39 protein-coding genes and 2 pseudogenes are annotated in these 49,693 nt (G+C 50.2%); 5 read left to right on the forward strand and 36 right to left on the reverse strand.

Annotated elements, in window-relative coordinates; all coding sequences use genetic code 11:
* The 3 genes from VNN20_13925 to VNN20_13935 form a co-directional block, all read right to left on the reverse strand.
* Positions 1-953 (reverse strand): efflux RND transporter permease subunit (locus VNN20_13925; GenBank protein HWP93288.1); only part of this gene is annotated, 953 nt, incomplete at its 3' end.
* 3 nt (positions 954-956) lie between these two features.
* Complete coding sequence (locus VNN20_13930) at positions 957-2,090, reverse strand: efflux RND transporter periplasmic adaptor subunit (GenBank protein HWP93289.1); 1,134 nt, start codon at positions 2,088-2,090, stop codon at positions 957-959.
* 68 nt (positions 2,091-2,158) lie between these two features.
* The gene (locus VNN20_13935) at positions 2,159-2,917 is read right to left on the reverse strand and encodes a sigma-70 family RNA polymerase sigma factor (GenBank protein ID HWP93290.1); all 759 of its coding nucleotides are present in this window, start codon (positions 2,915-2,917) and stop codon (positions 2,159-2,161) included.
* A 349-nt stretch (positions 2,918-3,266) separates the two neighbouring features.
* Between VNN20_13935 and VNN20_13940 the strand changes: the two genes are divergently transcribed.
* Together VNN20_13940 and VNN20_13945 are read left to right on the forward strand one after the other, a co-directional pair.
* A complete protein-coding gene (locus VNN20_13940; GenBank protein HWP93291.1) occupies positions 3,267-6,179 on the forward strand; it encodes a sigma 54-interacting transcriptional regulator in 2,913 nt (970 codons plus the stop codon).
* Positions 6,180-6,635: 456 nt separating this feature from the next.
* Positions 6,636-7,148, forward strand: coding sequence for a nuclear transport factor 2 family protein (locus tag VNN20_13945; protein HWP93292.1), 513 nt, complete (start codon positions 6,636-6,638; stop codon positions 7,146-7,148).
* Positions 7,149-7,298: 150 nt separating this feature from the next.
* Here the strand turns inward: VNN20_13945 and VNN20_13950 are convergent, their stop codons facing one another.
* The 18 genes from VNN20_13950 to VNN20_14035 all read right to left on the reverse strand — a co-directional run bounded on the left by VNN20_13950 (position 7,299) and on the right by VNN20_14035 (position 26,826).
* Positions 7,299-8,360: an NAD(P)-dependent alcohol dehydrogenase gene (locus tag VNN20_13950; protein HWP93293.1), complete on the reverse strand. Its 1,062-nt coding sequence runs from the start codon at positions 8,358-8,360 to the stop codon at positions 7,299-7,301.
* A gap of 449 nt (positions 8,361-8,809) precedes the next feature.
* Entirely contained in the window at positions 8,810-9,574 is a 765-nt protein-coding gene (pgl, locus tag VNN20_13955) for a 6-phosphogluconolactonase (protein HWP93294.1), read from the reverse strand.
* Positions 9,575-9,750: 176 nt separating this feature from the next.
* Positions 9,751-10,746 carry a glucokinase gene (glk, locus tag VNN20_13960; GenBank protein HWP93295.1) on the reverse strand — a complete coding sequence of 332 codons (996 nt, stop codon included), beginning with the start codon at positions 10,744-10,746 and terminating at the stop codon, positions 9,751-9,753.
* Entirely contained in the window at positions 10,734-12,272 is a 1,539-nt protein-coding gene (gene zwf / locus VNN20_13965) for a glucose-6-phosphate dehydrogenase (GenBank protein HWP93296.1), read from the reverse strand. The genes glk and zwf overlap by 13 nt, the downstream gene beginning before the upstream one ends.
* A gap of 77 nt (positions 12,273-12,349) precedes the next feature.
* On the reverse strand, positions 12,350-13,333 hold the full coding sequence (gnd, locus tag VNN20_13970) for a decarboxylating 6-phosphogluconate dehydrogenase (GenBank protein HWP93297.1): 984 nt from the start codon (positions 13,331-13,333) through the stop codon (positions 12,350-12,352).
* A gap of 92 nt (positions 13,334-13,425) precedes the next feature.
* Positions 13,426-16,284 carry a bifunctional transaldolase/phosoglucose isomerase gene (locus VNN20_13975; GenBank protein ID HWP93298.1) on the reverse strand — a complete coding sequence of 953 codons (2,859 nt, stop codon included), beginning with the start codon at positions 16,282-16,284 and terminating at the stop codon, positions 13,426-13,428.
* 25 nt (positions 16,285-16,309) lie between these two features.
* Positions 16,310-16,774 carry a ribose 5-phosphate isomerase B gene (gene rpiB / locus VNN20_13980; GenBank protein HWP93299.1) on the reverse strand — a complete coding sequence of 155 codons (465 nt, stop codon included), beginning with the start codon at positions 16,772-16,774 and terminating at the stop codon, positions 16,310-16,312.
* 3 nt (positions 16,775-16,777) lie between these two features.
* On the reverse strand, positions 16,778-18,838 hold the full coding sequence (tkt, locus tag VNN20_13985; protein ID HWP93300.1) for a transketolase: 2,061 nt from the start codon (positions 18,836-18,838) through the stop codon (positions 16,778-16,780).
* Between the two features lie 181 nt (positions 18,839-19,019).
* Positions 19,020-20,438, reverse strand: a complete 1,419-nt coding sequence (locus VNN20_13990; protein ID HWP93301.1) for a cytochrome b N-terminal domain-containing protein — start codon at positions 20,436-20,438, stop codon at positions 19,020-19,022.
* Positions 20,439-20,448: 10 nt separating this feature from the next.
* Complete coding sequence (locus VNN20_13995; GenBank protein HWP93302.1) at positions 20,449-20,967, reverse strand: Rieske 2Fe-2S domain-containing protein; 519 nt, start codon at positions 20,965-20,967, stop codon at positions 20,449-20,451.
* Positions 20,951-21,232, reverse strand: coding sequence for a hypothetical protein (locus VNN20_14000; GenBank protein ID HWP93303.1), 282 nt, complete (start codon positions 21,230-21,232; stop codon positions 20,951-20,953). The genes VNN20_13995 and VNN20_14000 overlap by 17 nt, the downstream gene beginning before the upstream one ends.
* On the reverse strand, positions 21,232-22,092 hold the full coding sequence (locus tag VNN20_14005) for a cytochrome c oxidase assembly protein (GenBank protein HWP93304.1): 861 nt from the start codon (positions 22,090-22,092) through the stop codon (positions 21,232-21,234). Before VNN20_14005 ends, VNN20_14000 begins: the two co-directional genes overlap by 1 nt.
* Positions 22,089-22,637, reverse strand: a complete 549-nt coding sequence (locus VNN20_14010) for a heme-copper oxidase subunit III (protein HWP93305.1) — start codon at positions 22,635-22,637, stop codon at positions 22,089-22,091. The genes VNN20_14005 and VNN20_14010 overlap by 4 nt, the downstream gene beginning before the upstream one ends.
* Positions 22,638-22,643: 6 nt before the next feature.
* A complete protein-coding gene (gene ctaD / locus VNN20_14015; protein ID HWP93306.1) occupies positions 22,644-24,320 on the reverse strand; it encodes a cytochrome c oxidase subunit I in 1,677 nt (558 codons plus the stop codon).
* Positions 24,317-25,273 (reverse strand): cytochrome c oxidase subunit II, encoded by a 957-nt coding sequence (gene coxB, locus VNN20_14020; protein HWP93307.1) that lies wholly within the window; start codon positions 25,271-25,273, stop codon positions 24,317-24,319. The genes ctaD and coxB overlap by 4 nt, the downstream gene beginning before the upstream one ends.
* 225 nt (positions 25,274-25,498) lie before the next feature.
* Positions 25,499-25,978 (reverse strand): DNA starvation/stationary phase protection protein, encoded by a 480-nt coding sequence (locus tag VNN20_14025; GenBank protein HWP93308.1) that lies wholly within the window; start codon positions 25,976-25,978, stop codon positions 25,499-25,501.
* A gap of 136 nt (positions 25,979-26,114) precedes the next feature.
* The gene (locus VNN20_14030; protein HWP93309.1) at positions 26,115-26,567 is read right to left on the reverse strand and encodes a carboxymuconolactone decarboxylase family protein; all 453 of its coding nucleotides are present in this window, start codon (positions 26,565-26,567) and stop codon (positions 26,115-26,117) included.
* 70 nt (positions 26,568-26,637) lie between these two features.
* Positions 26,638-26,826: a hypothetical protein gene (locus VNN20_14035; GenBank protein HWP93310.1), complete on the reverse strand. Its 189-nt coding sequence runs from the start codon at positions 26,824-26,826 to the stop codon at positions 26,638-26,640.
* 337 nt (positions 26,827-27,163) lie between these two features.
* On the opposite strand from VNN20_14035, the gene VNN20_14040 reads away from it, so the two are divergent.
* Positions 27,164-30,010 carry a choice-of-anchor I family protein gene (locus tag VNN20_14040; protein HWP93311.1) on the forward strand — a complete coding sequence of 949 codons (2,847 nt, stop codon included), beginning with the start codon at positions 27,164-27,166 and terminating at the stop codon, positions 30,008-30,010.
* An 890-nt stretch (positions 30,011-30,900) separates the two neighbouring features.
* Here VNN20_14040 and VNN20_14045 read toward each other — a convergent pair.
* From VNN20_14045 to VNN20_14080, 8 genes and pseudogenes are all read right to left on the reverse strand, one after another.
* Complete coding sequence (locus VNN20_14045) at positions 30,901-33,552, reverse strand: DEAD/DEAH box helicase family protein (GenBank protein ID HWP93312.1); 2,652 nt, start codon at positions 33,550-33,552, stop codon at positions 30,901-30,903.
* 233 nt (positions 33,553-33,785) lie between these two features.
* A complete protein-coding gene (locus tag VNN20_14050) occupies positions 33,786-34,382 on the reverse strand; it encodes a hypothetical protein (GenBank protein HWP93313.1) in 597 nt (198 codons plus the stop codon).
* 1 nt (position 34,383) lies between these two features.
* Positions 34,384-34,644: a hypothetical protein gene (locus VNN20_14055; GenBank protein ID HWP93314.1), complete on the reverse strand. Its 261-nt coding sequence runs from the start codon at positions 34,642-34,644 to the stop codon at positions 34,384-34,386.
* A 230-nt stretch (positions 34,645-34,874) separates the two neighbouring features.
* A pseudogene (locus VNN20_14060) lies at positions 34,875-35,336 on the reverse strand (site-specific DNA-methyltransferase).
* A 559-nt stretch (positions 35,337-35,895) separates the two neighbouring features.
* Positions 35,896-36,126, reverse strand: a pseudogene (locus VNN20_14065) (type II toxin-antitoxin system PemK/MazF family toxin).
* 92 nt (positions 36,127-36,218) lie between these two features.
* A complete protein-coding gene (locus VNN20_14070; protein ID HWP93315.1) occupies positions 36,219-36,467 on the reverse strand; it encodes an AbrB/MazE/SpoVT family DNA-binding domain-containing protein in 249 nt (82 codons plus the stop codon).
* 101 nt (positions 36,468-36,568) lie between these two features.
* Positions 36,569-36,727 carry a DUF433 domain-containing protein gene (locus tag VNN20_14075; GenBank protein HWP93316.1) on the reverse strand — a complete coding sequence of 53 codons (159 nt, stop codon included), beginning with the start codon at positions 36,725-36,727 and terminating at the stop codon, positions 36,569-36,571.
* A 91-nt stretch (positions 36,728-36,818) separates the two neighbouring features.
* On the reverse strand, positions 36,819-38,711 hold the full coding sequence (locus VNN20_14080) for a heavy metal translocating P-type ATPase (GenBank protein ID HWP93317.1): 1,893 nt from the start codon (positions 38,709-38,711) through the stop codon (positions 36,819-36,821).
* 682 nt (positions 38,712-39,393) lie between these two features.
* Between VNN20_14080 and VNN20_14085 the strand changes: the two genes are divergently transcribed.
* Both VNN20_14085 and VNN20_14090 read left to right on the forward strand, forming a co-directional pair.
* Positions 39,394-39,789, forward strand: coding sequence for a cytoplasmic protein (locus VNN20_14085; GenBank protein HWP93318.1), 396 nt, complete (start codon positions 39,394-39,396; stop codon positions 39,787-39,789).
* A 257-nt stretch (positions 39,790-40,046) separates the two neighbouring features.
* Positions 40,047-41,552: an FAD-binding oxidoreductase gene (locus tag VNN20_14090; protein HWP93319.1), complete on the forward strand. Its 1,506-nt coding sequence runs from the start codon at positions 40,047-40,049 to the stop codon at positions 41,550-41,552.
* 182 nt (positions 41,553-41,734) lie between these two features.
* On the opposite strand, the gene VNN20_14095 is transcribed toward VNN20_14090, so the two are convergent.
* The 7 genes from VNN20_14095 to VNN20_14125 form a co-directional block, all read right to left on the reverse strand.
* A complete protein-coding gene (locus VNN20_14095) occupies positions 41,735-42,019 on the reverse strand; it encodes a DUF4242 domain-containing protein (protein ID HWP93320.1) in 285 nt (94 codons plus the stop codon).
* A gap of 239 nt (positions 42,020-42,258) precedes the next feature.
* On the reverse strand, positions 42,259-43,284 hold the full coding sequence (locus tag VNN20_14100) for a methyltransferase (protein HWP93321.1): 1,026 nt from the start codon (positions 43,282-43,284) through the stop codon (positions 42,259-42,261).
* An 853-nt stretch (positions 43,285-44,137) separates the two neighbouring features.
* Positions 44,138-45,928: a glycoside hydrolase family 15 protein gene (locus VNN20_14105; protein HWP93322.1), complete on the reverse strand. Its 1,791-nt coding sequence runs from the start codon at positions 45,926-45,928 to the stop codon at positions 44,138-44,140.
* A gap of 483 nt (positions 45,929-46,411) precedes the next feature.
* Positions 46,412-47,173, reverse strand: coding sequence for an SDR family oxidoreductase (locus VNN20_14110; GenBank protein HWP93323.1), 762 nt, complete (start codon positions 47,171-47,173; stop codon positions 46,412-46,414).
* Between the two features lie 1,029 nt (positions 47,174-48,202).
* On the reverse strand, positions 48,203-48,895 hold the full coding sequence (locus VNN20_14115; GenBank protein HWP93324.1) for a hypothetical protein: 693 nt from the start codon (positions 48,893-48,895) through the stop codon (positions 48,203-48,205).
* 4 nt (positions 48,896-48,899) lie between these two features.
* Positions 48,900-49,283, reverse strand: a complete 384-nt coding sequence (locus VNN20_14120) for a HEPN domain-containing protein (protein ID HWP93325.1) — start codon at positions 49,281-49,283, stop codon at positions 48,900-48,902.
* A 201-nt stretch (positions 49,284-49,484) separates the two neighbouring features.
* Positions 49,485-49,693 (reverse strand): hypothetical protein (locus VNN20_14125; GenBank protein HWP93326.1); only part of this gene is annotated, 209 nt, incomplete at its 5' end.

Genomic DNA, 49,693 nt, shown 5'->3' on the forward strand with positions numbered 1-49,693 from the left:
TCTCTAAGACGGTGTGCCACCTCTATCTCGTTCGAGCCGACGACTGGCCAAATCCCTAGGTAAACCGCCTCTTGGTCGCTGAACTTTGCGACCATGTCGGCCTCCTCGGCCCCTAGCTCGACCCGGGCTACATCGCTCAGCCGCACGATGGCACCACCGCGTTCGGCTACCACCAGGTCTTTGAACTCATCAACCGCACGCAAATCGGTGTTTGCAAGCAGATTCACCTGCACTAGGTTGCCCTTGGTTTGCCCGACGGCGGCGAGGTAGTTATTGCGCTCTAGAGCTGCATGTACATCGCCGGGCGCCAGGTTGAGCGCAGCCAGTCGATCCGGATCGAGCCAGACGCGCATGGCGATCTGGCGTCCACCCTCGATGGTCACGCGCTGGACCCCGGATAGAGTAGCGAATTGCGGCTGCAGCGTGCGCGCTAGCCAATCGGTGATGGCCGGGACGCTCCGTTCTGTGGAGGTGAAGCTCAGGTAAAACGACGCATACGGCCGGTCGGCTCGTTGCACCTCGACGACCGGCGGCTCGGCTTCCGCCGGAAGCTCAGAGCGAATCTGCTGTAGACGCGCCGTAACCTCGGCCAGCGCCGCCGTACTGCTGTGGTTGAGCTTAAGTCGCACCGTGACGGTGCTCACACCGGCGCGGCTGGTAGATTCGATATAATCGACGCCGCTGATGGCTGCTACCGCCCGCTCGATGGGCGTGGTCAGGAAGCCACGAACGGTCTCGGCGCTGGCGCCGTAGTAGACAGTCGTGATCACCACGGAGGAGCTCTCTATCTGCGGATACTGTTGCACCGGCAGGGTCATTATCGCCCGCCAACCCACGAGCACGATCACCAAGTTGACCACTACCGCCAGTACCGGGTGTTTGATGAAGATGTCGGTGAATGAGCGGCCGTCTCCGCCCTTTTTGTGTGGTTCCAGATCTGTCTCGCTGTTCACTTGTCACCTCTCCGTACGTGAGTCCGTCCTGTGGTCGCTGGCAATAGTAACCAGTGCCGCCTCACGCAGCTTGAAGGACCCAGAAGTAGCCACACGCTCCCCGGGGGAGAGCCCGGCAAGTATCAACACCTCGTCGTCGATTACCGAGCCGCTCTTTACCCGCCTGACGTGCGCTCGGGTCATACCTTTATCATCCGGCGTAAGCACGAATACGTGGTCGCCGTCCGGTCCCTTGCGCAAGGCACTCACCGGGACGGCTACGGCCTTACTGGACTGGCCCACCGGAACCCTGACCCGTACCGAGGCACCCGGTGCAGGTGCATAGGCAGCACCCTCGACCCTCACGCGCACCATGGCGTTCCGGGTGGTCGGGTCGATGCGCGCATCGATCGCCACGATCTTTGCGGTGGTTGGCGATGAGTTACTGGTGGCGAAAACGTCCACACTTTCACCTTCACGAAGGCCCATAGCCACCCACTGTGGAACGGCAAAGTCCACGTGCACAGCATCGTCGACGCCCTGGAGCGTGGTGAGCTGGGTGCCCTCGTTCAAATACTGGCCAGGGTGCACATCCGCTAGACCCACCCGCGCACGGAAAGGCGCACGTATGGTCTTCTTGGCGATGATCGCCCTGATGCGCGCAATCTGTGCCAGGGCCACATCGCGCTCCGCACGGGCGCGGTCTAACTCCTCTTGGGAGGCGGCACGGCTCTGGGTTAAGCGCTGCATACGGGCGAGCGTCGTCTCGGCAAGGGCAGCCTGCGCCTGCAGGGCCTTAAGCTCAGCCTCTTCGACAGATACATCGAGAGCTATCAGTAGCTCACCCTCATCGACCACCTGCCCCGGTGTGAACATCACCTGGCGGACTGTGCCCGGAAGCTCGTTACGCAGGGTGATCGAGCGCAGGGCCAGGACCGTCCCGATCGACGTCATCGTCGGACGATGCTCGCGTTCCTTAGCAACTGCGGCCATCACCGACTCCATCGGTTCGGGCTGGTTTGCAGAAGCAAAATTGGCCTCCTGTATGGATGCGTACTTCCACGCAGCCAGACCGCCCCCGGTCCCGACCAGCGCCACGAGAAGAAGAAAGGACCCAATCCAACCACGACGAATCATGAGCAGTATCCTCCTAAGCATTTGTCCCTCGTATTTTTCGAATCTTTCCTATTTCCCGTCTAGAGCCAATTATCCGATTAGATATAAAACTAAGTGAAAGGATACGAATTATTTTCCCCGTCCATGGGTAGATAATCTGAAAGCTTATCCCTTAGAAAAAGCCTAGCTCTAAGAATCCTGGATTTAACATTCGGGAGGGAAAGCCTCAATATTTTTGCCACCTCATGATTTGTCAGTCCTTCAACATCCCTTAAATGAAAAACTATTCTATACGGCTCTGGAAGCTCATTCACCGCACTTTCTATTATCTCCATCACTTCTTTGCTGAGGAGTATCTCATCAGGCCTACCGCTCCAGTCTTTTGCTTCAACCCCTTCCAGCACTCCATCCTGGTTATAAGGAGTGTAATCCTCAAGGGTCACATTATTCTTGTATTTCGTCTCAGACCTTAAGTGAATGAAACTAGCATTTGATGCCACCCTATGGAGCCAGGTGGAGAACTTAGACTCTTCATGAAAGGTATTGAGCTTCCCTACGAGGGTGATAAATACCTCTTGCAGGACATCCTCTGCATCACTGGGGTTTCGTGTAATCCTTAATGCAAGCCTGTAAATCTTGTCCGCATAACGATTTACCAGTTCATCAAAAGCCTCTTCATCCTGAGCTTCGACGAAGCTCCTGACCAGCTCCTCATCAGATAACTCTTTGTGGTTTAATATTACTTTATAATTTAAGCCTCTTCCGGACAAAGACTCGGGTATAGCCCTGCCTTTTCCTGCTATCGAGCCAAAAAGCTGTGATTCTTTCCCTATTCCTGCTTTTTCTTCGACTATGTTAGCTCTTCCCATTTTTCACCTCGCGTACAGCTTATGTAAACCTTTATGCGGGCCGTTTCTACTTTTAAAGGACAAACAACTTTTTCAACTTTTGCGGCCTTATTTTTTAGTCATCAGAATTTAGCAAAGAATGTGCCAAGATAAAAAAGCAGCCCAGCTAACACCTAAGTGGCTTATGTTACAGTATTTTTGCTGTTTCCAATTGCTATTTATCCGCTATTTGAAGGCAGGCTATCCTGAGAAATATCACAACTGTCGTGAAATATCACGAAAAAAATATTCTTTTTTCCTTGAACACGCAGGCTTAACTGATACAATATTTACGGGAATCAAGGAAATTACCAACCGCTATTTATTTGATATGAGCACCCCCGACGTTTTAAAAGAACTTGAAGAATCCCTCTCCCTACTAAATGCGACCCTGGAATCGACTGCCGACGGAATTCTTGTGGTCAGCATTGGAGGGAAGATAGTCAGTTTTAATCGGAAACTTGTAGACATGTGGAATATCCCTGATTCCATCATTGATTCACGGGATGATAATCAAGCGCTCGAGTTCGTCCTCGACCAATTAAAAAACCCGGAAAACTTTCTCAAAAAGGTGAAGGAGTTGTACAGCCAACCGGAGGCGGAAAGCTACGACGTGCTCGAGCTTAACGATGGCAGGATATTCGAGCGTTATTCCCAGCCTCAGCGAATTGGAGAAAAGGTTGTGGGAAGGGTATGGAGTTTTCGCGATGTTACCGAGCGCAGGCGCGCTGAGCAGGCGCTCCGGGATAGTGAGGAACGGTACCGTACACTGGTTGAAAACGCGTACGACTTAATATCTGAAGCAAGCAGCGACGGACGATGGCTCTATTTCAGTCCTAACTATAAGGAAGTGTTAGGTTATGAGCCTGATGAGATCATAGGCAAAAGCATTTTTGAGAAGAATGAAACCTGTCACCCTGATGACCTGGCCGACTTTAAGACTGAATTCACCAGAATGGTGAATACGTTCTCCTCTTCACGCGGCATATTCAGGCTGCGACACAAGAATGGAGAGTGGCGATGGTTTGAGGGCGTGTGTACGCCGTTCAAGAGGACTACGGGGGAGGTTCGGATAGTTTGCATCTCTCGCGACATTACAGAGCGTATGCGCGCGGAAGAGGCACTAGAATACCGAGTTAGATTCGGCAATCTCATATCGTCTCTATCCACACACTTCATAAACCTGGCATCGGATGAAATTGATGAAGGTATTAATTACGCCTTAAAAGCGATAGGGGAATTTGCCGAGGTTGACCGCAGTTATATATTCCTTTATCGGGACAGTGGAAGGATAGTGGACAACACCCATGAATGGTGTGCTTCCGGGGTAGAGCCGCAGATCCATAGGCTAAAGGGACAACTAGTTGATGACTTTCCCTGGCTCATGGGAAAGCTTAAAAGGGGAGAGGTAGTGCATGTGCCCCGCGTCTCAGACCTGCCACCCGAAGCCAGCGCCGAGAAGAAAGAATTTGAATTTCAGGATATTCGCTCGCTGGTCATCGTCTCCCTGGTTTTTGGCGGGTCCCCCATTGGATTTCTGGGTTTTGATTCCGTTCGAACCGAAAAAACATGGAGCGAAGACACCATCGAACTTCTAAAGATCGTAGGGGAAATGTTCGCAAACGCACTCGAACGAAAGCGCACTGAGGAGACACTTAAAGAGAGTTTCGCGCAGTTATCGAAGAAAACCCGGTACGAGAGTATAGTTAGCGCCGTAGGCCGAAGCATACACCAGACAATCAACTTGCAGGATGTGCTAGACAACGCCGTTGATGCCATAAACAAGAATATGGACCAGGCAGACATCGTCGAGATCTATTTGATCGAAGGAGATGAAGCAGTTCTTAAGGCACATAAAGGCTACACCGAAGAGTATATCGAGATGGCGGGAAGGATCCCATATCCCAAGGGCTTTATCTGGAAGACAGCGTTAAACCGAGAGACTATATATTGCCCGGATACAGACCAGGACACGATCATTGGCCCTGCCGGAAGGAAAGCAGGAATAAAGAGTTACCTGTCTATGCCCATAAGGTTTGAGGGCCAGATATTTGGTGTCATAGGCATAAATTCTTTCAAGGAAAACTCCTTCAACGAAGAAGAACAAAAACTTCTAAACACGGTGAGACATCAAATAGAGATAGCCATCAAGAATGCAAAGCAGGCGGAGGCTTTAAAGGAAGCCTTGTCAGAAGTAGAAAGGCTTAAAAACCGGCTTCAGGCCGAGAACGTATATCTACGGGAAGAGATAAGAACAGAACACAACTTTGAAGAGATCATAGGCGAAAGCCAGGCACTCAAGAACGTGCTCCGCAAAGTGGAGCAGGTAGCGCCTACCGATGCCACCGTCCTAATTCAGGGCGAGACCGGGACCGGCAAGGAACTGGTAGCCCATGCCATTCACAACCTGAGCCCTCGAAGGGACCGGCCTCTAATCAAGGTCAACTGTGGGGCGATTTCTCCAGGGCTGGTAGAGAGTGAGCTATTCGGCCACGAAAAAGGGGCCTTCACCGGGGCGATTCAGCGTAGAGTGGGGCGTTTTGAGCTGGCAAACGACAGCACAATTTTTTTAGATGAGGTCGGTGAATTGCCCCAAGACACCCAGGTTAAACTATTGCGCGTCCTGCAAGAAGGAGAGTTTGAACGAGTGGGCGGTTCTCAAACCATCAAGGTCGATGTCCGGGTTATAGCCGCCACAAATAGGGACCTGAAAAAAGCGGTCGGGGAAGGGAATTTCCGGCCGGACCTTTACTACAGACTAAACGTCTTCCCTATTTTAATCCCCCCGCTTCGGGAACGACAGGATGATATTGAGCTTCTGGTAAGTTATTTCACCGAAAAATATTCCACCAAACTAGGTAAAAAGGTTGAGGTAATCCCCAAAAAAACCATGGACGCCCTGCTGTCTTATCATTGGCCGGGGAATGCCCGGGAGCTGGAGAATGTAATCGAGCGGGCAGTCATCCTTGCTCATGGAAATACCCTACAGGTTGAAGATTTAATTGACATCAGACCGGACACAGATTCTCAGGGTTTAAACTTAGAAACGCTCGAGCATATGGAGCGCTCGCATATACTTCAGGCGCTCGCAAAAACCAATTGGGTAATCGACGGCAAGCGGGGCGCGGCCATGATTTTGGGTATTAACCCCGGTACCCTCCGTTCCAGGATGCGGAAGCTGGGCATCAAAAAGCCGGAAGCTTTTGAGAAAAGTGTCAGTCCCCGGGCCCAGGTCTTGAAATAAATTCGAGATGGCCTCTTACTCTAACCCTTTAATAGCCGTCTTTCAAACCCTCGCTAAGACTTCAAAGCTCACCGAAAGAACCAGACCATAGATATTATTTCTCCATACATAGAAAAATAGTGAAATCCTATCCCTTAAGAAAAGTCTTGCCCTGAGAATCCCCTACTTAACATCCGAGAGAGAAAGCCTCGATTATTTGCTACCTCAGGATCTGTAAGCCCTTCCATATACCTGCACGGCCGAGTCTGAGTTGACCGAAGTTCGGAGTTGTGATAGTTTCTCTACCGATACAGTCGATCAGTTCAACAACCAGGGTTTTGAATCCCCAAGACAAAGGAGACGAACAACATGAGGAAGAAGAGGTTTCCCCTCACCGAACGCACTACGGGGTCAGGCCAAGCGTTGATGGCGTTTAAGGTGAAGGTCCCGGATCCGTTTGCACGCCTTCCGCACCTAATGGAATTTTTTTTCGGGGTCTCTTCTGTCCGCATAATCATCATTACACTCTTTGTTGTCTTTTTCGCAACCTCATTGGGAGATATAGCCATGGCTCAAACCAAGGACGAAATCGAAGCACGTAATAAAGCAGTCGTCCAGGCCAGTTTCGACGCCTGGAGGGCTGGAACCGGCAGCCCGTACGACCTGCTGGCCGACGACGCGAGCTGGACCATCGTCGGTCATTCGGCGGCATCAAAGACCTATCCTAGCAAGGAAGCCTTCATGGGCGAGGTGATCCGGCTGTTCAATGCCCGCATGAGCGTCGGCCTGAAGCCGACGATCCGCAACATCTACGCCGACGGAGACACGGTTATCATCTTCTTTGATGCCAACGGTACGGCGCGCGACGGTAAGCCCTACGCCAATACGTATGCCTGGTTCCTCGACATGCGCGACGGCAAGGTGGTCAAGGCATTCGCCTTCTTCGACAGCACCGTCTTTAACGAGTTCTGGCAGCGCGTGAAGCCGTAGCCTCGAAGTAAGTTGCGGCGATTCCACAACGGAGAGTCTGACACGCTCGAGTAAAGATGTATGATTCGGTGTCAGATGGCCTAAGTCCATTAACCTCTGATTCAGAAGGGCCGATTAGTATTCACCTACGCGGTGACTATGGACGCACACTTAGAAAGTTATGACTGCACGCCCTATGATGTCGCCGTCGCGAAGCAATTCTAGATTCTCATTGATATCTTCGAACCCGACTTTTTTCACAGTGTGCTTAATTTTTCCCTGTTGGGCCAGGGCCACGACCTCACTCAGGTCGTTGTAGTTGCCCCAGAAAGAGCCGTGATACGTGAATTCCCGGGCAACAAAGGGAAAGAGGGGAATGTTGATGCGGCTGCCGACCAGACCGACAGAGACATACGTGCCTGCCGTCGAGAGCAGGCTAAATCCCATCTGGATAGTTTCTTCCGCACCGGCACAATCCACCACGGCATCGATCTCTCTGTGGTCAGTTCCTTTAAGTAGCTCCTTACGGATATCGTCGATTGATTTGCCCCTGGTGTTGATGACGTGGTCTGCGCCGTTCTCCTTGGCAATGGCCAGTTTTTCCTCATTTCTGGCGAACGCCACCACTGTTGCCCCGGACGAAAGAAGCTTTGCATACTGGACCGCGTAAGTACCCAGGCCGCCTACGCCGAAAACAGCCAGGACCCTGTCCGGCCCAAGGGCACCCGCGTCCCGAAGTTTCTTGATTCCTCTATACGGCGTGAGCCCTGCGTCGGTGAGAGGCGCCAGTTCTTCTGCTTTCAGGTTGTATTTTTCGTCTACGCGTATGAGGTACTTGTATGGAACTGGGATAAACTCTGAATAGCCACCGTAGGGGCCGAACCCGGGCCACCTCCCATGCCCACAAATCTGTGTGTCGCCTACCTGACACCAGCGGCAGGTGCCGTCTCCCCAGCCGCCGACAACAACGACCTGGTCACCCTCGGCCAACCCAGAAGTATTAGGCACGAGACTGCCTATCTTTTCCACAGCCCCGGCAATTTCATGGCCTGGGGTGATCGGAAACGTTGGCGAGTGGTAGTCCTTAAAATAACCATCTAAGAGTTGCCAGTCCGTACGGCACATTCCAGCCGCCGTGACCCTTATCAAGACCTCGTCAGCAGCCATGTCTGGAACCTTGACATCTTCGAGCACAAGCGTCTGCTTGTAACCATGCATTCGTGCTGCGCGCATTTCTGTGACCTCCTTTATAAAAAAGATTAGGGTTTTGTTATACCATGTCTAATATGTCTAAATTCATGAATGTTATGCATTAATATTTTTCCTGTACGCATTTGGCGTTACCCCAACCAGCTTACTAAAAACGGTAGTGAAGTGACTATGGTTCGCAAAACTAACGCTGTAAGAGATGAAGATCGAACATAACGGCAAAGATTCATTCCATGTTTTTTATAACAATTTGCCCTTTCAAGCTTGCGCAAATCATCGCTAGAAACCCTTCATCAGGCAGACTAAGCATCTAAATAGTTAGTTATTGGCAATATTCATACCATACGAGCCAGTGAAAATTTATAATCTTTAAAAAGGCCTCGATTTAAGCTCGGTTCAGCATGTTCAATATTTAAGCGGGCATGATAAAAAATGAGCACCTAGTATCCTTATCAATCAATCCATAAGGATGGTTATTCCATATCGGGCTCTAAAAATCGTGCAGCTTCCCGATCTACCAGCCAGACCAGATTTCCATTCATTGGCTGAATCACCTGCGCCGGAAACTGGTCAGGCCGATACTCCCCTTGAAGAACCGATCTCAGGGTCTCCGCTTTTTCTTCACCGCTGACCAGAAAAAGAATGTACCGGGCGTTATTGAACACGGGCGGCGTTAGCGTGATACGATATGTTTTGAACTTCCCCACCCATGGGGCAGCAACTAATCTGCTCTCTTCGTGAATGGCTTCACTCCCGGGAAAGAGCGAAGCGGTATGGCCTTCAGGGCCCATTCCCAAGAGCACCAGGTCGAAGCGCGGTTTTTGTCCTTGCCCTAGTTTAAAGAATCCATGAAGAATTTCTTCATAATCCTTGGCCGCGTCGGCAGCGTTTGGATTCTCCGCCTTGATACGGTGTACATTATCCGGTGGTACCGGCACCTTTGATAACAAAGCCTCGTAGGCCATGCGGTAATTGCTCTCGGGATGGTCGGGCGGGACATGGCGCTCATCGCCCCAGAAGAAATGAATCTTGTCCCATGCCACCCTTGCTCGAAACCCCTCGTTTCCATCGGCTAGTAATGAGTAAAGCCCTTTGGGTGTCGAGCCGCCGGAGAGCGCAACGGTGAATAATCCCTTTGCCTGAACCGCTTCCGCCGCCTGAGAAACAAACTCCTCAGCCGCCCTCCGGGTCAATTCCTGAAGATTGGATAGGACCTGTATCTCCGCTTTATCTGACAATATGGTATAGCCTCCGTTCTTTTCTCACAGTTGGTTTGTAATGTATATGGCACCCATGACTTTCCTCTTTTTTTGCTTCCTGACAGCTTTCTCCTCCTTGCGGGAGAGAATAAAAACTCCGTTAAAACTCTTTCCTTTATCCGCAATTAAAACTTTAGTCAAATAAACCTCTGACGTTATACTGTGTCCATCTTCATCGCTGCGTAACGGGCGGCGCCGAGGAGGGCTGTCTGGTCGTTCAAAATCACCCGCACCGGTACCGCTTCGAGCAATGCCCTCAAGCGTCCTTTCGCTTTGAACGCTTCCATGAACGTCTGGTCCCTGAGCTTCTCGATTATCTTGGGTGCGATCCCCCCTCCCACGAATACTCCTCCCGTGGCCAGGAATTTCAGGGCTAAATTTCCCGCTTCCGCTCCGTAAATAGACACGAACAGGTCAAGAGAATGCACACACAATTTGCTACTTCCTTCAAGTGCGGCTTGAGCAATGACCGAAGAAGGATCATCATGAGCCATTCGCTCTGAAAGCCAGGCTGGCTCGTCACCGCGCCCGCTGTCTCGTAGAAATTTGTAAATGTTGTATAGACCGGGACCGGAGAGCACACGCTCATAACTCACATGGTCGTAGTGTTTTAGCAGGAAAAGAAGCAACTCCGTTTCCAATTTATTTCGCGGGGCAAAGTCAGCATGTCCCCCTTCCGAAGGGAAAGGTTTGTAATAACCACCTTCCCAGCGAAGGCCGGCTTGACCCAAGCCTGTACCAGCAGAAATGAGGGCGGCCATGCCTCCATCATCCGTAACTCCCTCGTTGAGAACGACAAAATCCTTCGGCTCGACCAGCGCTATGCCGTATGCGCTTGCTTCAAGGTCGTTGAGTAGTTCTACGCTTTCCAAACTCAACTCGCTGGCTAATTTCCGGGAATTCACCACCCAAGCCAGGTTTGATGTCTCCGAACGTCCGTACTTCACCGGACCGGCAACACCGAAGCATGCGGCGTTCACGGATATTTTTTGTTCACCCACGAAAACACGAACAATGGCGTCAAGGCTTTCGTAATCGCGACTGGGGTATATACGCATAGACACCGGCTTCGTCCGACTATTCCGATAGTCGAAAATGGCAAGCCTGGTGTGAGTTCCGCCGATATCCCCGGCCAGAATCATCGGTCGCATCTCCTCCACTCGCGCCCGTCCTTGACCATCAGTTCATCAGCCTCCTGTGGCCCCCAGGACCCGGCTGAATAGTTGGGGAAGTTACGAGGGGGTAATGCCTTCCATACATCCAATACCGGCGTTACCACGCTCCACCCCGCTTCCACCATGTCCGCACGCTGGAATAGAGTCGCATCCCCCAGCATGCAGTCATAAAGTAGCCGCTCATAACCGGTGCTCGGCGTGCTGCCGAAGTACCTCTCATACTGGAAGTCCATATCAACCGTGCCCAAGCGGAGCGTCGGCCCGGGCACTTTAGCCCCGAAGCTGAGGGAGATGCCCTCATCCGGTTGAATATGAAGCACCAATTCATTGGGCCTCAAATTCTCGATGGGGGTCTTACGGAATAACATAAACGGAGCGCGTTTAAATCTTATGGCCACCTCGGTAACCCGCCGGGGGAGCCTCTTGCCGGTTCGTAGATAAAACGGCACCCCGGCCCAGCGCCAGTTGTCGACGTATAGCTTCATAGCCACGAACGTCTCGGTGCGGGAATCGGGTGAAACATTTGGCTCAGACCGGTAGCCGGGCACACGCTTTTCACCGATCGTACCCTCACCGTACTGCCCCCTTACCGTTGACCTCAGCACCTCCTCCGAAGAAATAGGCTGGATGGCATGTAGAATCTTGACCTGCTCATCACGCACCGCATCTGCCTCGAAAGAAATAGGCGGTTCCATACCGGTCAGGCTAATCAACTGAAATATGTGGTTGGGCACCATGTCCCTAAGCGCACCCGCTCCATCGTAATAGCCTCCTCGCTGCTCCACGCCCAAGTCTTCGGCAACGGTTATTTGCACATGGTCGATATAACGGCGGTTCCAAACAGGCTCGAAGATACCGTTGGCAAAACGGAAGACCAAGATGTTCTGTACGGTTTCCTTGCCCAGATAATGATCGATCCGGTAGATCTGGCTTTCACCGAGCACCTTGCTGATCTCCCGATTGAGGGCACGTGCGGAATCCAGGTCGCTTCCAAAGGGTTTTTCTATTATGACCCTCCGCCATTGGCCGTTCCCCTCTTTTGCCAGCCCGATTGCACCTATTTGCTCAACGATCTTGGAGAAGAAATCTGGCGCGGTTGCCAGGTAGAAAAAATAATTCCCCTTCGTCCCATGTTGTTTATCTGTTTGTGAAAGTAAGTCCCGGAGTGATTTATAGTCATCAGGATTCTGAAAGTCACCGGCCAAATAATAGAACCGATTCACCAAATTAGTCCAAACATCCCGGTCAAGCTGGCTTGTGGCAAATTTCTTTATCTCTTGGGTCATCTTTTCCCGGAAGTCCTCCGTGCTAAGATCATTGCGCGCAAAACCAACTACGGCAAACTCACCGGGCAGGAGGTTACTCTTGGCTAGATTATATAGCGCCGGGATCAACTTCCTCTTGGTCAAGTCGCCGGAGGCGCCGAATATAACCATGACACAGGGAGCACCGGGTTGTCCCGCAACTACACTTGATAAACTGTTATCATCTGGACATTCCATTTGTCACCTCCTCCCTAGTTTACGTGTCCATTCGCCCATACACCCATACGTCTAAACTCCCACACGCCCACACTTCCCTATCCTCCCGTCGGCCTCTCCACATGGCCGCCAAACTTGTACCTCATCGCCGACAACAGCTTCTCTCCGAATGTGTGCTCCTGCCGCGAGCGAAAGCGCGCATATAGAGAAGCCGAGAGCACGTCCGCCGGCACCGCTTCCTCTACGGCCGCCATGATCGTCCAGCGCCCCTCCCCGGAATCATGAACGAAGCCGGTATAATTGGAGAGCGTCTGGTCTTCCAATAGGGCCATGGCCGATAAATCGAGAAGCCACGAGCTTATGACACTCCCTCTCCTCCACACCTCGGCTATGTCAGCAAGGTTTAGGTCATAACGGTGGTCGTCGGGCAAATCCTTCGAGTTTGCATTCTTGAAGATATCAAATCCCTCGGCATAAGCCTGCATCAAGCCGTACTCGATACCGTTGTGCACCATCTTTACAAAGTGTCCGGCGCCGCTGGGCCCACAGTGTAAATAACCTTCCTCCGCCGTCCCCCCCTTCTTGTCCCGTCCAGGGGTACGCGGTATATCTCCGCGCCCCGGTGCTAACGTCTTGAATATAGGGTCGAGATACTTCACCGTCTCCTCTTCTCCCCCGATCATGAGACAATACCCCCGCTCTATACCCCAGATTCCGCCGCTCGTGCCTGCATCAACGTAATGGATACCCTTCTCCTTAACCAATTTTGCCCGGCGCACATCATCCTTGTAGTAGGAATTTCCGCCGTCGATGATGATGTCGCCCGGTTCCATGAGCTTGGCCAGGGCCAGGACTGTCTTCTCAGTGGGGTCGCCTGCCGGCACCATGACCCAAGCCACACGCGGCTTGGTAAGTTTCTTGACGAAATCATCTAGTGATGTCGCGCCGGTAGCCCCTTCGCTCGACAATTCTTTCACGCTATCGGGGCTCAGGTCAAACACCACGCACTGATGCCCGTTCCGCATCAGGCGCCTGACCATGTTAGCCCCCATTCTTCCAAGACCAATCATTCCTAGTTGCATTGATTTTGCCTCCTTCTTAGTTTGGATGTTTGGGAGTCTGGGCGTGTGGGAGAGATTCGCCCATACGCACACCCGCCCATACTTCCACACTTTTAACTCAACGCCGTCTCAATCACCTGCTTCAGCCTGGTTAACCCCGCCGGCACATCGGCTCCCAGGTGAACCCGGAGCGCCCTCCGGTTGCGCTCGGCTAGGACCTGGAAGTCCCCGCGGGCCTGAGCCGCCTTGACGATGCCAAAGGTATATTTTTGTCCGGGTACAGGAAGGTCTATAGCATCATCGCATGTAATTTGCAAAAACACACCGGTATTTGGCCCGCCTTTATATGCCTGCCCGGTCGAATGCAAGAATCGAGGGCCAAAACCAAGGCAGGTGGCCACGCGCTTCCTGTCGCGTACGGCAAGACGAATTTCCTGTAACTCCCTCTCATGCGCCTCGCTCATCTCCACATAAGCCAAAATCGCAAAGTAATCCCCTGGCCTTATCCGATTCAAATGTGCCCGCAGGTAGCCAAGCAGTGACTTATCACCATCAGACGCCCCGGCCAGGGAATCGGCATTTTTTTCATCAGAGAACAACTTGATGCCGTCTTCCCCCAGAATGGGGGCCTCGGAGGGAAGCGAGCCGGTCTTCTCATACTCGGCGGTAAGATTTCTGGTCGCCACCTTACTCGCTTCGACATCCGGCTGGTTGAACGCATTGATGCCGATTATGGAGCCGGCAACGGCCGTGGCCATCTCCCACCGAAAGCACTCCTGACCCAGGTCGTATATATCCGCAACGGAGATACGGACAACTGGATGTCCGGCCTTTTCCAGGGCATCCACCGCCTTATCCTGCGATTCATCCGGGGCCGACTCCAACCTCATGTAGGCGAAAACCCGGTCATTGCCGTACACATCAGGCGGACCCAGCGCTTCCCGATCGACGGGAATGAGACCCTTCCCTTCCTTGCCGGTTGACTCGGCCAGGAGTTGTTCCAGCCACGCACCGAAATCCCAGATACCGGGCGAGGTAACGATGGTCACCTTATCTCGTCCGTTTTTGGCCAGCACGCCCAGTATAATGCCGAGCACCACCCCCGGATTGTCTTTAACCGGCAAACAGGATGAGCATGAAACGGCCATCTCATCGGCTCGGTCGAGGAATTTGAGAGTATCTACACCCATGATTGCCCCGGGAACCATGCCAAAGTCGGAGAGAGCGGAGTAGCGGCCTCCGATGCTGGGCAAGCCGAAGAAGACGTGCCTGAATCCTTCGCTCTCTGCAACCTGTTGCAGGTGAGAACCGGGGTCGGTGATGGCGATAAAGCGTTGCCCCGCTTTATCCGCCCCGACAACTTCCTTTACACGCTCGAAAAAGTACTGTTTGAATATATTTGGTTCGAGCGTAGTGCCGGATTTGCTGGAAACTATGAAGAGGGTGTTGGCCGGGTCTATCTTGCTTTCTATTGACTTGATCCGCGCCGGGTCAGTCGAATCGAGGACATGAAGCTCCGGGTAGCCATCGATCTTGCCGAATGTCATTCTGAGCATCTCCGGGCAAAGGCTCGAGCCGCCCATGCCCAGTAACAACGCATGTGAGAAGCCAGCGCTTTTCACCTCCTCGGCAATGTCGATCAAATGCCGAGAGTGCGCCAACTGGTCTTCGGTAATACCCAGCCAGCCGAGCCATTTCCCCTCGTCCGTACCGGTCCAGAGAGAGGCATCGCGCGCCCACAGCCTTCTTACCTTTCCGGCAACCTGCCACTCATCCAGGGTTGATTCCATCTGCGACCTAAAATCATCGGACAGAGAGTAATTCTGCTGGTCTATCTTTGCACCGGGGGCAAACCGGCATTTTCTGTCAACTGAGTTGAGTAGCTTGTCGAATGCCTCGGAGAATAACCGCACTCCATCCTTTAATAAGCCGTCGGTGACCTCTTTCATCGAAATGCCCATTTGTTCTAATTTTTGCATGACCTTATGGGCTGATTGTACTCCCTTTTCCAGGCTCTTACGCGGATGCCCATGGTCACGAAAAGCCTCGATAGTAGATGGCGGCATTGTGTTAACGGTATCCTTTCCTATAAGCTCTTCTACGTACATCACGTCGCTGTATTTTGGATTTTTGGTGCTGGTGCTGGCCCAGAGTACACGCTGGGTTTGTGCACCCTTACTTGCAAGCGCATTCCACCTATCGCTCCCAAAAATCTCCTTGTATTTCTGATAGGCAAGTTTAGCGTTGGCTATGGCCACCTTCCCCATGATGCCTTGAATGCCGGACTTCTCTCTCTTGCCCTTTGCCGTCTTTAAACGGGCGGAAAGCATTGCGTCCACCGCAGTATCAATGCGGCTGACGAAGAAGCTGGCCACACTGGCCACCTTACTCAAATCGCCGCCACCCGCCGCCAGCCTTTCCAGTCCCGATATGTAAGCGAGCGCGACCTGCTCATAGGCTTCCAGTGCAAATATCAGGGTGACGTTGATGTTGATGCCCTCGCTTATCAGTTGTTCGATAGCCGGAATACCCTCGGGGGTGGCCGGGACCTTAACCAACAGGTTCTCCCGCCCAACCGCTCGCCATAACCGCCTGGCTTCTTCGATCGTACCCTTCGTTTCATGTGCCAGGTAAGGCGAGACCTCTAAGCTGACATAACCGTCCCGTCTCTTCGTCCGTTCATAGACCGGCCTGAATATGTCGGCGGCGTCCTGGATGTCGCGGATGGCCAATCGTTCGTAGACCGCCATCGGGTCCAGGTCTTTCTCTTTTAGTAGTTCGTCAAGGACGTCTTTATAATCGGTGCTCCCGGTAATCGCCTTTTCGAAGATTGACGGGTTTGAGGTCACGCCCTTGAGTCCGTCTTCGTCGATCATGCGTTTTAGCTCACCACTGGTGATGAGACCACGCCTGATATAGTCCAGCCAGACGGACTGGCCGTATTTGCTTAGGCTTTTGAGTGGATTGTTCATTTATCGCTCCTTTTTTAAATCTCTTTCATCCCTTCCCGCCTCTCCCGTAACGAACCTCGATCTCTTTTACCTTCTCCAGCCTTCTCCGGTGGCGTTCCTCATTGGTGAATATAGCCCCAAGAAAGTGGCGAACAAGCTCTCTCGCCAGTTCTATTCCGATAACCCGGGAGCCCATAACCAAGATGTTCATATCGTCATGTTCTACCCCTTGGTGTGCCGAATACGTATCGTGGCAAATCCCTGCTCGAATACCCGGCATCTTGTTCGCCGCCACCGACGCACCCACGCCGCTCCCGCAGATTAAAACCCCGCGGTCCGCTTTGCCCTCTATGAGAGACCTGCCGACAGCCTCGGCAAAATCGGGATAGTCCACAGGCTCGACGCTGTGAGTTCCCACATCTATGACCTGATGCCCTAACTCCTGCAGATAAGCTTTCAGGTTCTCTTTCAATTCAAAACCAGCATGGTCAGAGCCAATCACCACGCGCATATTTCACCTCGTTTTGGACAACTGTTCTTTTGCCGCTGCCACTATCTTTTCCGGTACGAACCCGAATTTCTTCTGTAGTTCCTTGAGCGGCGCCGAAGCCCCGAATGTTTTCATCCCGATGATGTGGCCGGTCAGACCGACGTACCGCTCCCATCCCAAGGTAGAAGCCTGCTCCACGGAGACCCGTGCCGTAATCCCCGGAGGAATGACACTTCTCTTATATTCCTCACCTTGTTTCTCGAAAAGCTCCCATGAGGGCATGCTGACCACGCGTGCCTTGATACCTTCCGAAGCCAACTGCTCATAAGCGTTTACACAGAGGGAAACCTCGCTTCCCGTCGCCAAAAGTAAAACATCCGGTTTCCCATCCTTGGCGTCGGCAAGCACGTATGCCCCTTTTTCCAAACCGGAGGCCGGAGCATACTTCGTGCGGTCTATTGTAGGAAGCGGCTGCCTGGTGAGCACCAAAACTGCGGGCTGGTGGCGTAGCTTCATTATTACCCGCCAGGCTTCGACTACCTCGTTGGCATCAGCCGGGCGCAACGTTATCAACCCGGGGATAGCCCGTAGTGATGCCAGTTGTTCTACCGGCTGGTGGGTAGGGCCGTCCTCTCCCACCCCGATAGAATCGTGCGTGAATATGTAGATGACCGGAAGCTCCATTATAGCGCTCAACCTGATTCCAGGCCGGCAGTAATCGCTGAAGATAAGGAATGAAGAGCCGTACGGCCTAACCTTGCAATGGGAAAGACCGTTCAGTATAGATGCCATGGCATTCTCGCGGATACCGAAGTGAAAATTTCTCCCGCTATAGTTCTCGGCGCTGAAATCCCCGGCTCCCTCGAATGTAAGGCGGGTTTTGGTCGACGGGGCTAAATCGGCAGAGCCTCCGATAAGCCAGGGCACGTTCTTGGCGATAGCGTTAAGAACCTTGCCCGAAGAGTCGCGGCTGGCCAGACCTTTCGGGTCTGTCGAAAATGTGGGCAGGTCTTTATCCCAGCCTTCGGGAAGCTCGCGAATCTGCATCTTGTATAAGTGGTCGGCTAAAATTGAATACTTTGACTTGTACTCGTTGAACCTGGCCATCCAGGCATCGCGTAGCTCTCGCCCACGCTTGCCCATTCCCTGCTTAAAATGATCCTGCACGCCCTCCGGCACGAAGAATTTTGCGTCCTCCGGCCAGCCGTAATTTCGCTTGGCCAATCTGATCTCATCCTCGCCCAATGGCTCGCCGTGTGCGGCGCTCGTGTCCTGCTTGTGGGGCGCCCCGTAGGCGATATGGCTATCCACGATAATGAGCGTCGGCCTGTCATTACTGTTCTTGAATACCCTAATTGCCCGTTCCAGCATCTCCAAGTCGTTAGCATCGCCTACCCGGGTCACGTTCCAGCCGTAGGCAATAAACCTGGTGGCCAGGTCGTCACTGAAGGCCAATTCCGTATGCCCCTCGATGGTGATCTTGTTGTTGTCGTAAATCCAGCAAAGGTTGGAGAGCTTCAGATGACCGGCAAGAGATGCCGCCTCGTTGCTGACGCCCTCCATCATATCGCCGTCGCCGCACAATGCAAAGACATCGTAATTTATCATCTCGTAACCAGGGCGGTTGAAATAGCTGGCCATCCACCGCCCGGCTATGGCCATCCCCACGCTCACTGCCACCCCCTGCCCTAAAGGGCCGGTGGTAGTCTCAACGCCGGAGGTCCAATGGTATTCCGGATGGCCGGGGCATTTGCTGTCGATCTGCCGGAATCTCTTTATATCGTCGAGCGTTACAGACGGTTGTCCAAGTGTTTCATACTCCGGGTTGACTGCCTGCACACCACAGAGGTACAACAATGAATATAGCAACATCGAAGCATGTCCATTCGATAAAACAAACCGGTCTCGATTGGGCCAGACCGGGTCATCAGGGTCAAATCGTAAGAATCGCTGCCACAGGCAGTAGGCCACCGGCGCCAACGCCATCGGCGTTCCGGGATGCCCGGAATTGGCTGCCTGCACCGCATCCATAGATAAGGTGCGGATCGTGTTTATACAGAGTTGATCAAGCTCTTTATCTGTCAAGATTACGCTCCTTCAACGTAGGATGTATCTATCTCATTTCTTGATTCCATTCACGGTAGGAACGCGCCCTGGCGCGTTCCTACAAAAACAAAAGACATCCTCCCGATTTAATTCGTTTCCTAGTTTTATGTAAATCAGAAACCAATTCGATCCTGACATTTTTCCCGTACCCCGCTCAATTTTAATCAACCACCTTCGCGCCAGTCCTGACCCTTCGCGACTGAAGAAATGCCACCAGCGAATCCAGTTCTTCCGGCGTCAGGTTGCCGCCGAATGCGGGCATGTTAAGCCCTCCATTCAAGATGCGCCAGGTCATCTCATCAGGAGAGAGACTGTCGCCAATATAGGTAAGGTCTGGACCGCGATGGCCTCCGTGGCCCGAGATTGCATGGCAAAACTCGCAGCCCTTAGAATAGAAAAGCTCGGCACCCTCATGGACCGGGCCGCTTGTAGCACCAACCACCTCTACAGGAAGCGGTTGTGCAGAAAAATCGGGCGACCACGGTGCTCTTATACCTTCTATCCAGAGCGTTCCCACCATAATTACGATAACAAGCACGATACCAACAGCCCAAGGACGGCGCCGTGGACTTCGTTCTCCTTTGTTCCAAATAAATGGAAGCAAGATCAGTATGAGCCCAACAATTAGCGGCCCAAGAAAGATGACGTAGGACTCGATATTTGCCGGAAGGAGAGCGAACAAGGCAAATATCCAGAGGAAGTACCAGTCCGGTCTTGGGTAAGCCTCGATGATGCTTGGGTCGGGCGGCTTGCCGATCTCCGGCGGGCCTACGAATATAGCCAGGAGCGCTATGACCGCAATCACGACTACCCCGAAGACCACATCCCTCCAGGCGGCGTCAGGCCAAAATGGAACACCTCGATTCTTGATGAGGGAGTGATACCAGTTGCGGTAGGTTCCCGGTTCAACCGGCTGCCCCGGTTTAGGCGGGTCGGAGATGCCGTTTCTAAGCACCAGATAAAGATGAAGCCCGATGAAGGCGTAGATCAGCGCCGGGATAAAGAAGACGTGGAAGGCAAAGAAGCGGCTCAGGGTGACCGCTCCTATAGTACCTCCGGCAAGAATGAAACGCGCAATCCACTCGCCGATTATGGGAACCCTACCCGCCTGCTCCGCCGCTACAATAGTCGACCAGATGGCGTTTTGGTCCCAGCGTAGAAGCTGGCCGGTGAAAGCCATTATTATGGTGAAAGCGAATAGGGCAACCCCGCTGATCCAGCTCATCTCCCGCGGATATTTGTATGCGCCCATGAGAAAGACTCGTATCATATGTATGCCTACAAGGAGCATCATGGCCGATGCACCGAAGTGATGCATACCCCGGAGGAACCGGCCGAGGAAGGCCTCGTTGGTGATGAATAAAAGGCTGTCGTGAGCCTGCGATGAAGAGGGAACGTACATAAGGGATAGGGCTATTCCGGTGACGACCTGGATGGTGAAGGCAATAAGCGTGGCGCTTCCGAAAACATACCACCAGCCCGTTCCCGGAGGGACCGGATGCCTAGCAATCGGCCCTATGGAGCCGGATATTCCGGTGCGGTCATCAAACCATTGCCAGGCATTCTTGAGAACTCTCATTACCTCTCCTCTAAATTGTAGTAATTGGGATTGGACTGGCCATAATCTCCACCTGGCCATTCCTCACCCGTACCGGATACCGGGGCAATGGTTTAGGCGGGGGACCGGCAGCCACCTCACCATCCTTGTAATATACCCCGCCATGGCAAGGACACATGAAAAGCTCGGCATCAGAAAGCCATCTGACCGGGCAACCCAAGTGGGTGCAGTTAATCGAAAATGCAATGAACTTATCCTCACTGTCCCGACGGAGCCAGGCTGCGGTATTTGCGGTAACACCAGCCCAGGGGAGCGGGGATGCATCGAGATATTTAACTACAACGGTGGTGCCTACTTTGAAGCTATCCACCGAGCCGACAGGTCGCCAAACCTCGGGCACCTTCCGCAGAAATGGGGATAAGAGAAAGCCCACAATCGGAAACCCAATTATCAATGCGGCGACACCACCCAAGGTGATGCTCAGCTTCGAAAAAAACTGCCGGCGGTTGCAACCAGAAGACTCTATCGACTCTTCATTTTTGTCGTTCATGGATAATCTCTCCTATCCATCCGGCAAGGGAAAGTGCAAAAAGTAAAAGCCCGACGCCTGAAACAAGTAAATTTGTGGCCAAACCCATAGCCAGAAAAGCGATTCCGAGTGCCATAACCGCGGGCCAGTAGGTCGGTTTGGGCAAGGTCTCCGGTTTAAGCGTATCCCATCCATCTTTCATTTCGGAGACAGGTCGAGATTCTATATCCGTTTTTTTTGGTTGAGGCGCAACCCACGGACTCGATTCCGATTGCATATCAGACATCAGATTTCCACCTTTCCTGCAGAACTAATAGCGACTGGTGACATACCATCAGCAGTTAGTGTCGATACGACACTCTCTTCAGGGGCTTTATACCAACGGGCTAAGATACTCATGATGATAGAACTGTATAAAAGACAACATGGTACCCACATCAAAAGCCCGCCCACCTGTTGGTCAACACTCCTGGAAATACCCCAATCGTCTCGAACGAGACCGATAATGCCTTGAGTATCAACCACATGAAGATGAGACGTCGCAAAGAGACCCGCCGGAGCAAATGTTATGACAATGCCCAGTACGGTGCATCCAACGCACGCAGAGAAGAGATATAGAACCGAGACCAGCGGATTGAGGCGAGATCCCTCGAACGGCGAAAAGATTGGCCACCAGAATATTACCCCTGCTACCAGAAGCGATAACTGTTGAATAACATGTAGGCTCTCGCTCTTTAATGCGGCATCATAGAGAACCGGAACGTGCCACACCCACATCGCACCCACTCCCGATAACCAGGCAATAACCGGTCCCCTCAGTACACTCTCGACCGCGGCAGCACGCGGTCTTAATAACAACTTCTCTGCAAGCGAAGAAGGAATGCCCAGTAAAAACAACAACGGTACTATCAAAAGAAGAAAGATATGCTGAAGCATGTGGGCACTAAAAAGAAAGCCGTGAGCAAGAGCGTTAAGCGGGGAGACCAAAGAGAGAAACAAGAGTAAAACCCCGGATATAAAATAGAGTGTTTTCCCGGTGAAGCGGAGGCGAATAAGCGCCGCATAGCCCAAGATCAGAGCTGTACATCCTGCCAAGACCAACGGCTTAAAGCTCCAACTCTCCGTCAATAATTGCCATGCGGTCATAGGTACACCCCCAGATAAACAACAGAAAACACGACTATCCACACCGCGTCTACAAAGTGCCAGTATAGTGAAATGCTCTCTACCGCTCTCGATTGTCTGCCTTTTATATTGCCACTAATGGCCAAGCCGAGAAGAATAGTAAGCATGACCAGCCCAACAAAGACGTGAAATCCATGAAATCCGGTAAGGGTAAAGAAAGTGGTGCCGAAAAGACCCTGGCTAATGGTGATACCCTGGTTAATCAGGCCAGACCACTCTATGCCCTGACCGAGGAGGAATACCACTCCCAGTATGATAGTCACCAGTAGCCACGAATGAAATCCCCTTTGACTATCCTTTTTGAAGCTTCTCTCCGCCAGCCACACGGCCAGGCTGCTGGACAAAAGAATAATGGTGTTGATGCCGGTTTTCCCGGGTTCGAGGAATCTATCCGCTACAGCCGAAGATTCCCGGTGATAATAAACATAGGCCAAAATCAGCATGAGGAAGAAATTGGCTTCGGATATGATGAAGAGGATTATGCCCAGCTTATTTTTTTCCGTCATCGTTATTCACGTCCCATTTTTTTCATGCACTTTCCAATCGGCCTTGTCCGGATGAGTGAAGTCCCATAATGGTCTCCTTCCCCTTATGGGCGGGAGCCGGTCGAAGTTATGGACCGGTGGCGGGGATGTGGTCGCCCACTCAAGCGTCCAGGCGTCCCAGGGATTATCGCCGGCGGGCTTTCCGTTTCGCAGGCTGGCGATTATATTCCAGACAAATACCAGCACTGACAGCGCCAGAATGAAAGCGCCTATGGTGGAGACCAGGTTCAGCATCCCCCAGTGCGGCAGGTCGGGATAGGTGTATACGCGCCGAGGCATGCCTATCAGTCCGAGGATGTGCTGCACGAAGAATGTGAGGTTAAAACCGATTAACATCGTCCAGAAGTGGATCTTGCCCAACCCCTCTGAGAGCATCCGCCCGGTTATCTTTGGAAACCAGTAATATATTCCGGCCATTATTCCAAAAAACGTGCCTCCGAATAGCACGTAATGAAAATGCGCCACCACGTAATAGGTATCGGTCGTCTGCCAGTCTATGGGGACTACGGCGAAGTGCACACCGCTAAGACCGCCAACCGTGAACTGCACCAGGAATGCCACGGCGAAGAGCATGGCCGTGGTGAATCGAATCGAGCCTCCCCACATCGTGGCTATCCAGTTGAAAATCTTGACCCCGGTGGGAATGGCGATGAGCATGCTGGCTATGCCGAAAAAGCTGTCCAAAATGTGTCCCAGGCCCACTGTGAACATATGATGCGCCCACACCCCGAAGCTAAGTAGGCCGATGGCAACCGTGGAACCGGCCACAAACTCATACCCAAATATAGGTTTACGGGAGAAGACCGGAATGACCTCAGAAAGAATGCCAAAGGCAGGCAGTACCATGATATAAACCTCTGGATGGCCAAAAGCCCAGAACAGATGCTGCCATAAAATAGCAGAGCCGCCGGTAGCGGGCCTGAAGTAGTGCGCTCCTAAAAGCCTATCCGCTAGCAGCATCACCAGTGAGGCGTTCAGGATTGAGAGCGCCAGGATGATCAAAAAGGAGTTAACCAGCACCATCCACACGAATAGCGGAAGCCGTCTTATAGTCAACCCCTCTGCTCGCAGGGCAAAGATGGTAGTGATGAGATTAACACCGGAAGAAACTGTGCCTATTCCGGCGACGAGCAGCCCGAGCGCCCAGTAATCCACGCCGCCAGTCCAGAGAGAGAAGGGCTTTTCACTGAGCGGGGCGTAGCTAAACCAGCCTACGTTCGGAGCGCCGCCCTGGGTGATGAAGCTGTAATAAAGCAAGAGACCGCCAAAGACCAGCAGCCAGAAACTCAAGGCATTGAGACGAGGAAAAGCCATGTCCCGTGCGCCAATCATGAGTGGTACCAGGTAAGTGGCCAGGCCGATCAACATGGGCATGACCACCAGAAATATCATGGTCGTTCCGTGCATGGTGAAAAGCTGATTGTAGGCCTGGGGCGAAAGAAAAGTGCTGGTTGGCTGGGCTAGCTGAATGCGAAGGAGTAATGCCTCAATACCTCCCAGTAATAAAAATATGATGGTGAAGATAAGATACAGAATGCCGATCTGTTTATGGTCTACAGAGGCTACCCAACTGTAAAGGCCCTTATATTCTTCGACCTTGGAAACAGAATCAACGGTCTCCGAGGCTATCGGTGTTTCGCTCATTTAAGAGTCCCCAGATATGCAACCAAAAGATTTATCTCACTTTCAGTAAGTTTCATGTTGGGCATCAGTACTCCGGGCTTTACCGCATGTGGATTGGCCAACCATCTGGCAAGGTTAGATGGTGTGTTTTCTAATATTCCTGCCCCGAGCGTCTGCCGACTGGCCAGGTGTGTAAGGTCGGGGCCGACGTTAGCTTCAGCGATTGTACCGGAAATGGTGTGGCAATTAACGCAGGTCAATCTCTCAAATAGCTCCGCTCCTAGTGCTACCTCCCCGGTAGTAGGCTTTGACGGAACTTTAAGCTGTTCTTGTTGCCATTTTTCAAACTCTGCTTCAGGTTGGGCTATGACCCTTATGCGCATCCAGGCATGCTGCGCCCCACAGTACTCCGAGCAAGCGCCCAGGTATGTGCCTGCTTCGCTGGCTTGTAACCATATATAATTAACCTGCCCAGGAACCGCATCCATCTTTCGGCTCAACTGCGGTACCCAAAAATCGTGAATCACGTCCGCTGACTCCAGCCGAACCAAGAAATTTTTGCCGACAGGTATATGAATTTCGTTGGCGGTAACGACGCCGGACTTTGGATAGCGCGCTTCCCACCACCACTGATGGCCGATTATCACCAGGTCCGGGTCCCCCCCTTTAGCCGGCGGGTCTGCTGAATACATGGTTTTGACCGTGAAGACGCAGAGAAAAACCACGATTAAAAAAGGTAAGGCAGTCCAAACGATTTCAATCTTTGCATTGCCGAATTCCTGCGCCGGGTCCGGCTGGCCTGGTTTGCCTCGGTAGCGCAGGATGGCATACAGGAGTGAGCCGAAGACGACCAGGAAAATAACGGCCGATATGTACAAAACCAGGATGAACAAATCCGAGATTACTTGCGCATGAGGTGAGCTTGGATTGAATGGCGAACTGTGAAAGAGGGAACCGCTGAGCAGTGGACTCATGCGAAGCCGGCCTCACTTTTAATTTTTTTTCACAAGTTGTAGGCAGACTGGATTAGTTTATTCAGTCTCCCCATTCATCGCAATTAGAACTGGAAAGTACATGCGAATCCTTAGAATACTCCACGGAGATGTTAAAGTAAAGATTGTTCGTAAATTGCTTCTACAAATTTTTTAGATTGGTTCTGGGGGCACGATGGAGCGTGCCCCTAGTTTTTTCGATGACACTCATTTGCCTTCCAAAAACGACCTCAACATCCAGGCCATCTTTTCGTGTTTTTCCATGAGTCCGGTGAGGAAATCGTTCGTCCCCATATCTTTAAACTTGTCATAACACATTTCTAAGTCGACTCGTAAATGCCGAATAATTGCCTCGTGGTCAGCCAAGAGATTTGAGAGCATTTTCATATCGCTTAGATTCTTGCCTGGTTCCTCTTTCAGCCTAGTGTGTCTCAAGAACTCCTCCAGTGTTCCGAGCGACCGTCCGCCGAGCGAGCGGGCGCGCTCGGCCACTTCGTCTATTATCTCGTCGAGCGCGTTGTACTGCTCCTCGAAAAACTTATGGAGACTATGGAACTGATGCCCCACCACATTCCAGTGATAGTTTCTGGTCTTGGTGTAGAGAATGTATTCATCCGAAAGGAGGGCGTTTAGTATGAGCACCACGCCCCCGCGCTGTTCGTCGGTAAGGTCTATGTTTGGTTTCATTTCAATTCCCCCTTCTAATTAAGCTTTTAAAATGTTGGATTCATCGCTAAGCTGATGGTCCGGTTTAGAATAGTGTACCTAGCTCGGCTGCATCGTCCATTCCCGGCTTGCCGATTATGAGTGCAGTTTATCAGCCCTATGCTACTCCTTTCTTTACCGGAGGTGTCTGATGCATGGCAATCGCTATGCGATTCAAAGCGTTCATGTTGGCGACGGCAAACGTCAGGTCGACGAGTTCTTTGTCGGTGAAATGGTGCCTGGCATTTTCAAACTCCTCTTCGGATACGCGCTGGTGGCGAAGGCGGGTTACTGCTTCCGCCCAGGCCAGCGCCGCCTTTTCCCTGTCCGTGAAGAACGGCATATCACGCCACAGCACTACTCCGTTCAAGCGCTTCGGGTCTTCCCCCGCTTTGATTGCATCTCTCCAATGCAAATCCACACAGTATGGACAGCCGTTAATTTGGGAGATGCGAAGATAAACCAAATTAAGGAGGTCTTCTCCTAGTCCCGACTTTAGGAGATAATCGGAAAGGGCGCGCAGGCGTTTATAAGCCTCCGGTGCTAAACTGGCATAAGGTAGTCTGGCCATTTTCAGTGTTTCTCCTCTTAAAATTGTCTTTTCCCGGTTATCCTTTTGGTTCTCTCTAACAGCCTTTTCTCTAAGATATATCTTCGCTTGGATCCGATGTCCATGGAAGTGGGTCACTGGCCGGGAAAGTATCAGCCAAGGCCTGGTCAAGTTTATCGTCCATCGATTTTTCTGAAACGGCTTTAGTTTCATCTACTACCTTGTTTTCAGTTAATGAATTTTTGTAAAGGCCGCTCTCTTTTTCTTTCCGGTTATTCATAAAATCACCTCCCCTTACAAAACTGAAGAAACAAGTCCACAAGCTAGCATCAAGGTGATTAACAGTGAACTTCAAATATTTTTATGGCTAATTTATCTAACAAGTGCTTCGGCCATGCGCTCTTCCTTAATCTTAATGGCGAACGCTCGTTAGTCTAACATCCCAGGAAATATCCAAGCCAGCAAATGAATAACTATATATATATTAGCATATCCGGTAATCCAAAAAGTTCTGAATAAAAGTTAAAAATTTTTACCCAGAACTAACCACACGTTAACACCTCCTTAATAATTTCCAATTTTAATTCCTGAACTTTCTTAAAGGAGGAAATTAACCCATGAGAAACATGAAACACATACCGCTGGCCCTGCTCTTGCTTCTGGGGTTTAACCTCACCGCCAAAGCCGAGATATCACTCAGTCCTATCGGCACCTATGCTACCGGCGTCTTCGCCGAAGGAGCGTCGGAAATCGTAGCTCATGACCCGGTAACCCAAAGAGTATTTGTAATCAACGCCGACGCTTCCGTAGTCGACGTCCTCGATATAAGCGACCCAACCAATCCGACAAAACTATTCTCCATAGACGTCACCGATAATATAGATCCCAACGGAGGGATCAACAGCGTTGATGTCAAGAACGGAATAGTGGCGATCGCGGTGGAGAACGACGACCCTACCCAGAACGGGTTCGCGGCCTTTTACAATACCGACGGTACGTTTCTAAATTCAGTTGGGGTTGGGGTTCTTCCCGATGCCCTGAAGTTTTCCAATAACGGAAACCTGGTCCTTGTTTCAAACGAGGGTGAACCGGTCGAGGACGATGAAGGAAACCTAGTCGACAACCCCAAAGGCTCTGTAAGCATAATCGACGTTTCATCCGGGGTCCAGAACGCATTCGTCACTAATCTAGACTTCACCGGTTTTGACGGAAGAGAGGCTGAATTCGTCGCTAAAGGACTGAAACTCCAGCCGGGTGTTCCTTTCTCCAGGGAGGTTGAACCGGAATTTGGCACATTCTCCCCGGACGGCACCCAGGCATTCGTTACCCTGCAGGAAGCGAATGGATTTGCAGTGATAAATACCACGAATCCGCAGGCCCCTTTTATTGTGGATGTCTTGCCGCTCGGGTTTAAAGACCACGGCAAGGGACAGCCTAAACTCAACCTTTTTCCTTTCGTTAGCCTTCCCCGCCTGGGGACTGATGCCACCGGGCTCAGGATAAAATTGGGCGGTTTCTCCGGAATCTGGTTTGATGGCAAGAAAAACAAAAACGTCCTCAGGTTCATTACTGTGCCGGACAGAGGACCGAACGGCAGTGACGTGGTAGCCGGTGCAAGAACGTTTAATCTCCCCGACTATCAGGCGAGGATAGTTTTCTTCGACGTCAATCTACAATCCGGAAAATCGGTAATCAAGAGCAACGAGACGATACTTCTAAAACGCGATGGCAACGTCCCCATCACCGGTCTCCCCAACATCCCCGGTTTCGACGAAGTCCCGGTTGATGCCGCCGGAAACCCGCTGCCCTATGACCCGTTTGGTGCGGATATAGAGGGCGTGGTTCGCGACCCTAAGGACAATTCATTCTGGATGGTCGACGAGTATAGACCGGCTATCTACCACTTCAGCCCTGCCGGAGTCCTGCTCGAAAGACTGGTGCCAATAAACACGCATCTCCTTGGAGACAGTACACTTAAAGAACAGGTTTTTGGGCCGGAAGGAAACACAGAGGGATTTTATGGCCTTGAAAATTTGCCTGAGGTTTATAACAAACGGAGGGGCAACCGCGGGTTTGAGGCTGTGGCCCTGGATACCGAAAAAAGGATTCTTTATGCATTCATACAATCACCGCTGGATAATCCGGACAGCTCCACCCGCAGTTCCTTAGTCTTGAGGATATTGGGAGTCGATGTGAGCGATCCCAGTTCCCCGACCTACCTTAAGCCAATATCCGAGTATGTGTATTTACTGGAAGGTCCTACCCATATCCTGGACATAGTGGACAAGATCGGAGATGCCGTCTTTATCGGCAACGATAAATTTCTGGTTATCGAAAGAGACAGCGCTATAGACCCGAGAGGGAAGAAGTTCGTATATGAAGTGGACTTAAAGGGCGCTACAAACATAAGAGGGCTGGCGATTGCCGATGAGATGGCAACGAATACGCTTGAACAGACGTCGCCAAACGACCTGCCGGCTATGGGAATAATACCGGTGAATAAAATTAAGGTTCTCAACCTGCCCTCTATAGGCTACCTTCCGAGCGACAAGCCGGAGGGAATCACCATACTTCCAGACGGCACTATTGCCGTGCTTAACGATAACGACTTTGGCATTGAAGGGTCTGCCGGTTTAGTTCCGGTGCTGGGGTTAATCTCGTTTAAGAAAGGAAACAGGCTCGACGCAAGCGACAAAGATGGAGTGATAAACTTAAAGAACTGGCCCGTATTCGGGATGTACCAGCCTGACACCATTGCTTCGTTCCAGGCAAACGGCATGACCTACTACGTTACCGCCAACGAGGGTGATACCAGGGATTTCGAGTTCTTCTCCGAGGAGGAGAGGATAGAAGACTTAACCCTTGATCCTACAGTATTTACAGATGCGGCACAGCTACAGGATGAGACAAACCTAGGCAGGTTAAAGATTACCAACATACTGGGCGATTTAGATAAAGATGGTATTTTCGATAAGCTTTTTTCCTTTGGAGCAAGGTCATTCTCCATCTGGGACTCGTTCGGAAACCTGGTCTTTGATAGCGGCGATGACTTTGAAAAAATAACTGCATTTAAACTGCCTGTAAACTTCAACTCTGATAACGAAGATAACGACTCATTCGACTCCAGGAGCGACGACAAAGGTCCGGAGCCCGAGGCAATTGCGGTGGGAAAGATCGGCTCTAAAAGCTACGCGTTCATCGGACTCGAACGCATCGGCGGGATAATGGTTTACGAAGTTACAAACCCCAAGGCGCCCAGGTTTATCCAGTATTTGAACAACCGTAATTTTAATGTTGATGCGGAGATTAACGGAGCGTCAAATCCTGCCGCCGGAGACCTGGGACCGGAGAGCATAATATTCATTTCTCAGGAAGATAGCCCGAACGGGAAGCCCCTCCTGGTCGTAGGAAACGAAATAAGCGGGACGACAACCGTCTACAGTATAAAATTAAGCCGTAAATAACGGGCGACGGGAGAAGGGTTAGCCCGGACGGGCTAACCCTTCCTATTTTTACCCTTGCCACCTATATGCTCATGAGATATGCCGCCTAAAGCGTTATTCCCACAAAGCTTGTCCTAGTGTAAGAGATGAATGGGAACCACCCGGTTTGTCATTCCCGCGCAAGCGGGAATCCAGTATTTCAAAAGACGGATGATGTATAAACAGCTTAAGTAAAGAGGGTACAGAAGTTCACGAATCTCTTACTCAGAGAATGCACCGATATAAAAACTGAAACCATAATCTGTATTGAATACCTAATGCTTCCAGTTAGTTAGGTCCATTTGACACGTGCTATAGTAGGTTGTCCAGAATAAAAAAAGAGGATTGAATGTTTGAAAATTTTATTGTCTAATGCTATTGGTTCTAATACATTGTAATAATCAAGATTTGATTTGTGATACGACGTCGGGATAATTTACATCCTTCCAAATAAATTAGCTTAATCACTTTTAGCGTCTGTAATTCAGATAGTTCCCTAATAGAATTAAGGCTGAGTTTATCTAGGGTCAATCGAAGGATGAAGTCTCTTGAGGTGTTCATTCTTCGATAGTTCGACAGGCTCACTACTCAGAATGAACGGTTTTTATTTCGTTAATCATTTTAGCGGATATATATCCCCTCATTCCTTCCCCGATTTAATCGGGGATCAACTCAGGACAGGCTCTGAGCCCGGTCGAAGGATGTGTTAAAGTCGGCAAGGAGGCCGGGACGTGCCCGAAGAATCTTGGTGAAGTATAGACTCTTTACTTCTCTCCGAGTGACCGTTAGGGAAGCAAAACTGCTGGGTTAGATGCAACTAGACAAGGCTGTGCCCATTTGGTTAGATCCTGGTTATTACTAATACCTTGATTCTAGGCAACCAATCCAGAAAGCGTCATGTTTTCAGCAATCACATCGTGAGGAATGAGCGCATAGCGCCAAGGCTTACCCCCATTGCTCACAGCGTGCTTGGTAGCATGTTCACACCAACGGATAGCTGCATCTTTCTTAGCCAATACATCCGCATCGGTAATCTCACTTCTGGCTTTAGGCTCAAGCATATAAATACAGTTCTCCGTCTCGGCTACAAAGTCCGGCACATATTCGAGATGCTCAAGTCCTGATTTGTAAAAGATTTGGAACTGTCCTTTAGCCGGCTTAAACCACTTGAGCGATTCACGGTCGAGTATGACAGCCAACTTTCTCTCGGTATCCGACTGGAACTTCTGAATTGGATACAAGCATCGCTGAAACCCTCCGAACAGCATCTGGGCGATACGGCTTTTGTCATTCACAGTTTCACGGAAGTCGTGTATAGGCTCGCTTGCCGTATAGGCGCTTTCCTTGAGTTCTGTGAACCCTTTGCTCACAACCACTTCATAGTCCGTCGCCTTTTCCCACTGGTGAGCCTGCATCTGCGCATGAATAAAAGCAGCAAGCTGCTTCTGATGGTAGATCAATACGTTCCGGGTGTCCTCTTCAGACAGATACGATCTCAGATGTGCTACCATCTGCCCGGCTAGATCGTAGAGCAGGTCGGCATGGTCATCGTATGAGATATCGTCAAAATCAATTAGACCGCGGACCAGGTAGTCTTCAAGCCTGAGTTCTTGCTGCAGGCTTCTACCGAAGCTCAACGTCTCCTGTGCGTGGGTGCGGAGGTGCTGGATTAGCAGGTCTCTTTCCACAGGCTGATAGCGAATAGTAGAGCAATCCAGAGTGAATGGGTGAAAACCCGTCGTTACCTCGCCCTTCGGCACGACCAGAATACGAGGGATGTCTATAGTCTGATCCACAACAAGCTGTACAGTTTTCGCCACAATGGAAGTGATATCGGGAGTCTTAGTAACGCCAGGAAGTGTTTGCTGAACCGGTGCTATATTTTGTGACACCTCTTCAGCAATCCTCTTCTGAACCTCCGGCTTTAGCAAGTCAGTTGAGCTAGGCAGGCTCTCATATTTTTTTATCACTTCATAAGCCTTCTGCGCAATCTTACGCTCGACCTCGGTGGTGAATACAGTTTGGGTCGGCAAAGTCTGTCCTGTACTTAATGAAGCCTGCGCTACCGGGTCACCAAGCTGTTCAGCAATGTTAGGCTGTGCCACTACAGTACGCATCTTTTGCAGGTCCGTATTCGGGTCGAGAACAATTTGTTGTAATCGGATGACCGAGTCGGGACGGTTCGCTTCGTCAATTATCTCCTGGAAACGGTCATGGGCAACAATGCTCAAACGGTCCACTGCGCTCACTCCTGTACGCTTCCCGTAGGGCAGGCGGAGACCGCGCCCGATGGACTGCTCGATCAGCGTCCGTGCATTTGCTGCCCGTAACGGAACAATTGTGTAGAGATTAGTCACGTCCCAACCTTCCTTTAGCATGTTTACGTGGATGACAATCTCAGTCGGCTCGTTGGGGTCTTCCACAGCAAGGAGACGCTCTACCATCTCGTCTTCTTCCGCACCTGTCCTGCTTGAGTCCACCTGAATCACCTTGTCTTTATACTGTCCGTCGAAGAACTTATCCGACTGTATCAACCCCATGAGTTGAGATGCATGGGTAGTATCCCGGGCGATTATCAACATGAAGGGCTTAACAATGTGGTTTTCCGTCTGCCGGGCGTAGGTTTCAAGCTCGACTCTGGTGTTCTCGTGTAGGCGCACCCCGTCCTGGAGCTTGATTTCTTCGATCTGTGCAGGTGTAAACTGACTTGGGTCGAAGTTCTTTTGAGTAACCACCGCAGGCTCTTTCACAAACCCGTCTGCCATGGCCTTTGCCAGAGGGTAGTCATAGACCACGTTTTTAAACGCTACAGCACCCCGGCTGGTTTCGACAAAGGGAGTTGCCGTAAGCTCAAGCCCCAGCACGGGTTTCAGCTCATTTATAGCCCGCACGCCTGCTGAGGCACGGTAACGGTGAGATTCATCCATAATCAACACCAGGTCGTCAAGACCGGCAAGGTAATCAAAGTAGCTCTCGCCGATGTATTCTGAAAGACGTTTGATGCGTGGAGCTTTTCCCCCGCGCACCTCGGAATTGATTTTGGAGATGTTGAATATATTGACCTTGCAGCGCAAAAGCACATCAAAGAGCGTGACCGCCGTGGCCTCATAGTTGTCGCCGGTGATAATCTGCGGCGGCTCGGCGGCAAACTCGGCAATGCCCTTGAATACGTACTTAGGGGTGTTAGGCGTGAAGTCGGTAATGAGCTTGTTATAGATCGTGAGATTGGGGGCCAAAACGAAGAAGTTATTTATACCGTGGGCCAGGTGCAAATAGCTGATGAATGCGCCCATAAGCCTGGTTTTCCCTACCCCTGTTGCAAGAGCGAAGCAGAATGAGGGGAACTCGCGTTCAAAATCCGTAACCGTCGGGAATTCGCTTCTCACGGCAGAGAGGGCGGCTTGCAAGTCTGCACCCTTATGCGGCGGTACAATCTCTGTAATTCGGTCTAGAATCTCCAGAGAACGGCGCTGAGGAGGCCTAAGGCTGAGACGCCCGGCTATCGCATTAACGTGACGGTTCATGTTTCTACCTCAATACTTTTTATTCACCGTTTAGAGCGATCATTGCGTCAAACCCTATCTCGCTCAAAAATCTCCATACGACACGATCAACCTGAACGCTGGCTCAATGAAACCGGTCATGCTGAGCCTGTCGAAGCATGAACGACAATTGGTATTGCGCCGATATCTACATAACCGCGGGTTACGTGAATTAAAGAGCTAGAGGTTGAAAACCCTTGGCTCTTTTATCCAGGCTAACCTCCTGATTCCGCAATACCTGCCTCGTCCAACGCTTGCTCCAGAAGAGCCGAAATTCCCATGGTTTCGGCGCACCGCCTGAGGTACGAAAAATCCAGGCTCTTCCCCTGCACCTGCAACACGCCCAATACATCATTCCACTGGCGTTCAGAAACGCCTTTACCCAACCGAAACCAGTGGAGCTTCTGAAGAATTACATCTTCCGCGCTGGCTAGAAACAGCTCCCCTCCTGGTTCCTCCGACACCTGAAATCTTTTTCTTCGCGCCATCTCCTCTTGAGATACCTCGTCCTCTCCAAGCAGGAAAACGTCAACTTTAAACATGGTCTCCAGGTGGATTACGTTGAAGGACGAGCATTTGTTAACCGCTTCCCGAATCATTTCCGCATCCACATAGAATTCCGATTCCAGCGCCTTAACATAAGGCTCGATATGAATCGGCTTCATGTCCGCCACTATATGCGCATCCTGAGTTGACCGGGGGATCCCATGAAGAGAACCGGCCAGCGAGCCGCCCACCAGGTACGGGATTTGAAGGAACTCGAACACCTCCGCAATTCGCCGGGTAATTTGGAGCGGGTCGGGGAGCAGCATGTTAGTAACCTTCCTTTTGAGGGTCCCAGCCAAACACCCGTATCATCGTGTTTCTATCAAGCCATAAAGACGCCAACCGGAGCCTCATCTCACGATCCGGTATTTCGCCGTATTGACTGCGAATCCGGGCTAAGGCGAGTTGTTGAACGGCCTTGGAGAGCTCGCTAACCCGTTTCATCTTTTGCCGCGGCGTCATTCTGCGGTAGCCCTCGATCAAGATCCTCTGTATCTCTGGAGGAGTGTCACCGATTTTAAATTCCACCGAAACCCCCGGTTATATGGATTATTACTCTCATACTAACCCCGTCAAAGGGGGAAGAAACTTTTTGTTCGCTCAACTGAATTCACCGTTCGATACGATCAACCTGAACCCTGGCTTAATCAACCCGGTCATGCTGAGCCTATCGAAGCATGAACAAAAATTAATATTACGCCGATATCTACATATCCACGGATTAATGCAAATAAAAAATAGAGCTTTATCCTCTTTCCTCATCCACGCCTACTTACAACATCTATGGATTTCCCATTCCCATCAAATAGCAATTGCTGACCCGGCTCAGGCGGGGCCTTGGGCAAGTTCTCCACACGCAGGCTGTAGTCGTCCCTTCCCCATTCGCAGCGCGCAAGCACCGTCTTGGGAATCTTCTTAACCGTAAGGTTGGGATAGCGGTCCGGCTTGCCGCGAAAGGCGGAACACATGACCAGCAGAGTGCGGCTCGGGCCAACCTCGTCGCTTAAGTGCTGAAGCTGTTCGTGGCTCAGGTTCTGAGTGGTGACATAAATGAAGTCGCGCTCAGTGGAATACCCGTGCTGCCAATAAACCGTATCGCTCGGCGCGTAGGTAAACCCCTCCAGCTTACAGACCGCCTCGGCAAGCATAGCCGGATTGAAGGATTTATTGATAACCCAATTGCCCCACTTATCTTTTTCCAGAAGCGAAGGAGCAAGCCGGTTGTCGCCGAAGATAAGGCGGTTATCGAAGATATCGTGGTCAGTAATGCAGTGCGGAGCGTGATAAGACCTTTCCGGGTCTTCCAGGAGGATGTGCGGCTCTAGCCGGGGGTGGTTTTCTTTACCAATCCAGGTAAGTTCTAGTTTTTGCTTTCGGTTCATGGCTTTATTATCCACAGATTACACAAATTAGCACAGATTAAAATAGACGAGGGCAGTTTTCTTATCAGTTTGCCGCGTCATTTATCTGTCATGTCAGAATGTTCCCCGCTTGGGCTTGTATTCGAAAGTATTAATCGGATAACATGCGGGGACAAGCTTTATCGAGCATCCATAGTTTATTTAACCACTTTAAACTTGCTCTAACTTTTATTTTTTCTTTAATCTATCTTAATCTATAGAAATCTTTGGATAAATAGATTATTTGACACTCCAGCGCAAAGTGAACAAGGTCTGTAAGATTGTCCTTTGCTTCTTCGTTCCTTTTTATACCTAAGAGCAACAAGCCCAAGACTTTTTGAATCGGCTTTCTTTTTTTACGCGCGTTTATCCGCGCAATCTATGGATTAAAAAGAATCGGTTCTATCCTCATCAACACCTCATTCAAAAGACTTTCCGGGCACCTGTCAATGAAACTGGCTTTCCTGGCCCGATAGTCTAGCGAGCGTAGTTGATCTGCCATGATTACTCCAGTTACCTTCTTGACCGCTTCTATAGGCACATAGAAAGGATTTCTGCGGGTGGTATTGCTGACTGGACAAACAAAGACAAATCCCATTTTGCGGTTGAAAGCGTCATGGCTGACTACTAGTGCCGGTCTCGTGCCATTTGTTCGTGACCCGCTTGAGGGTCAAATCGCAGGAGGATATTTAGGAACGTACTTCACCAGGCTTCCTTTCCTTCGAGCTTACCCCAAAAGACCTCATCATCAACCTCGTCCACTTTAGCTAACAATTCTTCCAACTTGTATTTAGGTTGACGTACAGGTTCTAACACCAGCTTGCCGTTCTCAATAGAACAGCTCATGCGGTCTTTCGGACTCAGGTTCAATGAATCTACAATATGTTTGGGAATCCTGATACCAAGCGAATTTCTCCATTTGCTTAACTGCAACTCGATTCTGCTTTGCATAAAGTTACCTCATTCCAGATATACAAAATATATCTAGAGGATTAACACAGCTCAATTCAAAGTAATGTCTCGCAGTCAACAATGAGTAAAAATAAGATTCTTCAGTCACGATGCTCCTTCAGAATGACAACTGGCGGGGCGGAATATCGGAGTGCTTCCCGGATGTATTCCGGTTCCAAGTATGGATATGATTTTAAGATTGATTCGGGTGTTTCTCCTGCAGCCAGAAGACCGGGCAGTCGCGAGACAGGAAAGCGCAAGCCCCGAATACAAGGTTTTCCCCCCGCAGACCTCGGAATTTATAGTGATGTGCTGAAAAGTCATTAAATGCATCTACTCAACCGGCGAAAACTAATAATCAGAGAGGGATTTTGGGGGAAAGGATACCCGCAAGGCGTTCACCACCGCCAAGACATCAATAACTTCTTGCAAGATAGCCCCGGCCACCGGAGGCAAGTAGCCCATGGCCGCTAGTACCATGCCAAAGATACTTAAAGCCATCCCTCCTACGGCGCTTTGTAATGCAATAGACCGCATGCGCCTGCTGATATGCAGGAACTCGTCGACTTTCTTAAGGGTGTTTTCCATGATTACCGCCCCCGCCGCCTCCGCAGTGATGTCGCTTTCCTGTCCAAATGCAATCCCCACGGTAGCCGCAGTAAGTGCCGGAGCATCGTTGATTCCGTCGCCCATGAACATGGTGTTTGCCCGCTTGGTTTCCCGACGGACAAGCTCAAGCTTCTGCTCCGGGCTTTGGCTGGAATAAAGCTCCTTGATTCCAACCTGGTCGGCCAGGTATTGCACTTCAGATTCCCGGTCTCCGGAAACAATCATGACCCTCTCAAAGCCGTGCTTGGGTTTCAGGTGGCGTATGAAAGAAGCCCCCTCCTTACGGGGCTGGTCACGAAAATGAAATGTGGCGGCATAAGAGCCGTCGACGACGATTACACATTCAAGCCCTCCCCCCGGTGGCGGCATCCTATCGGCCGCCTCCGGATATTTGGCTAGAAGCTTGCTCCGACTGGTGATCCATATTTTGTGTCCGTTTATAGTTCCGCTCAGTCCCTCCCCCGGACGCTCGCTGATCTCCGCCGCCTCCAGGAGGTCCAGGTCAGCCTTCTTGGCCGCATCCAGTATAGCGCCAGACAGCGGATGCTTGGAATACCGCTCCAGGCTGGCAACGAGTTTAAGCACCTCATCCTTTGTAAAACCGGGAGAGGTAATTATCTCCGTTAATTTTGGACGGCCGTAGGTCAGCGTGCCGGTCTTGTCGAAAATGGCCGTTCGGCAGGTATCTATACTCTCCAGTACTGCCGGGTCCTTGATGATTATTCCGCGCCTGGCTGCGAGCGAAATTGCACCGATTATGGCAACCGGAATGGCTATGAGAAGCGGGCATGGTGTTGCCACCACCATCACCGCAAGAAAGCGAACCGGCTCTCCGCTAACGACCCAGGCTACTATAGCGATAGCCACTGCAAGCGGGGTGTAAAACGCTCCGAGTTTATCCCCCAGCCTTCTTATTCTAGGGCGCCGCTGCTCCGATTCACGCATCACCTGCATGATCTTGGCGTATCTCGAATCAACCGCAAGTTTACTAGCCCGAATGGTCAAAGCCTCGTCGCCGTTGATCGCCCCGGAAAGCACCTCCGAGCCCGGGGTTTTTGACATCATGTAAGGCTCGCCGGTCAGGTAAGACTCATCCATTACCCCGTGCCCCTCGATTACCGTCCCGTCAACCGGGCAAATCTCGTGAGGAAATACGACCAGCGTGTCCCCGATACGCACATCGTCAAGGGGCAGGTCGACAACCTCCCCATTATTTTTTTTAAGATGAGCCACAGAGGGCATGCGCTTAGCGAGTGCTTCCAGGACCGAAGATGCGCTGCGCACGGCATACTCTTCGAGCGCCTCGCCTCCGGAAAGCATCAGTACGACAAGTGAACCAGCCAGATATTCGTCGAGCAGGACCGAGGTGACTATGGAAATTCCGGCTAAGAGGTCGGATCCAAACTCAAACCGAAAGAGCTTTATAGCTAGGTCAATAACCAGCGGAATGCCGCCGAAGACCAGGCTGGCAATCAGGGGCAGTTCGCTCACAGGGAAACCGTAAACCTCGGCGGTCGTTTTTACGCCGAACCGCAATACGAGGTGAAGGGCGATACAGGCAATCGTAAAGAGAGCAATGATTCCTTCCCGATTGCTCAAAATTGAATGGCCTGAATCTGATTTTCGATTTCCCATCCGATTTTCCAACTCGCTTTCCTAACCGGATAATTCTAATTGACTTCTAGAGGGTTGCCACTATTTATCATGGCGAACGATGCGGTTCCCTAAGATTCTTGCCTTCCTTCGACCCTTCGTCGTAGCTCAGGGCAGGCTCTGAGCACTGTAACCCAATCAACTCAGAATGTGCGGACAACCATCCACAAAATTCTGATACAACTCCGTTGAAAATGATTAATGAAATAAAGAGCCGTTCGTCCTGAGTAGTGAGCCTGTCGAACTATCGAAGGACGAATAACTCAAGAACCACATCCTTCGATTAAACTCAGAGCCTGTCCTGAGTTGATCCCCGATTAAATCGGGGAAGGAATGAGCGGATGCACGCATCCGCTGTTAATCAGGAATAAAAGACCCGTTTGCCCTGAGCCCTTCGGCTTCGCTCAGGATAAACTGAGTCGAATGGCGAACACCTCAAAAAATTCTATCCTTTCTTTTTGCGGTGAAGCAATCTCTATATTTTGGATAAGTTTGATCTTGGATATAGAAACGCATGCCATGCACCTATACCCCTATGATTGGTGCTTGCCCTCACTGATATTAAAAATTGCGAAATGAGAGCCTTTATGCTATAACCAATATATCAAAATAACCCGAAGAAACATCAATTAAACAAACCAAGAATAAACAAGGAGGTATCACCATGAAGAAATCGAGCTTTCTTCTAGCCGGTGTTTTCGCCGGTTTGATTTTTCTCTTCTCCGCCAAAGCGGTAATGTCTCAGGACGTGGTGCAGGTGGCACCCGAGCAGTTTAAGGTGTTATTAGAAAATGAGCACGTACGGGTCCTGGAATTCCGAATGAAGCCCGGAGATAAGCAAGAGATGCACACCCATCCGGCAACCGTACATATCGAGATGACCCCAACCAAAGTGAAAATCACCAATCCCGAAGGCAAGGCCGTAGAGGTCGAGGGAAAAGAAGGAGAGGTAATCTGGGTAGGGCCGGTAAAACATACCGTGGAGAACATCGGGGACAACGAGATTCACGGCTATATCGTGGAAATTAAGTCCATACCGTATGAAGAAAATGGACAATAAACCGAAAGGCAGTGCCATGTTGTATTGCAGAGACGCATTGCAATGCGTCTCTACTCGAGTGACGTAAAAGTAAGACAGAGAAGGCAATGGCGCTTTTGTAGATATTTAAACGGGAATCCAATACCTTGTCATTCCCACATGCATTAAGTGGGAATCCAGAGTTAAAAAATGGATCCCCGATTAAAGATTTCGGGGATGACAAACTGTCCAATGCTCCAACATCAACCAGGCAAACAACCCATAAAGGCGAGGTCAGATTGAACCGAAGGGAATTTTTAAAATCGGTCTTAGCAGCATCCGGTGTCATCCCCTTATGGCCCACCGGTTGCGCGCGCCAGTCCACAGCAACTAAAGAAACTTTTTTGTCAAAACCCGAAGGGATTCTGGTAAACGATGTCCATACCGAGCTCAACCCTACGCTCGTAGACCGCATCGTCTATCCCGCTTCCCCCGAAGCAATTGCGGAGGCGATTATCAGCGCAGGCAGAGAGGACAAGGTAGTATGCGTCGCCGGCGCCAGGCATGCCATGGGAGGACAGCAATTCGCCGGCGGCGGAATTTTGATTGATACGACTGCTCTAGGCCGGGTGCTTGCATTCGACCCCGAAAAAGGAACAGTAGAGGTCGAGGCCGGAATACAATGGCCCCTACTGGTCGGCTACCTTCTGAATGCACAGAAGGAAAAATCAAACCAGTGGGGAATCGCCCAGAAGCAGACGGCCGACTGGCTCTCCATGGGCGGATGCCTTGGCTCGAACATACACAGCCAAGCGCTACAGATGAAGCCTTTCATTCAGGATGTCGAGTCCTTCGTCCTCATAGATGCGGAAGGGAAAGAGAGAAAATGCAGCCGGAGTGAGAATGAAGAGCTTTTCAGGCTGGCCATCGGTGGCTATGGCTTGTTTGGTATCATTTACTCCGTTACCCTGCGCCTGGTTCCCCGCCAGAAGATGGAGCGCATTGCCGAGATTATAAGTGTAGAAGAAGTGATGGAAGCCTATGATAAGCGCATGGCCGATGGATTCACTTTTGGAACATTCCTTTACTCCGCCAACCCGAAATCGAATGACTTTATTCGGAAAGGGATCCTGGTCTGTTACCGCCCGGTGGACTCGTCAGAGCCTCTGCCCGACTACAAAGAACTGCCCTCCAACGAGCAATGGATAAATATGCGCTATCTGGCTCATGCCAATAAGGAGGAATATTTCCAAAGGCTGACAAATCTCTACGTTTCCACATCCGGAGAACTCTTCTGGTCAGACACGCATCAGATGGGACTTTACGTCAAAGGCTACCACCATCAGCTTGACCAGATGCTGGGCACTGCCGAGGCATCGGATATTTCATCAGAAGTTTATATCCTGCGAACCGACCTCTTAGAATTTCTAGATGAAGTGCGTGAAGATTTCCGAAAGAACGAAGTGGATTTAATCTTTGGGGATATAGGAGTGCTACCCGAAGATGACGAGAGCTTCTTAGCCTATGCCAATAGGCCCTATGCCCGGTTCAGCTTTCATATCCATACCGTACATAGTCTGGAGGGAATAGAGCACTCAGCCGAGGCATTCCGCCGGGTAATCGACATGGTCATAAAACGCGGGGGAAGCTACTATCTCACCAATCACAAGTTTGCCACGCCGGAGCAGGTTAAAGCCTGTTACCCGCAATTCGGAGAGTTTGTTCGCCTGAAGAAGAAATACGACCCCGAAGAGCGGTTTCAGAGTGATTGGTATCGCTATTACCGGCAGTTGGGGCAAGTGTGAGGTGGGAACGTACCTAAACATCTATTCTCGTTCCTCATACAGTTAAAAATATAATTCGACCAATTGTGGCAATAGATTTGTTTTTTGTACGGAACGCACACCTGCGTTCCGTACATTTGTCCACCCAACAAAGCAGGACCATGAACCGGCATCGCATTTAGAATCCAATACTCCAGGCGGGGTTATCCCTCCGCTGTAGTCGGATCGATAATCTTCCGCAATTGGGTCACCTTCGTGGCAGGAAAGCCGCTTCGCTTGGCATGTTCGTGAATGAGACCCTCGTTATCCGCTATATAAATACAAAACGTCTTGTTATCCGCAACGTAGCTATGCTCCCATTGAATGTTCTTTCTCTCCGCCCGCATTTCCTCCAGTACGGAATTGGACTTATGGGCAGCCTCGCGAAGAGCCTCGCGCTCGACGGTTCCAATTTCGGGGATGTCCCTTTCGATAACAAACCTTGGCATTACTCCTTACCTCCTCTCGTTTTTTACTTATATACATAATTCGAAAAAATTTGTCACAGGTCAATAAATTTGCGGACATATGCGTGACACGGATGATAACCGTCATTCCCGCGGAAACGGGAATTCAGTGTTTAGTTCTTGCTTCTACAATGTGGTGATGTTATAGGGCTAATAACTACTAAACATAACTATTAGTTAATACAAATGGCTTCATTACCGCGCCTGGTTCAATAAAGAGGTTACTTATAAGCGATGGCTGCACTGCAAGGTCCGTTAAGATGTAATACCTCGTAGCTTTTAAACCCGGCTTCCTGGCACCACTCCCAAAACTCTTTACCGGTGAAATCAAACGCATCGCCAAACTCGATGAGCATATTGAGAGACATCATCAAACCGAATGCGTTTTCCCTTCTGGCATCATCGATGATATTCTCCACGGCGATAAATGCACCGCCTTCCGGTAAAGCCTCATAAGCCAGCCTGACCAAATGCTTCTTCTTCTGGAGGTTCCAGTCGTGAAGGATCATCCCCATGGTTATGACGTCTGCTTTTGGCAGAGAGTCCTTAAAAAAGTCTCCCGATACCGCCTTAACCCGGTCGGAGAGGCCCTCTTTGGCAATCGTTTTTTCGGCTATGGGCTGTATTCTGGGAAGGTCAAAAGATACGCAGTGCAGATGAGGGTGCTTTTTGGCTACGGTGATGGAAAGAAGGCCCGTCGCCCCGCCCACGTCACATAAAGTCTTGTATTTTGAAAAATCAAATTTATCCGCCAGCGCCTCAAAGTTAAACCTGGACAGGCCGGTCATGGCCCCCATGAACTGCTCAAGCTGAGGCATGTTTTCATAGAGCAATTCGAAAATCGGCTTTTGCCCATGCTTGGTCTCGCTTTGGGGCTTTCCGGTCTTGAGGGCCTCACCAAGGTCACTCCAATATCTGTAAAGACGGGCATTGCACATTTCCAGAATTCCGCCTATATAACTCGGGCTGTTTTTATCCAGAAGCTTAGATGACTCTTCGGTATTCCGATAGAGAGCGTCCGGTCCATTGCCTTCTCGTTCCAGAAACCCGAGAGCAACCAGTGTGTCGAAGAAATCCCCAATGCCCCGTTTATGTAGTCCTAGTTTTTTCCCAAGCTCTTCCCCACTCATTGCCCTTTTGCCGAGCACGGTGAATAGCTCGAATTCCACTGCGGTTAGCAGAACTTTAGACGCCCAGAAACCGAACCCGATTTCCATGATCTTGGACAGGCCTTTGTTTTCACTCATCTCCCTTTCCTCCTTTTATAACAACCGATGCGCGGGCTTCGACCTATAATCTGCTTTCGAGAGAAACTTACTAAAGACAAGCTTCAAAACTAACTGATTATAACCCAAACGCAAGAGAGGAAGATGCGGTCTTGAAAAGTTGATTAAATGAAACTGCAATGGGCAAACCGTATGGTCTCAACTTGAATAACTAGTTTTGAAGTCTTGTCCCTGAGTGAAGCTTAGGAACAAACTCAAGAAAGGAGGAGCTCATTCTTCGACGGAGCTCAGAATGAACGGGTTTTTTATTTCATAAGCTTTTTCGGCGGATGAGTATCCGCTCATCCTGAGCCCGGTCGAAGGATGGTTTCTGAGGAGTAATTCTTCAAGCCATTAGGGTTTCCGCGGTTATTTTTTCTTTCTTAACATTGTCCCGAATCCTTCGGACTCCACCAAGATAAACTCCCGTGAGGAAGCAGGTAAGGAATCTAAAAAAATTTCGTTACTAAGGTTTCTCCCCCAAGAGATATGAAATCTCACCGGTTCGGAATGAATGGGCATTCTTATTTCTCTTTACCAGCGGATGCAAATCCGCTCATACTGAAGCCCTGAGCGTCGTCGAAGGATCGAAGTATGAATTTAGAACGTAAGGAGTTCGTCCTTCCCCCGGTTAAACCGGAGGACCAGCTCAGGACGAACGGGTCTTTTATTCTTGATTAATAGCGGATGCATGCATCCGCTCATTCCTTTCCCGATTTAATCGGGGATCAACTCAGGACAGGCTCTGAGTGCAATCGAAGGATGGTTTCGATGAGTGATTCTTGAGGTAGGGAATTCTCAAGTTTGAAGTGTACCGGAAAATCGACGCCGACAGTCATCCCCGCCTGTTCCGGGCTGGGCCGCGGCTTACGGACAGGTTACGTGCAGTGTTAACCAATCCAACGTGTGAAAACGCCTGGGGGAAATTGCCCACGAGTCGCTTTGCCTCCGGGTCGTACTGTTCCGACAAAAGACCGACGTCGTTTCGTAAGTCGAGTAGACGCTCGAAGATATTACGGGCCTCGGCGTATTTTCCCTGAAGAGCAAGGTTATCCGCCATCCAGAAGGAGCATATCAGAAATGCCCCTTCCCCCCGGGGCAGGCCGTCAATCTCTGGGGAGGTATGGTAACGATATACAAGTCCGTCTTCCATCAGGTTTTTCCTGATTGCCTCTACTGTACCCACCATACGGGGGTCGTTTGCCGGTATAAAGCCCACCAGTGGAAGCATCAGGAGGCTGGCGTCCACCCGCTTCGAACCGTAGTACTGGACGTACGAGTTGAGGTCAGGGTCAAACCCCTCACGGCAGACCTGGTCATGAATCTCCTGGCGAAGACGGCGCCATTTCTCGACAGGGCCATTCAATCCGAAGTCCTCGACCGCCTTGACTGCCCGGTCCATCGCCACCCATGCCATTACCTTGGAGTGTGTAAACTGTCTTCTAGGGCCGCGCACCTCCCAGATCCCCTCGTCCGGTTCCAGCCAGTCGGTCTCAAGAAACTTCATCATCTCCAGTTGTACCCGCCAGGCATTCTCGCTGGGCGTAAGGCCCAGACAGCGGGCCAGATGAAGGGAATCCATCACCTCGCCGTAGACGTCAAGCTGGTGCTGATTGTATGCGGCGTTGCCAATCCGCACCGGATAAGAGCCTTGGTACCCGGGTAGCCAGCTAATCTCCATTTCATTTAGCCGCCTCTCGCCGGCAAGACCGTACATGAGCTGAATCTCGGAAGGCTTCCCGGCGACCGAGTTTATCAGCCACTCCCGCCAGGCACAGGCTTCCTCCGTATAGCCGCCTACCATAAGGGCCCGGAGAGTGAAAGTAGCATCGCGGAGCCAGCAGAAGCGATAGTCCCAGTTTCTAACACCGCCCAGTTTCTCCGGAAGAGAGGTGGTCGGAGCAGCCACTATGCCCCCGGTTTGCGAATAGGTCAGGGCCTTAAGAGTGATCAAGGAACGGAGAACGGCGTCTCCCCATTCTCCGCGGTAAGAACAACGGCCGGACCAGTTTTTCCACCAATCCTCCGTCTCACGTAGATTAGCTTCAACATCTTTTTCCATAGGCACTACCTTTCTATATGTATGACACCAAACCAGCTCGAAAGGTATCCGCTGCCCCTCCGAAACGATGAAGTCGGCTACGGTGTGCATGTTCTCTCCATGAAGTTCTACATCGGTCCGGCAGTAAAGCGTATCTGGTCCGGCAATAGCCAGTATTCCCCTTTCTATGTGGCGGACCCAGGGGACAATCCAGCCGTAGTCGAAGCGTATGGTTAAATCCATACGCATGGGAACCTGTCCACGTCTCCCTACCACGATACGCATCACATCCACTTCCCCGGAACGCGGCGGCATCCAGTCAATTATGGTAACTGCACCGCTCTCCGTCTCGTAATCGGTTTCCAGGATAAGGGTTCCCGGACGATAGCGACGCTTTATACTTTTGATTTTCCCTGTCGGGGTTATGAGCCATCTGCCGTTCTCCGGAGTCCCGAGGAGAGCGGCAAAGCATGCTCCGGAATCGAAACGCGGGAAGCAGAGCCAGTCTATCGAGCCGTTCTTTGCAACCAGCGCCGCGGTCTCGCAGTCGCCAATCATAGCATAGTCTTCTATAGGTGATGACATGATTAATCCATTCAGGTGAAAACTATGAAGCGCTCAAAGTTAAAGTAAAAGTATAGCAGATTGAGACGAGCCACTTCATTCGTTGTTCTCGTTAAAGAGGATTCACTCCACCTACCATCCCCGAACGTTCCCCTTTTGGTACTCAAGGAAATAAGCTTAATCTGATTCTTATCGTAGAGGCGCATTGCAATGCATCTCTACAGATCTTTCTTTTCGCATTAAACAGGAAGACAAACTTAATCGGGAATCCCATTCCAATTTGTCATCCCCATCCCCCAGTTAAACCGGGGGATCCAGAATTAAATATTGGATTCCCGCTTGTGCGGGAATGACAGGTCGGGGAATTCCCACTCCCCGCGTACACGAGGACAAGCTCCTTGGAATGACAACTCAAAAAACTGTGAGTCCATTGAGTCATAGTCAGCAGTAATCTGAAACCTCTACCAGAGTGATCGGTCTCGGTGATAATGCTCCACAACATCCTCACTTCGCACTCAACCCCCCGTCCACCGAGAGCATCGCCCCGGTCATAAAGCTCACATTGTCGTCGCAGAGAAATAAAACAGCATGAGCAATCTCTTCGGGCTGAGAAAGCCGTCCGATCGGATGAACGGAGATATATCTTTTCTCCGCGGCTTCTTTGTCGCCCAAATCTTCAAAGAGCTTATATACCATTGGAGTATAAACAGTCCCGGTGCAGATAGCGTTCACCCGTATTCCCTTGTCTGCATATTCAAGCGCCATGCTCCGGGTAAGCTGGTTGACCGCTCCCTTAGAGGAGTTATAGGCGGCGAAGTTAGGAGAGGCTTTTAGTCCCAATACGGAGGAGTTATTAACGATGTTGCCGTATCCCTGCTTGAGCATATGGGGAATTGTATACTTGGACATCAGATAAACGCCCCTCACGTTTACATCGAATGTTTCATCCCACTGCTCGGTTGTAGTTTCATGCGTCCTCGCTCTGTGGAGGACGCCGGCGTTGTTGAAGAGTATATCTATCCGCCCATATTTCTTGACCACATAATCGACTGTCTTTTGGCAGTCCTCCTCTTTCGATACATCACTCACCAAATAGTTAATTGCTAATCCTTTCCTCTTAGCCTCCTCCACCGCTTCTTTCAGCGTACTCTCAGTTCGCCCGGTGATTACTACCTTTGCGCCCTCCTTGGCAAAGAGTAGTGCGGTTGCTTTCCCTACGCCTAAACTCCCGCCGGTGATAATTGCTACTTTATCTTTCAGCTTCATCTCTTGCCATCCTTTTTGTTGTTTTTCATGCTTGAATGCTTCCCGATAGAACATCTGGGAACAGGATTAATCGGAGATCAATTCCAATTTGTCATCCCCGAACGCATTAATCGGGGACCCATCTTTTAAAACCTGGATTCTCACTTGTGTGGGAATGACAGCTTTTCACGTTTTTATATTATGGGAAGAATAAGGCCATTATCAATGTAACAGCTCAATAAGTAAAACCCATTCCTAGCTTTGTGGAGAAGGTCAGGATGGGAGTTAAAGTTATACCCCTCCGCCATTGAGAGCCGGAGAAGTAGTCACGGTTTTTTTGATAGGCTATGACAGTTAAAGAGAGCTATATCTAGTTCATTCATATACAATTTGAGCGAAACACATAAACTATAACCTATTGTGAACAAATTATTAAGGTATACTGGGCAGTTATAACATATATCTCATATTATTTAGCAAGTTTTTTAAACCTCACTTACATGGCAAAATTATCTTGAATATAAGCCGTTAATAAGTAAACCTCAAACTTAACTATAACTTTACTTTTTAAGGCTCATCTACTATAGACATAAACTTTGATTTAATGACCCAGGAGATATTGGCTTTGAAATAATTTTGAAGGATAATCGACGATCCAAGACCACTTCAATTCGTATTCACTTACTCGAACATTCCCCTACTAACTGCACGCCGGGACAAGCTTAATCTATAACCCCATTCCCACTTGTCATCTCCGAACGCTCCCCAACCAAAACTTTTGTGGACAGAATTAATCGAGGGACAACTCACTTGTCTCCCGAGCGTTCCCCAATAAGAACATTTGGGGACAGGATTAATCGAGAATCAATCTTTTAAAACCTGGATTCCCGCTTCCGCGGGAATGACAATTTATTCACACCTCTCACATCCAACTCACCTTTTTCTTTATCATGAGAAAAAATGAGGTAATTACCTCCAATGTAATTTGTAAGTACGCAAAGCTTGTTATGTTTATTGTTTGGGCATATCAATACATTTGTGATACTTATTCTAATTATGTAGCTGTACGAATTTTTGCCCATATAGTTTGCTACGTTTAATTAGAGCAGCCTCAAATTTTTTTGATAGACTATTTTCCCCTATTAATCTTAATTGACCTGGAAGTTCCGGACGAGAATAAGGAAATTTGCCTGCACGCAAGAGTCGTTCACGTGCCAAATGAGTTAGCATCGTTATATACTCCTCAAACTTTGCATCTTCATCACCCAACAATGAGAGCTTCATGTATATCTTTTTTGATCTTGAAGTACTAAGAGCAGCTTTTTCTGCTGAGGGAAAAGGAGCCTGGTTCTTCCAACGCTCAGACAAGTTCGTCCAGTAACTGTTTTGTTCAATTACTAAACAACCTAGTTGGATAGCCCACACCAGAAGCTCATGACCATTCGATATAAGTGTATCAATTTTAGAACGTTCATACATATGAATATCAACATCTATAGGAGGATTATTTAAAGCGGGTTTTTTTGAATGATATATTATTAACAAATCTACATCCGCACTATATGGGACCTCCCGAATAGATGAACCAATTGCTACTATAGCATCAAGGTCTAACAGATTAAGAGCGTTATTAAAAAATTTTATACACCAATTCTTTGCATCTTGACTAGGCCATCGGCGTATACAGCCAGTATTTGGTTTTTTTCTCAACTGGAAATTTTGTTTTTGTTCCTGAAAACCCAACTTTTTACCATTCCTTTTGGTTTATTAAAGATTCTATTGCTTCAACGTAATCCTCTATTTGAATTACAATATCTTCAGGATCAAGCTCTGGCATTTCAACATCACCGTAGGCAATGGACTTTCGCGCATTGTTAAGTGTCCAGAGAAGATCACCTATATCTGACAAGCCTTTTTCTTTAGAAAGTCTTTCTGCAACTTTTGATTTGTCATAATGACTAGGTTTTATATTCCAACCAAGTTTTATCGCAGCGGCCTTTATCGCAGCTTCTAAACAATATAACCCATAATGTGATAGATCACCCCAATCAACTGGATCCCATGATGTCTGAACCGTTTCTAAATGCTTCTTGGCAAGTATAAGCAAATCCTCGGCGGTTTGTCTCTTCATAGTATCACCACCCGAAATATTTAAAGATCAGACATATACAATAATAAAACATAACGTCTCGGAAACAAAGCATTATTCTACAGAGATCAATATTCTTAATTAAACGGGTGAAAATTAGAACCTTAATATCAAATTGCCAGAAGTATCTCGCATGGCTTAACAACAATAGTCACAATGTTTAAATAGAAAAGACAGCTCAATCTATAACCCGTTCTCCACCGACCGAGAAGATTTAGCCAAATCCTTTAGCACGGCAGGATCTCCTTGAGAACGGTAAATCCAGAACTGGCACAAGATGACGGAGACCGAGCATACTACCGGGACATTAAAGCCGATGATGTACCAATCAGGCGGTGATTTTACCCATCCATACCCCACCCAGCTCAAAAACGCGAAGAAGAGCATAACCA

The organism is Thermodesulfobacteriota bacterium, from assembly GCA_035559815.1.
In the GTDB taxonomy this organism is placed as follows: domain Bacteria; phylum Desulfobacterota_D; class UBA1144; order Nemesobacterales; family CSP1-2; genus DATMAT01.

What these genes read in the sequence shown, in the direction of transcription:
- VNN20_13975 (HWP93298.1), bottom strand. Translation starts at nt 16,284, where the DNA reads ATGAACAATCCACTCAAAAGCCTAAGCAAATACGGCCAGTCCGTCTGG.
- gnd (HWP93297.1), bottom strand. Translation starts at nt 13,333, where the DNA reads ATGCAACTAGGAATGATTGGTCTTGGAAGAATGGGGGCTAACATGGTC.
- coxB (HWP93307.1), bottom strand. Translation starts at nt 25,273, where the DNA reads ATGAGTCCACTGCTCAGCGGTTCCCTCTTTCACAGTTCGCCATTCAAT.
- VNN20_14040 (HWP93311.1), top strand. Translation starts at nt 27,164, where the DNA reads ATGAGAAACATGAAACACATACCGCTGGCCCTGCTCTTGCTTCTGGGG.
- VNN20_14010 (HWP93305.1), bottom strand. Translation starts at nt 22,637, where the DNA reads ATGACGGAAAAAAATAAGCTGGGCATAATCCTCTTCATCATATCCGAA.
- VNN20_14025 (HWP93308.1), bottom strand. Translation starts at nt 25,978, where the DNA reads ATGAAACCAAACATAGACCTTACCGACGAACAGCGCGGGGGCGTGGTG.
- VNN20_14070 (HWP93315.1), bottom strand. Translation starts at nt 36,467, where the DNA reads ATGCAAAGCAGAATCGAGTTGCAGTTAAGCAAATGGAGAAATTCGCTT.
- VNN20_13930 (HWP93289.1), bottom strand. Translation starts at nt 2,090, where the DNA reads ATGCTTAGGAGGATACTGCTCATGATTCGTCGTGGTTGGATTGGGTCC.
- ctaD (HWP93306.1), bottom strand. Translation starts at nt 24,320, where the DNA reads ATGAGCGAAACACCGATAGCCTCGGAGACCGTTGATTCTGTTTCCAAG.
- VNN20_14050 (HWP93313.1), bottom strand. Translation starts at nt 34,382, where the DNA reads ATGCTGCTCCCCGACCCGCTCCAAATTACCCGGCGAATTGCGGAGGTG.
- VNN20_14105 (HWP93322.1), bottom strand. Translation starts at nt 45,928, where the DNA reads ATGTCATCACCTATAGAAGACTATGCTATGATTGGCGACTGCGAGACC.
- VNN20_13935 (HWP93290.1), bottom strand. Translation starts at nt 2,917, where the DNA reads ATGGGAAGAGCTAACATAGTCGAAGAAAAAGCAGGAATAGGGAAAGAA.
- VNN20_13945 (HWP93292.1), top strand. Translation starts at nt 6,636, where the DNA reads ATGGAATTTTTTTTCGGGGTCTCTTCTGTCCGCATAATCATCATTACA.
- VNN20_14095 (HWP93320.1), bottom strand. Translation starts at nt 42,019, where the DNA reads ATGCCAAGGTTTGTTATCGAAAGGGACATCCCCGAAATTGGAACCGTC.
- VNN20_13950 (HWP93293.1), bottom strand. Translation starts at nt 8,360, where the DNA reads ATGCGCGCAGCACGAATGCATGGTTACAAGCAGACGCTTGTGCTCGAA.
- zwf (HWP93296.1), bottom strand. Translation starts at nt 12,272, where the DNA reads ATGGAATGTCCAGATGATAACAGTTTATCAAGTGTAGTTGCGGGACAA.
- VNN20_14080 (HWP93317.1), bottom strand. Translation starts at nt 38,711, where the DNA reads ATGGGAAATCGAAAATCAGATTCAGGCCATTCAATTTTGAGCAATCGG.
- VNN20_14005 (HWP93304.1), bottom strand. Translation starts at nt 22,092, where the DNA reads ATGACCGCATGGCAATTATTGACGGAGAGTTGGAGCTTTAAGCCGTTG.
- VNN20_13995 (HWP93302.1), bottom strand. Translation starts at nt 20,967, where the DNA reads ATGAACGACAAAAATGAAGAGTCGATAGAGTCTTCTGGTTGCAACCGC.
- VNN20_14100 (HWP93321.1), bottom strand. Translation starts at nt 43,284, where the DNA reads ATGAGTGAAAACAAAGGCCTGTCCAAGATCATGGAAATCGGGTTCGGT.
- VNN20_13940 (HWP93291.1), top strand. Translation starts at nt 3,267, where the DNA reads ATGAGCACCCCCGACGTTTTAAAAGAACTTGAAGAATCCCTCTCCCTA.
- VNN20_14035 (HWP93310.1), bottom strand. Translation starts at nt 26,826, where the DNA reads ATGAATAACCGGAAAGAAAAAGAGAGCGGCCTTTACAAAAATTCATTA.
- rpiB (HWP93299.1), bottom strand. Translation starts at nt 16,774, where the DNA reads ATGCGCGTGGTGATTGGCTCTGACCATGCTGGTTTTGAATTGAAAGAG.
- VNN20_14045 (HWP93312.1), bottom strand. Translation starts at nt 33,552, where the DNA reads ATGAACCGTCACGTTAATGCGATAGCCGGGCGTCTCAGCCTTAGGCCT.
- VNN20_14120 (HWP93325.1), bottom strand. Translation starts at nt 49,283, where the DNA reads ATGAAGAGACAAACCGCCGAGGATTTGCTTATACTTGCCAAGAAGCAT.
- glk (HWP93295.1), bottom strand. Translation starts at nt 10,746, where the DNA reads ATGCGACCGATGATTCTGGCCGGGGATATCGGCGGAACTCACACCAGG.
- VNN20_14085 (HWP93318.1), top strand. Translation starts at nt 39,394, where the DNA reads ATGAAGAAATCGAGCTTTCTTCTAGCCGGTGTTTTCGCCGGTTTGATT.
- VNN20_14110 (HWP93323.1), bottom strand. Translation starts at nt 47,173, where the DNA reads ATGAAGCTGAAAGATAAAGTAGCAATTATCACCGGCGGGAGTTTAGGC.
- VNN20_14000 (HWP93303.1), bottom strand. Translation starts at nt 21,232, where the DNA reads ATGTCTGATATGCAATCGGAATCGAGTCCGTGGGTTGCGCCTCAACCA.
- VNN20_14030 (HWP93309.1), bottom strand. Translation starts at nt 26,567, where the DNA reads ATGGCCAGACTACCTTATGCCAGTTTAGCACCGGAGGCTTATAAACGC.
- VNN20_13990 (HWP93301.1), bottom strand. Translation starts at nt 20,438, where the DNA reads ATGAGAGTTCTCAAGAATGCCTGGCAATGGTTTGATGACCGCACCGGA.